Origin of the sequence: Bacillus sp. UMB0893, assembly GCF_002858905.1 — a bacterium.
Taxonomy (GTDB): domain Bacteria; phylum Bacillota; class Bacilli; order Bacillales; family Bacillaceae; genus Bacillus_P.
Genome location: NZ_PKLB01000001.1, coordinates 688,343 through 746,013 on the forward strand (window position 1 = coordinate 688,343; position 57,671 = coordinate 746,013).

Below are 57,671 nucleotides of genomic sequence, written 5' to 3' on the forward strand. Positions count from 1 at the left end.
CGGGAAATTTCAGAAGAGAGCTAAATACGGTGAGCAGCTTGGCGCAAATGAAAATGAAAAGGTATCAATTTAAGAGAAATCTTTTGAATAACGAAAGATACATTCATTTGGAAGGAGATATGCGAAAGTGGCTAAAAATTATTTGAAGTCTCCTGATTTGCTGCCTATTCCTCATAGTAAGAAAAACATTGGTTCACTGGGATTTGCTTTAATCTGGGTTGGTATGGCTGTTGTATTAGCAGCCTTTGCAATTGGAGGGTCAGGTGTTCGAGAACTCCCACTCGGATGGGTTGTTATAGCAACAATCATTGCTTCGATTGCCCTTGGACTTTTGATGACTTTAACAGGTGATATTGGAGTTGAGCATGGATTATCCTTCCCTGTTTATATGAGGGCTCCCTTTGGAACAGTCGGGACGCATATTCCTTCGGTCGTACGAGGATTTGTTGCTTCATGCTGGTTTGGTGTAAATACTTATTTCGGTGCAGCGGCAATGAATGCAATCCTCGCAACATTATTCGGATTTAATAACATGTTTGTCTGCTTCTTTATTTTTGCAGTCTTGCAGATTGTCAATACAGCCCTTGGCATGAAGGCTATAGAACGATTTGCAGACTTGGCCGCACCGGTTATCATTATTATCTCAGGATGGATGTATTTTACCCTTTCTGATCAAGCCTTGCAGGAAGGCAGAAACGTTTGGTCGTGGGTGGAAAGCCCGGCAACCGGAGGAGCAGCTGTCACAGCTTTCATGGTAGTCATTATGTCGAATATGGGATTTTGGGGAACTCTTGCTGCAGATATGCCTTCATTATCAAGATTTGTTAAAGCCCCAAAATTAGAAAGAAACTGGTTTAAACGAAATAAGAGCCAAATTGCCGGTAATGTCATTGCTTATCCAATCGTGCAAACCTTTATGGTCGTGATTGGTGCTGTATCATATATTGCCGTAACCAACTTTGATCCTGTCGTTGCCCTGCAGGAGTCTGCAACTGGAATTGTTCTAGGAATCCTATTGATTATGATCGTCTTTGCACAGTGGTCAACCAATACTTCTGCAAATCTTATTCCTGCAGCCACTATTTTCTCAAACGTAGGAGGGCCAAAGGTTCCATTTTGGGCAGGTGTAGCGGTGGCTGGTTTCATCGGTATCGTGGTTCAGCCGTGGAGTTTATTTGGAGTAATCATTGGAATTTTATTAATAGTAGGAGGCATCTTGGCTGCTATTTGCGGTATTTTAATAGCCGACTACTATTTGATTCGGAAACGCAGGGTTAATGTACGGGACCTTTACGAAAGTGAAGGCCAGTTTAAGTATTTTAAAGGTGTAAATCTTGCAGGATTTATTGCTTGGATTATTGGCGGGGCTGCTGCAGTAGCTTTAAAAGATTATTCTTTTATTGTAGGTTTTGCGGCAGGAGGCATCACTTACTACGTCTTAGCCAAATATTGGTGGTTTAAAATATATGTTCAGGCAGAAATTGCAGATCCAGATGATGCAAAGTATCTTGGAATTTCAGTCGGAAATGACTGGACAATCGACCTTGAAGAAGAATCTGTGCCGAACGTTGCTATTGTCCCTGGACAAACGGAGCATATATAAAGAAGGAGGCTGGATATGTCTGATTACCAGGAGTATCTGTCCGAAAGGGATAAAATTGACTATTATCTTGATCAGGGCTACAAGATTGCCAGTGTAGCTGAAAATTTAAGCGGAGCTTTTCTTACTTTTAAAAGTCAGACAGATCAAGATGATTTGATTGAAATGCATATAAAGACGGCAGAAGCCAGAAAGTACTTTTCATCAAAGCTTATGGCTCAATACCAAAAATGACACTTTCGACAAAGATAGGGCAGAATTTGTCCTATCTTTTTTGTGAGAAAAACTGGCTATTGTGTAGAGTAAAAACTGGCCATTCTTTATAATAGAAAACAGCGACATCAATAAAGGAGTGTACCGATGAAATCATACATTACGATTGATGAGATACTGAATCGAAAGCATTTTGTGCAAACCGAAGTGATTGCTGGTGCAAAAGGATTATATCGTCAATTGAAATGGGTACATATCGTAGAGTCCATCCAAATCAGTAATCTATTGAATGGCCATGAGCTGATCCTTACTACGGGAATGGGTTTTAGAGATGACCCTCATCACTTTGTTTTTTTTCTTGAACAATTGATTGAGCGTCAAACCGCTGGATTGTGCATTGAAATGGGAACTCACATTCACAGTATTCCAGAGGAAGTCATCAAACTCGCGAATCATCACCATTTCCCGATCATTTTGTTTCATCAAGAGGTTCCCTTTGTTGAAATTACTCAGGACGTGCATTCCCTCATTATTAATAAACAATATCAGCTCCTCACTGATTTAGAAAACTATTCTCAGCAGCTAAATAAGATGCTCCTTGAAATTGAAGACGATCACCAAATATTAAAATTCTTGCAGTCGTATCTAGAGGTTCAAGTTATTGCACTGTTAAGCGGAAACAAAGCAGATTTTTACCCGGAACTTAAGGGGAACGAAAAAGAAGAACTTTTGATGAAGATTAAGAATGCTGATATTGGCATAAAGACAAACATCGCCAGTCAGCCCGTTCAAATTCTTGGTGAAACATACGCTGAGCTGCTGATCATTTCAAAATACCGGGATCTGAATGAATTTGATCTGCTTATTTTGGATAGGACTGTAAACGCCTTTGCCCAGCATTTGCTGCGGGATTTATATGTGAAAGAAAAAAAGATGGCTGAGGAAAGCGAGTGGCTGACAAACTGGCTTGAAGGGGAATATACAGACGAGGTTATTAGAGAACAGTTATCCTTCATCGATCCGAACCTCCGTTTGAACGGAGGGGCAGTCTGTATTTGCAAGCTGATGCCAGATTCTTCAGCACATTCCCCAAATGTGGATGGAACGTATTTTAAACTGCTGTTCAGAACGGTTTTTGAGCAATTCGGATTTCATTTATTTACGGTTGAAGTTCGTCATCATCTTATTTTTATCGTAGGCAACAAACGAAATAAAAAGGATTGGAAAGAAAGAATGAATCAGGCATTTCTAAGAATTCATTCAGGCAATGGTTCTGAGAGATTGAAAAATTCCTCCATCTCCATTGGTGTCGGGAAATTTGCTGACAAACTAGGCAGCATTCATCAAAGCTACCAAACGGCTAAAGAAACGCTTGCCCTGCAGGACTCTCTTTGTAATGAAGGAAAAAGCTATTTTTATCAAGACTTGCATATGTACAGAATGATGTCATTGTTAAAAAAACACGGTAATCTGGAAGAAACGATTCACGAATATTTGGCGCCTGTTATTGAATATGACCTGAAATATAACGGTGACATGATGCATACTTTAAAAACGTATTTAGCCTGCAATGGATCTAAGCAGGAAACCTCTAAAAAACTGTTTATCGTCAGACAAACGCTTTATCATCGCATTGAAAAGCTTGAGCTGCTCCTTGGGGAAAACTTCATGAGTTCTGACAGAAGGTTAGCCCTTGAGTTTATGCTGATGGCCCATGATTTTATTATCAAAACAGAAGGTACCATTCCGCTGCAGCAAAAGATTGAATAGCCCAGGTACCATAGGAAAAGTATAGGAAACAAGTATAAAAGCAGTGGGTTTCACACGTGAAATCTCACTGCTTTAAGCATTTATTTAATAGATATTATTAATGTCTCCTGTTACTAGCGTAGCAGTTTATTTTAATAAACTATAAGGACTGTTTACCTCTTTCTAAACTTTATGGAATCATAATTTTGCGGAATAGTTGATTCCCTTTTCCCTTATTTCAACTAATAATTTGTTAGTTGTATAGGTTGTTCGCTTCAGTTTTGTTATCAAAGCAGTTTTATATTGCAGCTTAGATCATAAGTTTAAGAAGATTAGATCAAAGAAACTAAGGAGGATAGTTATGAAAGCAATAGTATGTACAAGATACGGTTCACCCGAAGTTCTGGAACTCAAAGAGGTTGAAAAACCTGCTCCTAAAGACAATGAAATTCTGGTTAAAGTCCATGCAACAACAGTAGCATCAGGTGACATAAGAGTTCGGAGTTTCAAAAGTCCGATCTTGTTATGGCTGCCTATGCGAATTTTCTTAGGTTTGAGTAAACCGAGAAAATCAATACTTGGCGTGGAGTTAGCCGGGGAGATAGAGAAAATAGGCAGGAATGTAACAAAATTTAAAAAAGGCGACCAAGTTATAGCCTTAACTGGGATGAGTTTTGGGGCTTATGCCGAGTACACTTGTTTGCCTGAATACGGGGCAGTAGCAATAAAACCTGCTAATGTGACCTATGAGGAAGCCGCTGCCGTTTCTTTTGGGGGGACTTCAGCGCTGCATTTCCTTAGAAAAGCAAAGATCGGCGACGGACAAAAAGTTCTTATCTACGGGGCTTCCGGTTCGGTAGGGACTTCTGCGGTACAGCTTGCCAAATACTTCGGGACAGAAGTTACAGGTGTTTGCAGTGCGGCAAATTTTGAATTAGTGAAATCACTGGGAGCCGATAAGGTAATTGATTATATGAAAGAGGATTTTACGAAAAGAGAAGAGCGTTATGATATCATCTTTGATGCAGTTGGGAAAAGCTCGAAATCAAATTGCAGGAAAGCACTAAATCCGAACGGGATATTTGTGTCAGTTGAAGGGCAGGGGATTGCTAAGGTGCGTACCGAAGATCTAATTTTCCTCAAAGAGCTTATTGAGACGGGAAAGTTAAAATCGGTCATTGATAAACGCTATCCGCTGGAACAAATTCCCGAGGCTCATAGATATGTAGAAAAAGGACACAAAAAGGGAAATGTAGTAGTAACTTTGGCTCATAATGAGAATAGATGACAAAGCTATGCACGATGATAAATGGAAGACTGAGTGAATTTATAACTTAAAGTTTGGATCTTATATTTAATGAATATAGGTGCTTTAGTTCAATAAAACAGCGGCAATCAAATTGATTGACGCTGTTTTCATTGCATATAAATTGTGTCTTTTTTATTGTGCCGTAAAAGTTTTTCAAAATGTAGCGTTATTTGCATAGTATCTTTTACATAGTGTCTAATGATTGACATTACACAGTGAGAGATAATGAACTTAATTAGTAGAATTTTCAGAATATCAGGAGGGATGGCAATGACAGTTGCAAATGAAGCAGCAACAATCAAAAATTTCATCAATGGAAAATGGGTAAATGCTACAGGAAATGAAGTTTTGGATGTAATAAATCCGGCCACAGGGAAGAAGATCGCAGCAGTTCCGATCTCAACTGCTGAAGATGTAAATCACGCTGCCACTGCTGCAGCACAAGCTTTTCAGACATGGAAACGGATGCCGGTACCTAAAAGAGCAAGAGTGCTATTTAAATATCAGCATATTTTAACAGAGAACCATAATGAGTTGGCAAAATTAATTGTTTCTGAGAATGGAAAGGCATTTAAAGAGGCTTATGGCGAGGTACAAAGAGGGATCGAGTGTGTTGAATTTGCTGCAGGGGCACCATCCTTAATGATGGGTGAATCCTTATCTGGAATTGCTGAAGATATGGATTCTGAGATGTTCCGCTATCCGCTTGGCGTTGTCGGAGGAATTACGCCATTTAACTTCCCGATGATGGTCCCGCTGTGGATGTTTCCTCTTGCGGTTGCATGCGGAAATACGTTTGTGCTGAAGCCGTCAGAGCGAACACCGCTCCTTGCCAACAAACTCGCTGAAATGTTTACGGAAGCAGGTGCGCCAGACGGTGTCCTTAACATCGTACACGGCAGTCATGATGTAGTGAATGGATTATTGGAGCACCCGGATATTAAAGCGATTTCATTTGTTGGCTCTCAGCCTGTCGCAAAGTACGTCTATGAAAAGGCTGCAGCTAAAGGAAAACGCGTTCAAGCCCTTTCTGGAGCAAAAAATCATCACGTCGTTATGCCGGATGCTGATTATGATAAAGCGGCACAGCATATTATCAGTTCCGCATTTGGCAGTGCAGGTCAGCGCTGTATGGCATGCAGTGCAGTTGTTGTTGTTGGAGAAGGCGATGCATTCATGCAGACTTTACAGCAAAAAGCAGATGAATTGGTGATGGGAAATGGCTTAGAAGAAGAAGTGCTGCTGACTCCTGTCATCCGTGATACTCATCTCAATAAAGTGCTGGGATATATCGAAAAGGGAATTGAAGAAGGTGCGGCACTTGTTCTTGATGGACGAAGAGATATAGAGGATCAAAAAGAAGGATACTTTTTAGGGGCCACCATTTTTGATAAAGTAACACCTGACATGACCATTGCAAAAGATGAAATATTTGCACCAGTCCTTAGTGTGCTTCGTGCAGAAAACTTAGGTGAAGGTCTTGAATATATTAGAAAATCCCGCTACGGAAATGGAGCCACCATTTATACAAAGGATGCTCATGCGATTCGGACTTTCAGAGAAGAAGCTGATGCCGGGATGCTTGGAATTAATGTCGGAGTGCCGGCTACAATGGCTTTCTTCCCGTTCTCAGGTTGGAAGGATTCTTTTTACGGAGATTTACATGTCAACGGCAAAGACGGCGTAAACTTCTATACACGCAAAAAAATGATTACATCCCGTTTTGATTTTTAATAGACAAGGAGGATGACTATGCAAAAGAGTTCTGATATAAAAGAAACTTTACAAAGAGACGATGCGCATCTTTGGCATTCGATGAAACCGTATAATCCAGAAGCGACCATCATTGCAGAGGAAGCCAAAGGTGCATGGGTCAGTGATGCGAACGGAAAAAAATATTTAGACGGCATGGCCGGTTTGTGGTGTGTAAATGCTGGATACGGCAGAACAGAGCTTGCAGAAGCTGCTTATGAGCAGCTGAAAAAGCTTGCCTATTTTCCATTAACACAAAGTCATTTGCCTGCGATCGCGCTTTCCGAAAAGCTGAATGAGATGCTTGGCGGAGATTATGTCATCTTCTTCTCCAACAGCGGATCAGAAGCAAATGAAACCGCTTTTAAAATAGCCCGCCAATATCATCAGCAAACAGGCCAGCATGAACGCTATAAAATCATTTCAAGGTACAGAGCTTATCATGGCAATACAATGGGGTCACTAGCTGCAACCGGGCAGGCACAGAGAAAGTTTAAATACGAGCCGCTGGCACCTGGATTTATCCATGTACCTCCGCCGGATTCGTACCGGTTCCCTGAAGATGAAAATTCAGCAGCTTCAGATCTATTGTCTGTCCAGTCCATTGATCAGACCATGACCTGGGAACTCAGCGAAACGATTGCCGCCATGATTATGGAACCAATCATCACAGGCGGAGGCATACTGATGCCACCTGAAAATTATATGAAAGGTGTAAAAGAAGTTTGCGAAAAGCATGGTGCTTTGCTGATTGTTGACGAGGTGATCTGCGGATTTGGACGTACTGGAAAAGCGTTCGGGTTTATGAATTACGGCGTTAAGCCTGATATTATCACAATGGCAAAAGGAATCACTAGTGCATATTTGCCGTTATCTGCAACCGCTGTTAAAAAAGAAATCTATGAAGCATTTAAAGGATCAGAGGAATATGATTACTTCCGTCATGTCAACACGTTTGGAGGTAACCCGGCAGCCTGTGCGCTTGCGCTGAAAAATATAGAAATTTTTGAAAACGAAAAGCTATTTGAACGATCAAGCGAGCTTGGAGAACGCATGAAATCTGAATTGAAATCCCGATTGCATCAGAATCCCTATGCAGGAGATGTTCGGGGAAAAGGACTCCTGATCGGCATTGAACTTGTTGAAAACAAAGATACTAAAAAACCAATGGATGCAGGTCTTGTAAATAAAGTGATCGCTTCCTGCAAAGAAAAAGGGCTGATTATCGGTAAAAATGGGGCAACTGTTGCAGGGTACAACAATGTTCTGACGATTTCTCCGCCACTTAATATTGAAGAGGAAGATGCAGTGTTTATCGTTGATACTCTTATCGGTGAACTAAATGGAATAGCGGATTGATAATATAATAGGATAAAATGCAGCAGCGCAGGGCATCTACTTGCGCTGTTTTATTATTGCTTAAAAACACTTAACAAATCACTTAAAATCATTTAAGGTGATGATGGAGGTGAAGATAGTGTATCAAGAGGAACGATTAGTGAAAATCCTTCATGCTCTTAAAGAAAAAGAGAAGCTTTCCAATGAAGAAGTTTTTCAGATGCTTGGTATTTCAAGGGATACCGCGAGAAGAGACATCGTGAAGATTACAGAACAAGGGGCAGCAATCAGAACTCACGGAGGCATCGCACTTCCGCTTATAAAAGAAGAGATACAGGCTTACAAAAACAGATTAACCTCGTTTTCACATGAAAAACATTTGATCGGGAAATTCAGTTCAAATTTGATAGAAAAATATGATCTCTGTTTCTTTGATGTTTCGACAACCATCAAATTTTTGTGTGATCATCTTAAAACGCCTGCAGCAATCTATACTCATTCGCTTGATAATATTGAATCCCTGTCAGACAACGAAAAGGCAGATGTTCACTTAATCGGAGGGAAATTAGACCGAAAACACCGTTTTTTCTATGATCCTACTTTCAAACGGTCATTGAAAGCATTTCTTTTGATAAAGCCTTTATAGGAGCATGCGGCATCAGCGAAGATGGCATCTATTACGAAACAAAAGAAGACAGAATAATAAAAAAAACGGCAGCAGAACGATCGAAACAAGTCTATTTACTTGCGGATTTCAGCAAATTTGATCAAGACAGCAAGTTTAGAGCCTTTGATTTCTCGATGATTGATGTTCTCGTCACTGACAGAAAACCTCCTGCAAAGTTTCAGGAAATACTTAAGGAACATAAAGTGAAAATACTTATCAGCAAATTAAGGAGCGATTAGTGATGAAAACAGAAAAACAAAAGATGTTAGATGGAGAACTATATCTGGCTGCAGATGAAGAGCTTGTGCGTGATCGCACCCGTGCAAGAAAAATGACCAGATTATTTAATCAATCAATTGAGACGGATGATGATACACGAACCAGTCTGCTTAAGCAATTATTTGGCACGACCGGAGAAAATATCTACATTGAACCCATGTTCCGCTGTGATTACGGATACAACATCCATGTCGGCGAGAACTTTTATGCCAATTTTGATTGTGTTATATTGGATATTTGCAAAGTAACAATAGGAGACAATTGTATGCTAGCACCTGGTGTACATATTTACTCGGCCACTCATCCATTAAATGCTGAAGAAAGAAACAGCGGAGCAGAATTCGGAAAACCTGTTACCATTGGCCACAATGTGTGGATCGGCGGAAGAGCAGTCATTAATCCAGGCGTGACAATCGGAAACAATGTTGTCATTGCATCTGGAGCTATTGTAACGAAGGATGTGCCTGATGATGTGGCTGTTGGTGGAAATCCCGCAAGGATTTTGAAGCATATTGAGAAGTAATCTTTTACGTAGTAATAATAAAAAAGAAGCCACCTTAGGCTTCTTTTTTTAAATAAACTTTGATTTAAAGTATCCAGTGTCATTGTTATTATAAAAGGTAATGTTAATGGAAGACGATTCATTTCTCAATTATTCATAATTGATTTGCCAATTGATTCCGAACTTATCTGTTACCTGACCGTAAAGTTTGCTCCAAAACGTTTCTTGAAGGTCCATGCCTACAGTGCCTCCATCTTTTAGTTTGTTAAAAATAGATGTCAGCTCCTCTATGTTCTTGTTAACTAATGCAAGAGTAATATTGTTTCCTTCAACAAAAGGCATTCCGGGAAAAACATCTGAAAACATCACATTGCTTCCATCAATAGTAAGCCTTGTATGCATGACCAAATCTTTTGCTTCGTCAGGAAGTGGATATTCCGGGCTTTGCGGTGTTTCGCCAAAAGTCATAATTTGCGGTTTTTCTGTTCCAAAAACTTGAGCGTAAAACTCTACAGCTTCACGGCAATTACCATTAAAATTAATATAAACATCAACAGACATTTTGTTCACTCCTATGTATTAAATTGTATTTCTTTCCTATAATATCATCTTACTGTATTTAAACAAATTACATCCATAAATTGAAATGACTTGAATGGTGCCAATTAAAGTGAAATTCAGATATAAAAGGAAGATTTCATTTTGGGACGGTTTTCTTAGCTGTGAAAAAGTTCTGACTTCAAGAATCTATCCAGAACATGATACTATAGATGTGAAATATTTCGTGATCATCTGCGCAGTCATCCTGAAGATCGCAACACGTACGAAAAAGTTAAGCGGCGTCTTGCAAAAAATGATTGGTACACATGGAATGAGTACGCAAATGCAAAGACTGAGTGTCTCATGAACATTTTGAAAAAAGCAAGAAACCTATAGAGGAAGTGTCCCATGAAAATTTTAGCTATCTATGGAAGCAGCCGTGAGAACGGCAACTCAGAAAAATTAGCAAGCTATGTTTTAAAAGATATCAATCATTCTGCTTTTCATCTTAGGGAAATGAAAATTAAGCCAATTACCGATCAGCGCCATGATGAACATGGTTTTCAGCCTGTTGAGGATGATTTTGATTCGATTATTGAAGCTTTTCTAAAAGCAGATGCGGTTGTTTTCGTGACACCGCTCTACTGGTACGGCATGTCGGGTTCAATGAAGGATTTCTTCGATCGCTGGTCACAGGCTCTCCGTGATGAGCGCTATTCATTTAAAGAAAACGCAAAGGGCAAGAAAGCATATGTCGTCGTAGCTGGAGGAGACTCACCGAAGCTAAAGGCATTGCCTCTTATTCAGCAGTTCCACTACATCTTCGTCTTTGTCGGCATGGAGTTTGAAGGGTATGTCATTGGGGAAGCGAATGCACCAGATGACATTGTAAAAGATACGAAAGCGATTCGTGAAGCAGAAGTCATGAATGACATGATCAAACATAAGAATAGATAGTGAGTTTAGATGCATGGATGTTCGATTCCATGCATTTTATTCTTTCTAAGACCAATGACGGAGAAGCATCGTATTAATGAAGGAGACTCAATTAATCTATTTGCATTAATTTTTAAAAAATTGCGTAAAATGACTAGAATTATATTTCGAAACCCGATATATTAAGTAATACGTTGTAAATATTTTGCAGGTTAAATGAAAATGTTAAAGGCCAAAGGAGGGAATTTCAGGTGGAAACATTTAAAAAACTAAGGGCCTTTTATATGCCTTACAAAAACGATTTTTTATGGTCGATGGGATTTTTGCTGATTATGACGGCAATCACAGTTGTATACCCGATGGTTTTGCAGTTTACTATTGACGATGTCGTGTTAAAAGAGCAGTTTTCTCTCGTACCATGGATTGCACTCGGGTTTGTCGGCATTATGGTTGTAAAGGGAATTGCGACTTATTTTCACCAGTATTTAGGGGATATGTTCGGGATTAAATCTGTTTACAGAATGAGAAATGAGCTTTATGAAAAACTGCAGCGTCTTCCGTTTCGCTATTATGACAATGCGAAAACAGGAGATCTAATGTCTAGACTGACAGCAGATGTGGAGGGCTTCCGCTTTTTCCTCTCATTTGGGATTGCAGAATTAATCAGATTCATCATTTTAATTGTTATCAGTTTGTGTGTCATGTTTTATTACTCTGTTCCGCTAACGTTTGTAACGATTGCAGCTCTGCCATTTTTAGCTGTCGTCGTATACAAGTTCGATAAGCGGGTACACCCTGCATTCAGAGGAATCCGTAAATCATTCGGGAAGCTGAATACCAATGTCCAGGAAAATATCAGCGGCATTCATACAGTAAAATCTTTATCAAGAGAAGAGTTCGAAATCTCAAAATTCAATTCATCGAATAACGATTACAGGCAGAAATATTTAGACACTTCAGATGTATGGGCTAAATATTTTCCGCTGATGGAATTCATCGGAAATATATGTGTGGTTGCTTTGCTTGCTTTTGGAGGATACATGGTTATTGATGGAAGCCTGAAGCCGGGTGAGCTTGTTGCTTTTTACAGTCTTGTCTGGTATATCATGTGGCCGATTATGAACTTAGGATTTGTCATCAATTTATTTTCTCAAGCAAAAGCATCTGGTGAGCGCCTGCTTGAAATTTTAGAAGCAGACGAAGAGATCAGTGATGCCGATCATGAATTATCATCAAACAAATTATCAGGTCATGTAGCCTTCAAAAATGTTTCACTCCAATATAATGAAGAAGACGTACCTGCTTTGACTAATGTGTCATTTGAGGCACCGCCAGGAAAAACAGTTGGACTGATTGGCGCAACCGGGTCAGGTAAGACAACGGTCACACAATTATTGACACGTTTCTATGAACCGACATCTGGTGAGATTCTGCTGGACGGAAAGAACATCAAAGACCATTCCTTAAAAGCTTTAAGGGGCAGCATCGGAGTTGTGCTTCAAGAATCGTTCCTATTCTCGACAACGATCAAATCAAATATTTCATATGGAAAACCAAATGCGACAATGGATGAGATTATAGATGCGGCAAAACGCGCTCAGGCGCACGAATTTATCATGGAGCTTCCAGATGGGTATGATACGATGCTTGGTGAACGGGGCATGGGCTTATCAGGCGGTCAAAAGCAGAGAATATCCATTGCGCGTGCCATTTGTGTTGATCCGAGCATTCTGATTTTGGATGATTCAACAAGTGCAGTTGATATGGACACTGAGTTCCGCATTCAAAAGGATTTAAAGACAGTCATGAAGGATCGCACAACGATTATTATTGCTCATCGGATTTCTTCCTTAAAGCATGCAGATGAAATTATTGTGCTTGAAAATGGCGAAGTAGCCGAAAGAGGCACACATGAAGAACTTCTGCAAACAGGCGGACCTTACAAGCGAATTTATGACATTCAATATAAGGATCAAAAAGCTGTTGTACAGTCAAATGCAGGGTAGGTGAAAAATGTGCAAAAGAAAGAAAAGCAAGATTTAATTAAGCAGAGATTCTATTACTCAACAGATCAGATCATTGAAAAATCATTTAACTGGAAGCAAATGGGGAGGCTGATGGCGTACATTAAGCCTTATGCGAAAAACCTCCTGCCCCTCTCTTTTCTTACTGTTATACTGACCACCATTGTCCGTTTGATAGTTCCTATATTAATAGGGGTATACACACTTGATAAAGCGATCGTTCAAAAGGATTTAGATTTGCTTTGGGTGCTGGTAGGGTCCATATTTGGGCTTTACCTTGTATCTTATGTGGCAAATACGCTGCGGATCAGGTGGATGAACATGCTCGGGCAAAATGTCATTTATGATTTGAGGAAGCATTTGTTTACCCACGTTCAATCTCTTTCACACCGTTTTTTTGACTCAAGATCTGCGGGTTCTATTCTTGTCCGGATCATGAATGATATTAACTCGTTGCAGGAGCTTTTTACAAGCGGGGTTATTAACCTGTTAATGGATTTCCTGCTGTTGATTGGAGTTATTGTGATTCTGTTTACAATCAGCCCGCCGCTTGCCCTCTCGATCATGATTATTTTGCCGGTGATGTTTTTTATTTCAACAAGCCTGCGCAAAAAAATCCGGAGATCGTGGCAAACGGTTCGTTTGAAGCAATCGATGCTGAATTCTCATCTGAATGAAAGCATTCAAGGCATTCGTGTCACCCAAGCTTATACTCAGGAAAATGAAAACATTGAATTCTTTGATGGCATCAACACTGAAAATTTTGACAGCTGGCAGGATGCCACTCAGAAAAATGCGGTATTCCGTCCTTTTGTTGAGATGACAAATGCGATTGGAACAGCGATTCTCATTTGGTTCGGTGCATCGTTGATTGCAAATGACTCGATTACAATTGGTGAATTCGTATCTTTCGCCTTTTACTTAGGAATGTTCTGGGAGCCGATTTCAAGACTTGGCCAGGTGTATAATCAATTGCTGATGGGAATGGCTTCATCTGAACGGATCTTTGAATTTTTAGATGAAAAACCAATTGTTTCAGAATCAGCAGATCCTGTCGTCCTTGAAGATATAAAAGGAAAAATTGAGTTTGATAAAGTTGAATTTTCATATGATGGAACCCGAAAAGCCTTAAAAGGGGTTTCTCTTCAAATGGATGCAGGCCAGACTGTCGCACTTGTCGGGCACACAGGTTCAGGCAAAACGACGATCGCCAATTTGATCAGCCGCTTTTATGATGCAACTGGCGGTGAGGTGAAAATTGATGGCTATAATATTAAAGATCTATCAATTGGAAGCTTAAGGTCACAAATAAGTGTTGTCCTTCAAGATACCTTTATTTTCTCAGGTACAATTATGGAAAACATACGGTTTGGAAGACCGGATGCAACAGATGAACAAGTGATCGCTGCAGCAGAGGCAGTTGGAGCAGATGACTTTATTAAAGATTTAGCAAACGGTTATCATACAGAGGTAGAAGAACGAGGAAACGTCTTATCTGTTGGAGAAAGACAGCTTCTCTCATTTGCGAGGGCAATCCTTGCCGATCCGAAAATATTAATTTTGGATGAAGCGACAGCAAGTATCGATACAGAATCAGAAGTGAAAATTCAGCTGGCATTAAAAACGCTTCTAAAAGGCAGAACCGCAATCATGATAGCGCATCGCTTATCGACCATTCGCGAGGCGGATAACATCATCGTACTCGATCATGGAAATATTATGGAACAAGGAAATCACGAAGAACTTATGAAGCAGCAGGGAATCTATTTCGAGCTTGTTAAGGCCCAGTTTAGAATGCTTGATGCAGGTTAATAGACAGAGAGCCAATCCGAATGGGTGGCTCTTTTTTTAAAGAGATATGAATAAGTTTTTGCGCATTGATGGCGAGCGGAATCGCCCAGCTCCTCGGCCAGAACAAATCCATCAAAAAGTCAAAACCGGACTTTTCTGCCGGATTCTTATCTGTTTGTCTGAGCTAAACGGGCGCTTGCGCTTTCTGATAAAAAATATTTTCAAAGAAAAATAGAAAATGTTGAAACCAATTGTTAAAATGAATCGTATTAATGACAGATCATATAAAAAATGGAGGTTATTGGATTATGGAACAGCAAACAAACCCGGTGATGGAAGGAAATACACCTCCATCACCTAAGCCATCTTTATTCGGAATGATTATGAACCCTGGAGAGCAATTTGACCGCATTCGCCAAAACCCGAAGGTTCTTGTGGGAATCCTGTTGGTTACACTAATGTTGATAGTTGGTTCAGTCTTATCATTTATCCATGGCGCCGGACTTACTGGAGACTTGTCATCAGACCTTGGAGTTTCAAAGGCTGAGGCTGCCATGTTCAGTACAATTATGGGAGTTGCCGGTGTTGTAGTTGGCGGTATTGGAAGTGTTATCGTACTTTTGATTATGGCTGCAATTACGCTTGCCATTACGAAAATGGTTGGATCCGCCGTTAAATTTAAGCAAATTTTTTCTATGACGATTTATATTTCATTTGTGACGTCAATTGGAACACTGTTAAATGGACTTATTGCCTTTTTAGTAAAGGAAGAGAATTATGTCAACCCGTATACTAGCTTAAATAGCATTGCAGGTGCTGAAGGCGGATTAGGCGGATTATTGATGACGATTGAAGTGTTTACAATTTGGGGACTGATCCTGACTGCTATGGGTCTTCAGCGGGTAGCAGGTCTATCTAAAGCTGCTTCTTGGACAATTTCCATTATTTTCTTTGCAGTAGGTGTTATTTTAGCAGTAGCAGGAGGGGTACTGGGAGAGGCGTTCCCGGCAGTATGAAGAAAAAAATTTGGATATCAATAGGTGTCGTTACAATTTTAGCTTTGCTTATCGGCGTTAATGTATATCGGGCAATGAATAAAGAGAATGTCACAGTAAATACAGTTCAGCTGACCGAACGTGAGATTGCATCAAATGTAATGGTGCCGGGTACGCTTAAGTTTCAAACTGAACAATATATATACCAAGAACCTGAGAAGGGCGAAATAGGTGAAATCCTTGTGAAAGAAGGAGACGCAGTAAAGGAGGGGACTCCCCTCCTTCGCTATGAAAATGAACAGCTGAATCTTGAAAAGGAGCAAAATGCATTATCCATTGAATCAAGCAACCTCAAAATCAACCAGCTTAAAGACCAAATAAAAGATTTGAGCGATAAACAAGAAGATCTAGAAAAGCAAGTCGGTGAAGAAGAAGCAGAAAAAACAATTGAAACAGAACGAGATCAGCTGAAAATGGAGCAGAAGATGGCAGATATCGAGCTTCGTCAGCTACAGCTCCAAAAAGAAACCATTGAAAAACAGCTGAAAAATCTTGAAGTGAAAAGTGATATCGCAGGAAATGTGATTACAATCGAAAAAAATCCTGAACAAGTTTCTGACCAGGGAACAGTGGCAGCTGTCATACATATCGCAAAAACAGATCAATTTATCGTCAGCGGCGTTTTGTCAGAATACGATTCGTTAAAGGTTGTTGACGGTCAGCCTGTTACACTCAGTTCAGATGTTGTAGCTGACACTGAATGGAAGGGAAAAGTCACTAAGATCGGACTGCTTCCCGAAGTGTCAGCAAGTGCAATGGGATCAGAAAATGCTGCTGTTCAATATCCAATTGAAGTGACAATAGAGGGCAGTGATATAAAGGCCAAGCCTGGCTTCAAATTGATCATGGAGATTGAAACCGAAAAACGAACCGTTCAATCAGTGCCAATTGATGCAGTTAAACAAGACGGAGAAGACTATTTTGTTTATACAGTAGAGGATGGTAAAACGAAGAAGAAATCCATCGAAATTGGCTCAACTTCTTCTGAATACATGGAAGTGGAAGAAGGCTTAACAAATAAAGATGAGATAATATCAAAGCCGAAAGACGACCTTCTGAGCGGGACGGAAGTGACGGTAAAATGATTAAGCTTTCCGGCATTACGAAAAGCTACAAGGTCGGAAAAGAGTCTTTCGACGTTTTGAAAGAAATCGATTTAACCATTGAAGAGGGAGAATTCATATCCATTATGGGTCCCTCTGGATCAGGCAAATCAACATTAATGAACATTATCGGCTGTTTGGATAAACCGACAAAAGGCCACTATTTTCTGGATGAAGAAGATGTTGCAGGCTATCAGGACACAGAACTTGCCAAAGTCAGAAATCTTTCGATCGGTTTTGTTTTTCAGCAATTTCAGCTGCTGCCGCGGCTAACGGCTTTAAAAAATGTTGAGCTGCCTATGGTTTATGCTGGCTTGAAGAAAAAAGAGCGGGAGGAAAGAGCGATTCATGCTTTAGAAAAAGTAGGACTTGCTGATCGCATGCATCATCTGCCTAATGAGTTATCGGGCGGACAAAAGCAGCGTGTTGCAATTGCACGTTCAATCGTGAATCAGCCGAGATTGATTCTCGCTGACGAACCTACAGGTGCACTAGATACAAAAACAAGCGAGTCCATTATGCAGCAATTCTCAAGCCTGAATCTTGAAGGAACGACTGTCATTATCGTCACACATGAACAGGAAGTTGCTGATTATACGAAGCGGATCATCATGGTACGTGATGGTGAAATTCAGTCTCATGGGGCGGAAAGGAGAAACGCATGAGCATAATCGAAAACATACGAATGGCGTTTTCTTCTGTTCTTGCCCATAAACTAAGATCGATCCTGACAATGCTTGGCATTATCATTGGAGTTGCTTCTGTTATTCTAGTTGTCGCCATTGGACAGGGCGGCGAACAAATGCTGAAATCACAATTCACAGGCTCAAGCAATACAATCGAAGTGTTTTACCAGCCAAGCGATGAAGAAATGCAGTCAAATCCTAATGCCTATATGGAATCAACATTTACTCAGTCTGATATTGAGGATCTGGGCGAGATTCAAGAAGTCTCTAAAGTCGTTGCTTCAAGCTCGGAATTCATGCAGGCCCGTTTTAGAGAAGATACAGCAGATGTTTCGATCTACGGGATCAATCAGGCATATATTGAAGTAAACGAGCTGAAGATTGATTCAGGGAGAAATCTCGTAGAGGGTGACTTTATTGGAGGGCGCCGCGTTGGGATTATCAGCCAGGCGACACAAGAGGAACTATTTAAAGAAACAGATCCTCTTGGGGAAGTAGTATGGGTGAACGGTCAGCCCTTTGAAATCATCGGAGTGCTTGAGAAGCCAACCGGCCTATTTTCCTTTGGATCGATGGAAATCTACCTGCCTTCCAATACATATCGTGCATCTTTTGGAAAGACTGATTTCAATCAAGTAACACTGCAGGCAAAAAGTGCAGAAGATCTTCAGGAAGCAGGCAAGAAAGCAACGACAATGCTTAATCAAAAACATGATAAAGACGAAGCCTATCAAGTATTCAACATGGAAGAAATCTCTGAGGGCATAGGACAGGTTACGAGGATCATGACGTTAATCATCGGATCAATTGCCGGGATTTCCCTTTTTGTCGGAGGCATCGGAGTCATGAATATTATGCTCGTATCTGTTACGGAAAGAACGTGTGAAATTGGAATCAGAAAAGCGCTTGGTGCGACGAAAAGACAAATTCTCACCCAGTTTTTAATTGAATCCATTACACTCACGCTTATCGGCGGAATCATCGGCATCTTACTCGGAGCTGGAGGAGCATCACTTGTATCCCTCTTTGCAGGCTGGCCTTCGCTCATTTCATGGCAGGTTGTCCTTGGCGGACTCGCATTCTCAATGATCATCGGTGTCATTTTCGGTATGCTGCCGGCAAATAAAGCAGCACGACTTGATCCGATTGAATCTCTTAGATATGAATAATGATAAGCTCATCTCTTTTGATGAGCTTATTTTAATTCGTCCATTGATTAATATAGCTTAGTTCATTAATAGTTTTGTTTTCGCAGGAAAACTCTTCTGCATCTGTTAGCAAGGTTTCGCACTCTTTTCTAATAAAATATCTTTAAATAGTCCCTAGCAACGATTTAATGCTCTAAATTCGATTGTTAAGCACCAATCGTTTTGAAAAGAGCCTTGTATATCTAACAATTAACAAAAAAAATCTCTTGCCCGATGCAAATGATGATGGTAAAAAGGGTATAGGTATTTCATGTGCAAATGAGATTGGGATGATATAAATGAAAATAAGAAAATTTACGTTATTACTATTTAAGATGCTTCTGATTGCGGTTCTCGGCCTTTTTGTTTATGCTTCAGCAAGCATCTGGCTTTTTGGCAACCATCATGAAACTGTAAAGACGGATGCTGCGATTGTACTTGGGGCTGCAGCATGGGGCGAGGAACCGTCTCCTGTCTTTAAAGAGCGCATTAATCATGCGATACGGCTTTATAAGAATGGAGACGTTTCAAAGATCATCTTTACAGGAGGCAAAGCCATTCAAACGGATTTGCCAGAAGCGGCTGTCGGGAAAAACTATGCGCTTAAGCAGCAAGTAAAAGAATCGGATATCTTAATTGAAACAAACTCCAGACTGACAGTAGATAATTTGAAATATGCATTTGAAGAAGGGAAAAAAGCTGGTTTGCACACGTATACAATCGTGAGCGACCCTTATCATATGAAACGTTCGCTATTGCTTGCAGAAAAGCTCGGAATGGATGCCTATTCTTCACCGACTACGACTTCGGCCTACCGGACTTGGGAAACAAAATTGCCTGTCTATTCTAAAGAAGTGCTTTTTTACGCAGGATATTTGGTAACATCCCCATTTGAATAGAAATTAAGAAAAGAGGATCTTCCAATTGGATGAATCCTCTTCCTTTGGTTATTATGAGAGTTTTATGAAGGCTCTTTTCGGTAAGTTTGATTACTGAGTAACAGTTTTTCACATCACATAATGAATCACTTGCAAAAATAATTTCATACTGAAAAAAAGTAAAAAGATACCTGCGAAAAATGTTACGGCTTTCAGCATTTTATCATGTATAAACTCCCTGATAAAATGAACTGTAAGAGCTACATTTAAATTCCAAAGTGTTACGCCTCCAATAATCAGCAAACTGTATATCAATAAATAGATAAATGTATGGTGTGGTCCAAGACTTGTCAGGGAAGAGCCATATACACCGAGCCAAAAGACAAAGATAAACGGATCCCCAAGAGCGATGAAAAGCCCAGTCCAATAAGAGCCTCCAGCATTTATTTTTTCTTTGCTTTCGTCAATCATTTTATCAGAAGAGAATGAGCGAATGATGCTTCTCACGCCCAGCCTTCCTAAAAGAAAACAACCGACTGAGCTTAATAACGCAGAGAATATGTCACTTTCAAGAAACGTAATCAGACCAAGAAAGATTCCGAACATCAGGATAAGATCCACAGTAATGGCACCGATCCCAACAAGCATTGCAGGCCAAAATCCCCCCGTTATCCCTCTTTTAATCATTTCCAGCTTGATCGGCCCAACAGGTGCTGCAAGACTGATGCCGAGTACGATGGGTTTTAAGATCAAAAGTAAGCTCTCCATTTTCATCATCTGCCTTTCCAATCCTTGTCCATTAAGTGTATTCAGGCACAATGAGTTTATTGTTCATAAATTCTTTAATGTGGAAATAAATCACAAGGTCAAACTATGCTAAAAGGCAGTGAACTGAATATGAATTCTCTTATTACGGCAAGTAAGAGCCTGTATACCTGCAGAATCAGGGCTCATTAAAGGGAAAGGAGGGATGGATTTATTCCTTTTTTACTAGATAAAAACAGGATATTAATGAATAAAAAGCAAACTTATATAGGATGCATCTTTTTATTTAAGGGGAGGGATATATATGTCAGGTGAAAAGAAATCAAACCCGTTTTTTGAATGGGGCAAGGCCATCATGATTGCAGCAGGGCTTGCACTCATCATCAGGCTTTTCCTCTTTGAGCCATATTTGGTTGAGGGTTCCTCTATGGACCCCACGCTCCATGACGGAGAGCACCTGTTTGTAAATAAGGCAAGCTTTATGATTGGAGAGGTAAAACGTGGAGATATCGTGATTATTGATGGAGAGGAAAAGGATATTCACTATGTAAAGAGAGTGAAAGGACTCCCGGGTGATCGAATTGAAGTGGAAAATCATCAGCTTCTAATAAATGGTCAGATTATCGAGGAACCATACTTACAGTTTAATGAGGAAAAAGCTGCTAAACAAGGATCCTTCCTTATGGAAAACTTCAATGCGATAACTGTACCCGATATGAAGATCTTTGTGATGGGAGATAATCGGGCAAACAGCATGGACTCAAGAAATGGCTTAGGAAGTATTTCAAAAGAGAAAATTGCCGGTAAAGCGGAATTTGTATTCTTTCCGTTTGAAAAGATGAGAAAAACAAAATAACTCTTCTTTTTTGTAACGATTTGGAAATCACTCTCGTCTAATCGGTTATATAAAAGGGAGTGTGAATACATGAAAAAGAATTGGTTTTTTATTTTTTTCTTATTTTTTTCCTTAGGATTGACAGCGTGCAGCAGCGGCTCTGAAGAAAAATCGGATCAAAGCTCTGACAAATCGGCAAGCATTGATAGCGGAAATACAGCAGACAATGATATGGCAATGGAATCGAAAACTGAAATGGCCGATGAATCAGGAGCGAAATCTGCAAATCAGGAAAATTCCGCATCTGGAGTTCCGGATAATCGTAAAGTCATCTATACAGCAGAGCTTTATATTCAAGTGAAAAACTTCAGTCAATCTTCAGCTTCTTTTCAAGATGAAATTGCTTCACTAGGAGGATATGTTCTAGAATCAAATACATACACAAGTGAAGAAGAAGCTCCTCAAGAAGGCACGATGACTTTTAAAGTACCACAAGAAAAATTTCGTGACTTTATAAATATCGTTGAAGAAGGAAGCGTAAAGGTCAATCAGCAGACGGTTTCCGGCCAGGATGTTACAGAGGAGTATGTTGATTTAGAATCCAGACTGAAATCAAAAAAAGTGGTGGAAGAACGGTTATTAAGTTTTATGAAAGAAGCACAAAAAACGGAGGATCTTTTAAAAATTTCTTCGGATTTAAGTACGGTACAGCAAGAAATGGAACAATTAACAGGAAGAATAAACTATTTGAACAAGCAAACAGCTTTTGCCACGATTACCTTGCATATTTCCGAGAATAAAGTGAATGTGCCGGGGTTAGAAAACGAAGATTTGAATACGTGGGAAAAAACGAAAAAACAATTTATGGAGAGTTTAAATTCTTTGCTTGCTGCAGGATCTGCCATTATCGTCTTTATAATAGGCAACCTTCCGATGCTTTTCGTCTTATTCATCATCGGTTTAGGCATTTGGTTTGGGATTCGTAAATTCATGAAAAAAGACAATCCATCGCCTCCAGCTGATATGGGTGAATAATCGAACGTTTCCCTTTTTGTTCCCACTGGGAAAAAGAAGGGAAAGGCGGAATAAAAATGACAACTGCAAAAAAAATTAAAGCTTGTCCAAAAACGAAAAAGAACTGTTTGTCGACTGTAAATTCTTCTGGCTGCCACGCTATGGGTCCAATACCATTTGAAGGTGACGCAGACGAAGCAATGAGTCATCTTATAAATATTCTTCATACGATGGAATACGCAGAAATTGCTGAGCAAAGGAAAAATTATCTTCATGCGGTTTTTCTCTTCGAAAATGCTGAAATTCAAAGATGATGCTGAACTTTTTATTGCATCCGGAGACCAAAAGATTCAGTTTCGCTCATCCTCTTGAACGGGATAGTATGATTTTGGCGTTTATCGAAAACGCATGAACGAAATACATGAGTGATTCAAAAAAGAAATTCCGATTAAAAAAACAGACATCCCTTATCGGAATGTCTGTTTTTAGGTGTAAATCAGTGTAAGTATAAGCATTGTTACAAAAACAGCACCAATAATCCCCATTATTGATTTAAAAAAGGATACCTTATCATCGATTTTTCCATACTTAGTTAATATTTTTTTGCTGAAAAAGTGAACAAGCAGGTAAATGACCACAAGACCGATAAAAAAAGTAATGTTGCTCGTTTTAAAGCCTGTAAATGCAAGGAACAGGCCAGTAAACAAGATATAGAGCGAGTATTCAAGCAGTGTTAATAATTTCACTATGCGTAACCTCCACGGTGTAATACACATAATCCTATCATAAAACAGTGTGATGCCAAACCAATGGAATGTGAACATTTGGTGGAATTAGCATGAAAAGAAATATATATTTGCACAACATACATACTACTATTATTTTTTTTCGCGAGTTCGTGTTATAATTTTGTAGATTATGTATAGATGGAGGACTAACTTTAATGATTACAGTAAGCAATGTTGGATTGCGCTATGGTGACCGCAAACTTTTTGAAGATGTTAATATAAAATTCAGCCCTGGCAACTGTTACGGATTAATCGGTGCAAATGGCGCAGGGAAATCAACTTTTATCAAAATTCTATCAGGTGAGATTGAAGCACAATCTGGTCATGTCAGCTTAGGGCCTGGCGAGCGTTTGGCCGTACTGAAACAAAATCATTTTGAATATGAAGAGCATGAAGTCATGAAAGTTGTTATTATGGGCCATGCCCGTCTTTATGAAGTGATGCAGGAGAAGGATGCCATTTACATGAAGGCTGATTTCTCTGATGAAGATGGCATGCGTGCTGCCGAGCTTGAGGGTGAGTTTGCAGAACTAAACGGGTGGGAAGCTGAAAGTGAAGCTGCCATTCTTTTAAAAGGATTAGGTATCGCAGAAGACCTTCACACGAAAAAAATGGCTGATTTAACAGGCGGAGACAAAGTGAAAGTATTGCTTGCACAGGCTCTTTTCGGCAAGCCGGACGTTCTTCTTCTGGATGAGCCTACCAACCATTTGGACATTAAGGCAATTGGATGGCTTGAAGAATTCTTGATCAACTTTGAAAATACAGTCATCGTTGTATCCCATGACCGCCACTTCTTAAACAAAGTTTGTACGCATATTGCAGACCTTGATTATGGGAAAATTCAAGTCTATGCCGGAAACTATGATTTCTGGTATGAATCCAGTCAGCTTGCAGCCCGCATGGCGTCGGATGCCAACAAGAAAAAAGAAGAGAAAATCAAAGAGCTTCAAGCGTTTATCGCTCGCTTTAGTGCAAATGCATCGAAATCGAAGCAGGCAACTTCGCGTAAGAAGTCACTTGATAAAATTTCTCTTGATGATATCAAACCTTCATCACGCCGCTACCCTTGGGTTGGTTTTACTCCAGAGCGTGAAATCGGCAATGATGTCCTGCGCGTTGATGGCATTTCGAAGACAATCGATGGTGTGAAAGTACTTGATAATATTAGTTTTATAATGAACAAAGAAGATAAAATTGCACTTGTCGGCCGCGATGAGATTGCCATTACCACTTTGTTTAAGATTCTTATGGGTGAAATAGAAGCGGACAGCGGAACATTCAAATGGGGTGTGACGACTTCTCAGGCATATTTCCCTAAAGACAATAGTGAATTTTTCGAAGGCGTTGAATCGAATTTGGTTGATTGGCTTCGTCAATACTCGCCTAATGACCAAAGTGAAAGCTTCCTTCGCGGATTCCTTGGAAGAATGCTATTTTCTGGTGAAGAAGTTCTTAAAAAGGCAAGTGTCTTGTCTGGAGGAGAAAAAGTCCGCTGCATGCTGTCTAAAATGATGCTCAGCAGCTCAAATATTCTTCTATTAGATGAGCCTACGAACCATTTAGACTTAGAATCAATCACGGCTTTGAACAATGGATTAATTGCATTTAAGGGCGCTATGATATTTACGTCTCATGACCATCAGTTCGTTCAGACGATTGCAAACCGCATCATTGAAGTAACACCGAACGGAGTCATTGATAAACAAATGACGTATGATGAATATTTGGAAAACGCAGATGTTCAAAAACAGATTCAATCAATGTACGCATAAGAAACGGCATCTAAAAAATCCTGCTCGTAACGAGCAGGATTTTTTGTCTTTTTATTAAATATTCTATAAACTGAGAATATAGGGGAAGGGGACATGAAAATGAAAACACTGGTTGTGGGTGCAGGAGCAGTTGGAGGCTATTTTGGAGCGCGTTTAGCAGAAAAAGGGGAAGATGTTGCTTTTCTAGTTAGGGAAAAAAGAGCAGCACAGTTAGCTGACAACAGGTTGAAAGTAAAAAGCGTACATGGTGATGTGGATATCGATCCCAAAACAAGACTGGCAACACAGAAGGATGAGACTTATGATTTGATTCTTTTATCGGTTAAATCCTATCATCTAAAAAATGTCATCAAAGAGATTAACCCTTTTGTTGGAGATCATACGCTAATTTTACCGCTTCTAAATGGATATTCACACTTGGATGCCCTGCAAGAGACATTTTCAAAAGAAAGAGTCATTGGAGGTTTATGTTTTATTGAAACTACTTTAGATCAAGAAGGTTCAATTGTGCAGACAAGTCCCATTCATGAACTTGTTTACGGAGCCATCACAGAGTCACAAGCAGATAGCGTGAAAAAACTGGAAGCTTTATTTTCTGGTACAAAGGCGACGATTCATAAAAGCGATACAATTATTACTGATATGTGGCATAAGTATATGTTCATAGCTGGTTTATCTGGTGTTACAACGCTTTTTCGCTCTCCGATCGGGCCTATTCGGGAGAATGAGTATGGGCTTGCGGCAATTGAAAACCTATTTTTTGAAATTGGGAGGATTATGCGGGCTGCAGGTGCTCCGATTGCAGATAACGTTGAAGAAATACAAATTAATAAAATACATAACATGACAGCTGGAATGAAGTCATCCATGCAGAGGGATATGGAGAAAGAATTTGAAGTTGAAGCAGATCATTTGCAAGGCTATCTTCTTGAAATGGCCAAACTGCATTCCATTGATGCACCTATTTTATCTATGGTGTATGCAAATTTGAAAATGTATGAAGTGAATCGATAAGAAAAGCCGTCCTTTTAATGAGGACGGCTTTTTAACTGCTTATTTTTGCAAAGAATTAAGCTCATAATGAAGCTGTGAATGGTCTAAATTCTCCCCAATAAAAACAACTGTATTTTTCATTTTTACAGGCTCTTTTAAGTAAAGGGGCATGCCATATGAATATTGGAATAAGTACGTATCGGCTGAATGTGTGAATGACAGGTACCCTTTTATGCGGTAAATAGTGTCTGGCATATTTCTTAGAAAGTCTTCAAAGGCATCAAAATCAATTTGTTTTTCAAAAGTGTGAACATATGTCTTTAAATGCAAATCAAGCTGAACGTGTGATTTCTGGTGCTCTTTCTGTTTCATTCTCTTGATTTGCTGAAAATCGCTTAAGCGAATATTTGCAAACTGTGTCAGCATAACCTTGGAATCCGACGCAATATTCTGAATGTCATAGACAAGTGCGGCTTGCTCCGATTCAGACAGGTGATCAATTTTATTAATGATGACTAAATCTGCATGATGAATTTGCTCCTGCAAGAGCTTTTGCACTTGAATGCTTAAAGCATGTCTATCTTGATAGCGGCCCCCATCAACAAGAGTTAAAATCGATCTTATCGATAACTTATCTGCAAATACAGGAGATAAACATGAATCTAAAACCTCGATTGGATGTGCAGCACCTGTAGTTTCAATATATATGGCATCAAGATCATATTGCAACAGCATTCCTTGGAGCTGTGCTTCTAATTGACCCTGCATCGTACAGCAAACACATCCATTTAATAGCTCTTTTAAAGGAATATCATCTGCTATGGCGTCTGAATCGATCGATACTTTGCCAAGTTCATTCATAATGACGGCAATTTTTCGTTTTGCTGCTTGTTCTTGTTTTAATATATTTTTCAGCAATGTGGTTTTTCCGGCACCTAAAAAACCGGATAATATGTAAACTTCTACTGATTTCATCTTCACTTCGCTCCATTACAATTCATATACTCCATCGTACATGAATCCGTCTTTTACCGTCAATCATCTTATCAAAATAAGGACAATCAATGAACATATAATTCTTTCTATATTTCTGCACATGTTGGAGAAGGAACGATTGATCTAATGTGGTTTAAAAAGCGTAAATAGCTGGAGATAAACCAATTCGGCATGCGAATTGGTTTATTATTTGAAATGAAAACAAAAAAACCGTTTGGAGCAGCCTCCAAAAGGTTTTTGATTATTATATAGATTGGTAAACGCATTTAGGTTCTTAAATCGCCCAAGTTCCTTTTCTGAATAATGGTTCGCTCGTGCCATCTTCCAAAATGCCATCGATATCCATTTCGGCAGAACCAATCATGAAGTCAACATGGGTAATGCTTGAGTTAACGCCATTTTCCAGCAGTTCCTCTCGCGACATTTTTTTACCGCCTTCAATACAGAAAGCATATGCATTGCCAATTGCTAAATGATTGGATGCATTTTCATCAAACAATGTGTTATAGAACAAAACATTCGACATAGAAATAGGAGAATCGTGAGGAACCAGCGCTACTTCACCTAAGTAGTGAGAGCCCTCATCTGTTGCTACTAACTCTTTTAAGATTTCTTCTCCTTCTTCTGCTTTCACTTCAGTAATTCGGCCTTTTTCAAATGTAATTGAGAAATTGTCAATTAGATTTCCGCCGTAGCTCAGCGGTTTTGTACTAGCAACAACGCCATTTACGCCTTCTTTTGCAGGAACAGTAAACACTTCTTCTGTCGGCATATTGGCCATAAAATCATCGCCTTTTTCATTAACGCTGCCAGCACCGATCCATAAATGTTTTTCAGGGAGATCAATCGTTAAATCTGTACCCTTAGCGCGATAATGAAGCTTTTTGTACTTCTTTCCGTTTAAAAATTCTACTTTGCTGTGCAGGGATTGATCGTGTTCTTTCCAAGCAACAACTGGATCTTCAAGATCAGTGCGCGTTGCTTTAAAAATCGCATCCCATAGCATTTCAACCGCTTGATCTCCTGCATCTGGAAATACTTTAGCAGCCCATTTTTCTGAAGGAACAGCGATGACAGTCCAGCTCACCTTATCCGCTTGCATATAATTGCGGTATGCAGATAATGCGGTGCCAGCGGCTTTTGAAGATGCAGAAATCTTTTTTGAATCAATTCCTTTTAATAAATCAGGTGAAGAAGAAACGATCGACATGAAGGCTGCTCCATTTTCAGCAAGCGTTTCAAGCCCTTTTGCGCGCCACTCAGGAAATTCTTCAAAGGCTTCCTGCGGAGCAAGTTCAAACCTAGTACGGGTCACAATATCGTCATTCCAATCAACCTGTACATGCTTTGCACCTGTTTCATATGCTTTTTTAACAACGAGACGGACAAATTCCGCTGCATCAAGCGAAGCGTTCACAACGAGCGTTTGCCCTTGTTGAATATTAACACCAACTTTGACGGCAAGCTCAGCGTACTTTTCGAGATTTTGTTGAAAAGAAGTCATTTTTTAATCCCCTTTAACCAGAATTAGTTCTATTTTATCAGAATTGCTAACTTTAGGAAATAAAAAAGACTGAGTATTCTATTTAAGCAAATAAGCAGTCAGATCGGAATTCTTTATTAATCATGTTTTAAAAGATAAAATAGAGAATGAAAGAAGGTGGGATCGTGCTGGATCAACAATTTATTAAAACAGAGCAACAAAGAATATTTTTAGAAAAGGCTGCTGAGCTTGCGCTTTTGTTTTCAGAGCGGGCAGATTACAACGATCAGCAGGCTCTTTTTCCATTTGAAAATTTTAATGATTTAAAAAAAGCTGGATTCTTAAAATTATCGATCCCAAAAGAATATGGAGGGGATGAAATTTCACTATATGACTTTGTATTAATACAGGAAAAGCTCGCACAGGGAGACGGGGCGACCGCGTTATCACTGGGATGGCATCTTGGGATCTTAATGAATATTAGAGAAACAGAAAAGTGGGATGAGAAAACGTACGCCCGGATTTCCCGAGAAATCATACAGTTCGACAAATTACTTAACAGTGCTGCTTCTGAACCAAAAGGAGGCAGCCCTGCACGCGGCGGCAAACCAGAAACAACGGCTAGACGTGATGGTGGAAAGTGGATAATCAACGGTAAGAAAATATTCACGTCGCTCGCACCAGCGCTTGATTATTTCCTCATTACTGCAACGATTGAGGAAACTGGAGAGGTAGGGGAATTTATCATTCCAAAAGATACAGCTGGATTATCTATTGAAGAAACCTGGAATACGCTTGGAATGAGAGCTACAAGAAGTGATGATTTAATCCTTGCAAATGTGGCTGTACCAGTAGAATCTCTTACTGGCATGAAAAATCAGCCTTCTAAAAGACCGGCTCCACAAGGGTGGCTCCTCCATATTCCAGCATGTTATTTAGGTATTGCAATAGCTGCAAGAAATTTTGCTGTCCAATTTGCGAAAAAGCATCAGCCTAATAGCTTAAATCATCCAATAAAAGAGCTGCCGGAAGTAAGAAGGAAGACTGCAGAAATGGACCTTTTGCTGCTGACTGCCAGACACCTTTTATACGGTACAGCCGAGAAGTGGGATGCTTTTCCTGAAGATCGTCATCAACTCGCAGCTGAGCTTGCAGCTGCTAAGACGGTTGCAACGAATACGGCTGTAGAAGTGGTGGATCTTGCAATGAGAATTGTCGGAGGACAAAGTTTGTTTAATTCTCTTCCCCTTCAAAGGTACTACAGAGATGTAAGAGCTGGACTGCACAATCCTCCAGCAGATGAAATTACGTTTTCCATCCTTGCAAACCAGGCATTTGATGATGGAGATAAGCAGAAATAATGCTAAGCAGCCAATTTAAGCAGACCATCGTTGGAGTCCATGGAGAAAAAGGAAGAGCCTGGCTAAATGAACTGCCTGCCATCATCACACAATGTGAGCAAAACATGAATCTGAAAATTGGGGACCCATATCCATTAACCTATCATTATGTCGCACCTGCTATTAAACAGAATGGAGAAGAGGTTGTTGTAAAAATTGGCTTGCCTCAGCACAAAGATTTGAAAGCAGAAAGTGCTGCTTTAAAAAGGTTTGGCCGTAGTGGCGGGATGGTTAAGCTATTAAGCGAACATACAGATCAAGGCATATTAATCTTAGAAAAATTGAATCCCGGCACAATGTTATCAGAGATTAAGTGCGATGAAACAGCAGTATCTATTGCAGCATCTATTATGAAGAAAATATGGGTACCTTTTTCAGATCAGTACTCTTTTCCTCATTTATCAGATTGGATGAATGGATTAAAGAATAGTGAGCAAAATGTTATTTCAGATTATATCATGCAAAAGGCAAAGCTTCTTTTCGAGGAATTGGTGAATACAATCTCTCACCCCATCCTTTTGCATGGTGATCTGCATCAAGACAATATCTTGAGAAGCGGGAATGGGTGGCTGGCCATTGATCCAAAGGGCGTCATAGGTGAAGCAGAATATGAAGTAACAAGCTTCTGCAAAAATTATTTATTTGATAAAAATAATCCTTTAGATGTGCTTGAAAAAAGAATTGATTTCTTTGAAAAAGAGTTAGGTTTAAATCGTGCAAGGATTACTAACTGGGGATTTTGTCAGTCTGTTTTGAGTGCATGCTGGTGCTTGGAAGATGGTGACGCTGGCAGGGAAACAAACCTTCAGCTTGCAGAAATGTATGAAAACATGTTGTAAGTCTTTTCATAAATGGTTGACATTTTTTGTTTTCTCGACATATACTAGAATCAATTGAAATATCGGAAAGGAAAAGGTACAGGAGACATGTGGAACTAATCTTATTTTCTAAACGTTTTTTGAATAAGCAAAAAAACGAGACCTAGAGAATAGGATGAGTGCGCTCATTTTTCATACCATTTCCGGCTGAATGCACAGATTAATGCATATAATTGCATTTTATTTGATGTACCTTCATGCTTCTTTCACATGGTTGAAATCCTCTCTAGGTTAACTTGGGAGGTTTTTTTATGGCTAAAAATTTAAAACAGCGACAGGCGAAATCGATACTCAAAGTAAAAGATTTAAAAAAACATTATGGAGATCAGGTCATCCTGGAAAATGTCCAGTTTGAACTGAAGGAAGGAGACTGCGTTGGATTAGTCGGCTATAATGGTGCCGGCAAAACAACTCTTGCCAATCTTTTGTATGGCAAACTTAGCCCTGATGGGGGAAGCATTACAAGAAAAAAAGAACTGAAAATTGGCTATTTACTGCAATCTGTTGATTATTCCGTTCATGATTTCAAAGGGGTTTTAGCTGATCAGAGCGGCGATCGTTTGTTTGAAACAACAAAAAAATTAGGGTTAGAAAAAGTGCAAAAGTGGGAGGAAGATCGGCTGCACCATTTAAGCGGCGGTGAGAAATTAAAGCTTGCGCTTGCCCATGTATGGTCATCTAAACCTGATTTGCTGATTTTGGATGAACCGACAAATCATTTGGATTTTCAAGGAATTGATTGGCTTGTAAATCAGCTGAAAACGTTTAAAGGTGCAGTTCTTATCATTTCTCATGATCGTTATTTTCTCGATATGACTGTATCTCATATATTCGAACTCGAAAATAGAACTTTAAAAGAGTTCAAAGGGAATTACTCCTATTATAGAGATGAAAAGAAAAGGCTTTTTGAAGAACAGCGCCATCAATACGAAGTGCAGCAGCGCTATAAAGAAAAGATTGAAGGGCAAATGGAAAATCTGAAAAATTGGTCTGATAAAGCACATCGCGAATCAACCAAACAAGGGAGTCCCTCTGAACGAAAACAAATAGGCTTTAAGGAATACAACAGGGTAAAAGCAAAAAAGATGGACATCCAGGTTCGATCAAAAATGAACCGATTAACAGCTGAGCTTGACAAAAATAAAATTGAAAAGCCAAATGAAGAAGTAAAGGTTATGTTTCAATTTGATGCGAGCGGAAAGAGAGGCAAACGAATTCTTGAAGCGAAGGGACTTGAAAAAAACTTCGAAGATCTGCAGTTAATTAAAAAAAGCCATTTTTATATAAAACATGGAGAAAGAATTGGAATTATCGGGAAAAATGGAGCTGGAAAAACGACACTCATTCGAATGTTTCAAGATATTGAGGGTGTAACATCCGGGGAACTATGGAAAAGTGAATCAATGAAACTGGCCTATTTAAGCCAGGATGTAAACGACTTACAAGAAAATGTACCTGTTCTTGACGCACTAGATCTCCATGAGAGAGAACAGATTTTAAGAGCGCGCACTATATTCGCAAACATTGGTCTAAGTGAAGATAAACTTCAGCAAACAATCGGATCTTTAAGCTTAGGAGAGCGAACCCGAGTAAAGCTAGTATCAATGATCTTGAAAGATTATGATGTGCTAATCCTGGATGAGCCGACAAATCATCTTGATCTCCCAAGCCGGGAGCAGCTTGAGGAAACGCTTAATGAGTTTGAAGGTACCATCATGATTGTATCTCATGATCAGTATTTCATAAACAAACTATGTGACAAACTGCTTGTATTTGAAGACGGCATGGTTCGCAGAGTTGAGATGAGCCTTGATGAATACAATGCAAAGGCAAAAAAAGAATTCAATGAATCTGATATAGAAAAAGAATTGCTGAAAATAGATAACCAATTAACAGCTGTTTTAGGCAAACTCAGTGTCATCAGCAGAGAAGACCCGACTTTTAATGAACTTGATGCAGAGTATGGCAGATTATTAAAAGAAAAGAAAAAGCTAACATGATAGAAAAAAGGCTAAGACGTATTGTCTTAGCCTTTTATCACCCAAAAATCAGCTTTTAGTAGCAGATAATATTTGAACTTCCAGATTTCCATTTTTTTGATCTGTAATGGTTTTTATAATGACTGGATAGTCCTTATTGTTCATGAATTTAAAATCTTTTCCTCCCCATGATACAGTTGCATCCTGATTTAACGGAACATAACCAACCTCTTTTGAGTGGTGATGAAGCTCAATAATCTCAAGACCCGCCTTGGCAACAGCGTTATACAGAGTGCTTGAGGTTTGGCAAATTCCTCCGCCGATTCCTTCAACAAACTCTTTATTTACGATTTCAAGTGCTTTTTGATAACCGCGTGCCGGTGTTCGCTCACCAACAACTAAATTGAAATAAAATCGGTCCCCTGGTCCTAAAACAATCTGATCAATTGTATTTGAAGAAAGTTCTATGTTTGTGCTTCTTCCTGCAACTGAAGGATTAAAAACCGTTTTATAGCTCCCGATAATTGATTGTTTTGCTCCGTTTAAGGCTTCTTGTGTGATGTTTGGAGCTGTTTCAGTAATTGGCAAGGATATTTCATGATTAAACGCTGAGAGATTCATCAGGTTATTCATGAGAGCTTCTTCATCTAAAACGACACGGTTTTGGCCAGGCACAAGCTTGCCGTCAGCTGTGACTTTTGAAGGTGTCATCGGCTGATCATATTTTTCAGCCATTTGCGTAACCAGAGTTTGCATTGCTGCTTCGTGTTTGTCTTTTTCCTTATAATTACTTGGAATAAAAGTTGTAACTTTACTGCCATCTCTGCTGTCAATTAAAGCGAATTCTTGATTGAAAGCTATTTCTTTTGCAGAAACAGCTTTTGCGCTCACGGCATTATTTGCTATGATAAACCGTTCTTTCTCCCCTAAACCGCACCCGCTTACGACAAAAATAATTGACACGAACAATAACAAGCGTTTAATGTTGTTCTCCCCCAGTAATAAGTAAATTAATATATTTTATGAGAATCATACATCAGGTAAGACGGAAAAGGAAAGGGGAAAGTTTCAATATTTTGGAGGAAAATAGAATTATTTTCAAATACTTGATTTATTTGGCCTGAAGGAGTAGAATAATAAAATAATAGAACAAATGTTCTTGTTTTATCGAAAAAAAGAACCACACCAGAATGTGGCTCTTTCTATCTTATTTTGAAACCTTTTGCAATTTATGAATGACTTGAAGGGATCTTCCAGTCCCTATTGCAACAGATTCCAGCGGGCTTGGTGCAAGATGAACAGGGACAACAATTTCTTCGCTCAGCCATTCCTGCATGCCATTCATTAAGGCGCCTCCGCCTGTTAAAATGACGCCGCGATCGACAATATCGCCGCTAAGCTCAGGAGGGCAGTCTTCAAGTGTAGCGCGAATGGCTTCTAAAATATGAAGCAATGATTCTCTCATAGAATTCTGCATTTCAGTAGATGACAGCGTTATGGTTTTTGGAAGACCTGTAACGAGATCACGTCCTCTTACTTCCATTAATAATTCATCATGTTTCACAAGTGCATAGCCAATTTCCATTTTTATATTTTCAGCCGTACGTTCTCCTATTAGCAGGTTGTAATTTTTTCGAACGTAGCCAATAATATCTTCATCAAGCTGATCTCCGCCAATTCGGATAGAATGACATGAAACAACACCGCCAAATGAAATGATGGCAACCTCTGTAGTTCCGCCCCCGATATCAACAATAACATTTGCAATAGGTTCATCCACAGGCAAATCTGCTCCAATCGCAGCAGCTACAGGCTCCTCAATTAAGTGGACAATTTTAGCACCAGAATTTTTGACGGCATCATGAATCGCACGTCGTTCTACACTAGTTGCACCTGATGGGGTACATACGACGACAGTAGGTTTTCGAATCGAAAATCCTAATATTTTTGAAGCTTTTTTCATAATTTGCTTAAGCATTTCAGTTGTGACATCATAATCAGCTATTACCCCATCTTTTAGCGGACGAACTGCCACAATTTTGCCTGGAGTTTTACCAATCATGTTCTTAGCTTCCGTTCCTACGGCCAATACATTCTTTGTTACTGTATCAATCGCCACAACGGACGGTTCATTTAATACGATACCTTTATCCTTGCTGTAGACAAGAATATTAGCTGTACCTAAGTCGATACCAATTTCAGAAGTAGAAAACATTTAACTTCACCCAATCCTCATAGATTTCGAGTCTTTAATATTGATTCTGCGAATGGTGTCGATTTATGGGGGTAGGAGCATCTTATTTTTATTAATTATGTATTTTTTCTGGTTTACAGGGAAAAAGAAAAAGAGTCATTTAAAAGGAAGTGCATATAAATGGATTTAAAATTCTGCAAGCATTCATTTGTTGTAAAAACCAGCATCGTATTGCCTTCGGACACGAATAATTACGGCACATTATTCGGCGGAAAGCTGATGGCTTATATTGATGATGTAGCAGCAATCTCTGCTACAAGACATGCCAGAGCACATGTAGTGACCGCTTCGACGGATTCTGTGGACTTTCTGCATCCCATTTATGAGGGGAATTCTGTCTGCTTAGAGGCTTTTGTTACATATACCGGAAGAACTTCAATGGAAGTCTTCGTTAAGGTTATTGCAGAAGATTTAATAAGCGGGAACCGAAATGTATGTGCATTGTCGTTTTTAACAATGGTTGCTGTTGATGAACACACAAGACCGACCCCGGTTCCGGAAGTAGTTCCAGAATCAGATGTTGAAAAGATGCTGCATGATTCTGCATTAAAACGCGCTTCTATTCGGAAAAAACGCAAAGAGGATACTGAGAATATGGCAGCTGTTTTTGGAACGGATTATCCTTGGTGATGATTAAGATGTGCAAAAAAGACAAAGTGTAAAAGGAACAGGGACACCGTTCCCTGTTTCTTTAAAAATCTGCCGCCTTGCTGCTTTTTCCAAACCACCATTTTAAAAGACTTGGCACAAAAAGAAGAATGAACAGCAATCGGATAAATTGAAGCGAGCTTACAACTGCCGCATCGGCTCCAATTAATTCAGCTGTGAGAACCATCTCAACTAAGCCGCCTGGAGCTAGACTCAGAACAGCTGTTTGAATAGACAGACTTGTTAAAGACGATAGAAGATAGCCAAACACAAAGGACAATCCAATAAGGAGCAATGTTAATACGAAATAGACACCACAGTATTTCCCCCCTATCTTCAAATCCTTCAGAGTCATTTTTAAGCCGATGCTTGTTCCAACTGTCAATTGTGCAAATACAATCAAAAAGTGGGATAATCCAGGCAGAGGGACTCCGGTTATTTGCAATATGGCTGTCATTGCCATAGGTCCAATAACAAAAGCAGCGGGTACATAATGCCGTAAAAAATACCCAGCTAGTATACTTAAGAAATACCATAAATAGTAGAAGTATGACAGCTCATTCTTGTTCAATTGAGAATTCAAAGCAATAGCAGCTTCAGCAGGCTGAAAAAGATGCACAACAATAAATGGAACGAGAAAAACGACTGTCATTAAACGCACAGTCTGAAAAACGACCACTAATGAAGAATTAGCTTTAACGGATTCTCCTGCTGCCACCATTTCAGATAGCCCGCCTGGTATAGTACCAAAAACACTTGTAATTTTATCAACCGCAATAAAACGGGTGACAAGCAAACTGTTAATTATGCTAAAAGTAATCAGTAAGAGAGTAATGAACAAAAAAGGCAATAAATATGGAATCACGGTTGTAAACGTCGTAGCCGTAAAAGAAAGACCAAAATAAATGCCCAGAATAACAAATCCTGAATTGCTTAAAAGAACGGGAGACTCAAGCTGCCGATTTGTTAAAGATCGCCAAAGGATCAATGCTGTCATAGAGCCTAATATCCAAGGAAGCGGCGCTTGGAAAGTATAAAAAAGGAAGCCCCCTAAAAATGCGACAATATACGTTTCCAACAATTTAGTGAAAGAATACTTCATAGAGGCTGTCCTCCTAATCTGAATACTATTTTAGTTTATCATGAAATGGAAGGAAGTTTCCTTTTTAACCCCTCATTAACAGGCAGCTTCACTTTATATGTAAAGGTTCTTTTCGTAAAGCTTGTTGCTTTTAGAAAAAATGGTAAAAACTTTAGTGGATTGTAGGGGAAGGCACTTGACTCCTGCTGGATATAGAGGGGAAAGCAAGTGCCTGCAGCGGAAATCCACGGGTTATATTTATATCCAATAACAACAATCAATGCGAGAACAGCCTATGTAAAAGAAAGGGAGAAAGGATTATGAAAAGATTATGTGTAATACCTTGCGGAAATAAAAAAATTTGGGATAAGGAACCGCATCTTGGTAAAGCCGAAGCGCAGTTCGCTTATATTGGCACCTTTCATTTGCTGTGTCAGCAATATGCAAGAGTATTTTTTGATGATTGGGTGATACTTTCTGCTAAACATGGTTTTTTGAGGCCAAGTGATTATGTTCCAGGTAATTATGATGTTTCATTTAATATGAAATCAGATGAAGTAATCAATCTTGAACAATTAAAGATGCAATCAGCTGATAAATCCTTGTCACAATATAAAAGTTTTGTAGTTTTAGGGGGTAAGAAATTTAGACCTATCATTGAAACCATTTTTGAAGGAGAATATATTTATCCTCTTGAGTCATGCACTGGAATTGGATATATGCAGCAAAAGCTTAAAAAGGCACTGTTAGCAAACCATGAAATTTAATAAAGTTCAGTTATTATTCTAATTCTTTATTGTCGAAATATACAGATAACTTCATAAAGTGTTATAATAATAGATAGAATAATAATGAAAAGGTGCTGCGATGAACAAATATACCGGTCGAATTATGATTGTTTCATTAGCTGTATTTATTCTATTCATTTGGAATATCTATGATTATTATTTTGTGAGCCATTCGATACATTGGATGCTCCGCAGTATTCTATACATCATAATCTTGGCTGTAGTTTGGAAATTCGGGGCTTATTTTGATCGTTCAAAACTGTTAATTAAACAGTTAAGCGAGAGTCAGCGCCGGTACAAAAATCTTCTGGATGAGACAAAAATGGTCCTTGATAATATTCAGGAAGTTGTGTTTCAGACAGATGGTGAAGGGAATTTTATTTATTTAAATCCTGCATGGACGGCTGTGACTGGATACAAACGGGCTGAGAGCCTGTATTCAAGTTTTTACCACTATCTTCCTTTTGAAGAGAAGTCAAAAGTGAAAACGACGCTTATGGATTATACCTATTCTAAAAGCCAAGAGGGCAGACTGGAAACAACGTATCGCAAAAAAAGCGGCGGTGAATTTTTTGCAGATGTGCACTTTAAAATGTACTACGATCAGGATGGATATTTAATTGGGACTGTCGGAACCATACACGATATTACAGAGCGTAAACTCGCTGAGCAAGAGTGGAGGGAGTTGAATGAGCATTTGGCATTAAAGTCTCAGAAACTCTCGATCGCAGGACAGCTTGCTGCAGGGATTGCTCATGAGGTCAGAAATCCGCTTACATCTATCAACGGGTTTCTGCAGCTGATCAAAAATGAATTTCCTGAAAAAGATACATATTTCAATATCATCTTTGAGGAAATTAAAAGAATTGAGCTTGTTTTAAGTGAAATGCTAGTTCTTTCCAAACCGCAGGCTATACATTTTAAGGAAAAGAATGTAATCACTATTCTTGACCAAGTAGCGGCCTTGATTGAATCGAACGCAACATTAAATAATATTCAATTAGTAAAAGAATTGCCGGAAGATGAAATTTTAGTAGATTGCGATGAAAATCAATTAAAGCAAGTTTTTATCAATTTAATAAAAAATGCGATTGAGGCCATGCCTAATGGGGGAAATATCACATTAAGCTGTTGCGTAAAAGGCAGTTCAGTAATCGTATCTATCACGGATGAAGGTATTGGAATACCAAAAGAAAAAATATCAAAGCTTGGAGAACCGTTTTTTTCTACAAAAGATAAAGGAACTGGTTTAGGGCTGACTGTTTGTTTAAGAATCATTAAAGATCACTATGGCCACATCAATGTTACAAGCCATACTGATGAAGGCACAACGTTTGAGGTTGTGCTGCCTGTAATGAATCATAGGTCATTACTAGAACCTGTTTAAGGAGAATGGGAAGATGAAATGCCATTTATTTGTCTATGGTACACTTCGTTATTTGGAAAAAAATCATAGGTTCATTAAAAATGAGTTTTGCATCGCCCAGCAGGCTTGGGTAAATGGAAGACTTTATCAGACAAGCCATGACTATCCTGCAATGATTCTTGGAGATGAGAGGGTTTATGGTGAATTGTACGAGATTGATGAGGCACTGCTCTTTAAAATACATGAACTAGAAGGCTGCAGCGGACCAGAATCCAGTGACAACCTCTTTGATTTTGTTCCTGTTCGTGTTTATACAGATGTAAAAGAATATGATGCATTTAGTTATGTCATGACTCCAGAGAAAGTAGAAAACAAGCAGGAAATTATTAGCGGTGACTGGAAAGAGCATCATTTTGGATTGAAGAAATCCACTGGAACTCTTTATTTTGCATATGGATCCTGCATGGATGCAGAGCGATTTCGAAAAGCTGCGGTTGATCATCACTTCATTGATGTTGTAGGCTGCGGAAAACTAGAGAATTATTCTGTTAAGTTCACCGTTACAATGGAAGACGGGGGGCGTGCCGATTTAGTGGAAGATGGCGGAAGTGCTGAAGGGATATTGTATCGCGTACCAAGAGAAGCAGTTGAATACCTTTACCTGCGAGAAGGAGTTGACAGTAAACTATATCGTCCAGCCTTTGTAAGTATAGAAGTGAATGGAATGATATATGAACAATGCCTTACGTTTACCGTGATACATAAAAAGGATGAATATCGTCCGCCAGACCATTATTCAGCTGAGATACTGCGGGGTGCAGAAGGAAGACTTGGTGCAGAGTATATTCAGAAAATACGTGATTATATGGAAGGACTCCCCTATTATAAACCGTGATAACAGAGAATAGCTTTCTCTTTGTTTGAACATTTGTTCAATATTTCACAATTTGTTATGAAGCTTTTTCATATAGTTATGTGTGCTAGGTTCATTAGATAATGATACAAAAAGGAGATGCGATTTCATTGGCAGAACTTGATAGTGTCATACTCAGCCGGATGCTTACGACATTAACCCTTGCGTTTCACATTATTTTTGCAACGATAGGAGTAGGAGTACCAGTCTTAATTTCGATCGCAGAATTTATCGGTATCAAGAAAAGAGATCCTCACTATATTCTCCTTGCAAGAAGATGGACTCGGGGATTTGTAGTAACTGTGGCAGTAGGTGTTGTAACAGGAACTTGTATAGGACTGCAGTTATCCTTATTATGGCCAAGTTTCATGGAAATTGCTGGTCAGGTTATATCCTTGCCGCTTTTTATGGAAACGTTCGCTTTTTTCTTTGAAGCAATCTTTCTGGGTATCTATTTATATACGTGGGACCGGTTTGAAAAACCGATTTACCACTGGCTTATTTCAATACCAATCGTCATAGGATCATCAATGTCAGCGGTATTCATTACAACTGTAAATGCGTTTATGAACACTCCGCAAGGTTTTACGCTAAAAGGCAGAACCATTACGGGTATTGACCCGATTGCTGCGATGTTGAATCCTGCAGCACCTTCAAAAGTCTTTCATGTCCTTATGTCCTCTTATATGACATCTGCATTTGTGCTTGCAGCAATAACGGCACTTATGATTATTAAAGGGAGGAAAACAGATTACCATAAAAAAGCCCTTCAAGTTACGATGGTGTCTGCACTTGTATTTTCATTTGGTACTGCCCTTGCAGGGGATCTTTCGGCAAAATTTCTTGCAGAACATCAGCCTGAGAAACTTGCTGCTGGTGAATGGCATTTTGAAACAGAAGCCGGTGCGGATTTGATTTTATATGGCACATTAAATGACGAAGGGGAAATTGAAAATGAGATTCGTATTCCAAAGATGCTCAGTTTTCTCTCCTTCAATGATTTAGATGCAGAAGTAACGGGTCTAAATGAGATTGAAGAAGATTTGAGACCGCCATTATGGATTCATTATTTGTTTGATACGATGATTACGATTGGGATGTATGGGCTCGGAATATCATTACTATTTGTATTGTTTGGAAAAATAAGAAGTTTGAATGGTTTTCAATCATGGCTGCTATGGCCGATTGTGGCTGCTGGTCCGCTTTCAATGATTGCTATAGAGGCGGGGTGGATATTTGCTGAAGTCGGCCGGCAGCCATGGATTCTTAGAGGTTATATGAAGGTAGCTGAAGGAGCTACAACTTCAGATCATGTAGGATTGATGTTTCTGCTGTTTTTCGGCTTGTACACACTTCTTGGGACGCTATGTATCATTGTACTATTGAGGATGTTTAAAGAAAATCCGGCTGAAGCCGAGCTTGAGTACCGATTTAAATAGGAAGGGGAAAATGATATGGACATTCCAATTATCGGCATGACAGTTCTGTGGATTTTTCTATATGGATACCTAATTGTTGCCTCTATTGACTTTGGAGCTGGTTTTTTTGCTTTTTATGCCCAAATGACAAAGCGGGATGATATCGTAAATAACCTGATAAGCCGTTATTTATCACCTGTTTGGGAAGTGACCAATGTATTTTTCGTCTTCTTTTTTGTCGGGATTGTAGGCTTTTTTCCCCAAACGGCTTATTATTATGGAACAGCTTTGCTCGTTCCCGGCAGCATTGCGCTAGTATTAATCGCAATCCGGGGTTCTTTTTACGCTTTTGGGAATTATGGGGCAAAGGACAGTCTTTTCTATACATTTTTATATGGAGCAACGGGGCTTCTTATTCCTGCTTCGTTATCAACAGCCCTGTCAATATCTGAAGGAGGCTTTTTAGAAGAACGAAATGGCACTGTCGTTTTTTTGACAAAAGAATTATTTACTAGCTTTTATTCCTGGAGTGTAGTCTTTCTTGCAATCGTGTCTGTACTCTTCATAAGTGCATCTTTTTTAACCTACTATGCGGATCGTGCCTCAGACAGCAAAGCACTGGAGCTGCTTAGAAGGTTTGCACTCTTTTGGGCACCGCCAACTATATTGGCTAGTTTCCTTGTTTTTCTCTCATTGAAGCAGCACAATCCGGGGCATTTCAAGCAAGCGCTTGAAATGTGGTGGATGTTTGGACTATCCCTTTTATTTTTTATGATTTCCGTCTGGCTTATCTATACTGGTAAAAAATATGGAACAGCATTTATAATGGTCATGCTTCAATTCTTCTTTGCATTCTTTGGTTATGGAGCTTCCCATTTGCCGTATATTCTTAATCCATTTGTTACCATTTACTCTGGATATACGAATGAAACAATGGGCATCACACTTGTCGTTGTCTTTATTGCCGGGCTGCTGCTCCTGATCCCGTCGCTAGTATTGCTTTTGCGGTTATTTTTATTTGATGCTGATTACGTTAAAGGGAAAAGGTAAACTTGAAATCATTTTTACTATTGTCGCTGGTATGTTAAAATCTGCTTATAGAATGATCGCTGGAGGGCTTACATATGAAAAAAGATTTTGCAGTAATTGGTTTAGGACGATTCGGGGGCAGTATTTGCCGAGAGTTAAGTGAAGAAGGCATGGAAGTGATGGCTATTGATCTTGATGAAGATAAAGTAAATGAATTTGCCAATATTGCTTCCCACGCTGTGGTTGGCGATTCAACGGACGAAGCTGTATTAAAAAGCCTGGGAATTCGTAACTTTGATCATGTTATCGTCGCAATCGGTGATAATATTCAATCAAGTATTTTGACAACACTGATGTTAAAAGAACTTGGAGTGAAATTTATTACTGTAAAAGCCCAAAACGATTATCATGAAAAAGTATTATCTAAAATAGGTGCCGATCGGATTGTTCATCCAGAAAGAGACATGGGGAGAAGAATCGCACATAATCTAATTTCAAATAATGTTCTTGATTATCTGGAACTTTCTGATGAACATAGCATCGTTGAAATTGTCGTCAATAACAAACTTTCAGGCCACACGCTGATTGATCTTGACATACGTGCTAAATATGGAATAAACATCGTGGCGATTAAAAGAGGAAAAGAAATTTTTGTTTCCCCGCAAGCAGATGAAGTGATTCATAAGGAAGATATTTTAATCGTAATTGGTGCAGATACTGATATTGATCGCTTTGAAAAAAGAGTATTAGAAGCTTAAATATAAAAAGACACTCATGTGTCTTTTTTATATTGCAAAAATAAAAGGTTAGTGTGCATCTTGGCAAGCGTAAGCACCTAATTTAATGAAAAAAAGAAATGCTTATGAATTCGCACTGCTGATTTTCTTGCCGTTTAGGAAATTATAAAAGGTAACAAGTTGTGGATGATGAAATAAAGTTATCTACGGCAAGGTTCGGCGCCTAGCTCACTGTGAAAAAGACAATTGTTCAGGAGAAGGCAAAAAGCGCCTTCTCCGGTTAAATGACACTTGATTTTCAGGTGCGTCATTTAACCCGGGTCAATTCCTATTTTCTTCGCGAGCTGACCAAGTCTCCTGCGCTTTTGTGATAAAGGAACGTTTGTTCTTAATGGATTGTGGTATAATGGAAGATGTATACATTCGTGAACAAATGGGTGGTCGGCTAGCCCCTGTCTCTTCTCTTTTTGAAAAAAAGAAAGGGGGTGATGCCTTGGTGACAGTATATGAGAGCTTATCATTTGCAATTTCATTTGCAACGCTTATCATTGCCGTTCTGTCGTTTGACCAGAAAAAATAGACCTCCCAACTTTGTCATTTGCGGGTGAGGTCTCTTTTTAATTGTTTCATTAGATTGCCGACCCCAAGCATCTGGGACCGAATGTATGCATGGCCGTAAGTGTTGCTGCACTTGCGGTCATTTTTATGTTATTCTTCTTTATATTTATAATACCATAGTTTTGGAAATTTATAAAAAGTGCAGCCGTTTCGTTAAAAAAGATTGACTGCTGTGTTTATGACGAGTACTATATGTTACTAATCAACTAAAAAAAATAAAATGAACTCGTATAATATTGGAAATATGGTCCAAAAGTTTCTACCGAACTGCCGTAAAAAGTTTGACTACGAGGAATGTTTATAAAAGAGGCAAAAGAACTTTGTCTTTATTTATTGCACTCCTCCTGATGATTGAAAGCGAGGGGTCTTTGCAATGAAACGAAAAGAACTGATAGACGCAATTGATGTAAGTACAAAACGGAAGAAAGCAGATGTTGTTTATAAAAATGCCAGAATTGTCGATGTCTTTAATTTAGAAATCGTAAAAGGGGACGTTGCGGTTACGAATGGAATGATTGTTGGAATTGGAGAATTTCACGGTGAACAGGAGATAGATATAAACGGGATGTTTATTTGTCCTGGCTTAATTGACGGACATGTTCATATTGAATCATCGATGGTTCCTCCGCATGAATTTGCAAAAGTAATTTTACCTCATGGTGTAACAACTGTGATTACAGATCCGCATGAAATTGCCAATGTTTCTGGCGTTAAAGGTATTCAATATATGCTTGACAGTTCTGAAGGCGCATTGCTTGACGTGCTTGTGATGCTGCCTTCAAGCGTTCCAGCCACAAGCTTTGAGCATGCGGGAGCTAAATTAGAAGCAAGTGATTTAGAACCGCTTTTCCACCATAAACGTGTGATTGGTCTTGCAGAAGTAATGGATTATGTTGCGGTTCAAGCAGCATCTGAGAGTATGATAAATAAGCTGGATTTGGCGCAGCAATTTTCAAGCGTCATTGATGGCCATATGGCAGGTTTGTCTGCGGACATGGTTAATGTATACCGGACAGCGGGAATCATGACAGACCATGAAGTAACAAGTGTGGAAGAGGCACAAGAACGGCTCAAACGCGGCATGTTTGTTTTAATTCGTCAAGGGTCGGTTGCGAAGGATCTTCCTAATGTGATCGGTGTCGTAAATGAAAGAAATGCAAGAAGATTATTATTTTGTACAGACGATAAGCATTTGGATGATTTAGTGAAAGAAGGGAGCATTGATCATAATATCAGACTCGCGGTTAAACATAACCTTGATCCGATGATTGCAATTCAGATGGCAACATTAAATGCTGCAGAATGCTACGGATTAAAAAACAAAGGGGCGATTGCACCTGGATATGCAGCTGATTTGCTGATCTTGAGCAGCTTAGAGGAATTCAAGATTGAACAGGTATACAAAGCTGGAAGACTGATTTCTGAAGGCGGAAAAATGATAAACGAAAAGAGAAGCAAAATTGATCCGCCAGAAGCCATATTGAACACAGTCCATCTGGATGAGATTCATCCTTCAGATCTTAGCCTGCCTATAAATAATGATCATGCTGTTCCAATTATAGAAGTCATTCCTAATCAGCTGGTTACAAAAAAAATCTATGAAAAAACAAGAACAGAAAAAGGTGTTTTTATCCCGTCAACTGATTTGGACCATTTGAAATTAATAATGGTTGAAAGACATAAAAGAACAGGCTTAATCGGCAAAGGAATTGTAAAAGGATTTCAGCTGAAAAAAGGTGCTTTAGCTACTACGATATCACATGATTCTCATAACTTGATTGCAGTTGGATCCAATGATGCTGATATCCAGCTTGCCATTTCTGCTCTAAACTCAATTTCAGGCGGCTTAGCTATAGCAGCAGAAGGTGAAATTCTTGCCGTACTGCCTCTCTCCATATCAGGATTAATGTCTGTACAGCCGTATGAGGAAGTGCTTTGCAGTCTTGCGGGCATTCATAATGCCTTAAAGGAGGTTGGGCTCCCTTCTGACTTTAACCCATTTCTAACTTTGTCATTTCTTGGACTTCCGGTCATACCTGAGCTGAAAATAACGTGTTTGGGAATCTTTGATGTTCATGCTTTTAAGCATCTGAAATATGAATAAATAAGAAAACAAACCGGCCTATTTATAGGCCGGTTATTTATGTAGGATCATTAAGAAGATCATCTATTAGTGTTCTAATGGAAAGTGTTTCGTCTGTTTGCCATCTAGCTGCAGGAGCTTAACAACTTTCTTTGTAGCAGGGCTGATTAAATCTGCATTAACACCTTTACCCTTAAGGTGCTGCACGAATTTTTCTAGAGAGGACGGCTTCTTCATCATTAATAGGCACTACCTTTCTATCATCCAAAATTTGACAAAAATATACAATCATATACGTGAACTATGACTGAACGGTCAGTACAAATTTATTATACATGAAATAATATACATCTTCAATATACTTCAACAATCTTTGAAAGGATACAAACTAAATTTATATATAAACCAAATCAACATGAAAAACAAAAAAAGCTGCCAAAAAGGCAGCTTTCTTAATTACACCTCCATTATGATAGGTAATATCATCGGGCGGCGTTTTGTTTTTTCGTAAAGGAAAGGTGCCAGCGTGTCTGTAATTTCATTTTTAATTTCAGACCACTGACTAGTACGGCGTTCCATCACTTTATTTAAGTGTTTTGTAATAAGAACTTGAGCATCGTTGATAAGGTCTCCTGATTCTCTCATGTAGACAAAACCGCGTGAGATGATATCAGGACCAGCTGAGATCTTGAATTCCTTCATGTTTATGCTGACTACAACAATTACCAGGCCTTCTTCTGAAAGAATACGGCGATCGCGCAATACGATGTTTCCGATATCGCCGATCCCGCTTCCGTCAATATAGACAGATCCAGAAGGTATTTTGCCTGCAACAGATACTTCACGGTCGCTCAGTGCAAGAACTTCACCGTTATCCATGATGAAGCAGTTTTCTTCAGCGACGCCACAATCCTTTGCAAGTCTTGAATGCATGATCTGCATGCGGTATTCACCATGTATCGGCATGAAATATTCAGGCTTCATAAGTCGCAGCATTAACTTTTGTTCTTCCTGACCGCCATGACCTGAAGTATGAACATCGCTTAATGCACCGTGAATGACATCAGCACCTGCACGGTAAAGCTGGTTGATTGTGCGGCTGACGCTGATCGTGTTACCCGGAATCGGAGAAGAAGAAAATACAACCGTATCTCCAGGGATGATTTGAATTTGACGGTGAGTTCCGTTTGCAATTCTTGAAAGAGCTGCCATTGGTTCACCCTGGCTGCCTGTACATAAGATGGTAACTTTGTTTGCAGGCAAGCGGTTAATTTCATGCGGTTCAACAAATGTTTCTTTTGGACATTGAATATATCCCAGATCTTGTCCGATTGCAATGGCGGATTCCATACTGCGTCCGAATACGGCAATTTTACGGTTATGCTGTACAGCTGCTTCAACTACTTGCTGAAGTCTATGAATGTTAGAAGCAAAAGTAGCAAAAATAACACGGCCGTCTACTTTACGGAAAATTTCTTGAATGCTTTCACCTACACGGCGTTCTGACATTGTGAAATGAGGAATTTCACTGTTTGTGCTGTCTGAAAGCAAGCATAAAACGCCTTCTTTTCCGATTTCAGCCATCTTTGTTAAGTTAGCTGGCTCGCCTACCGGAGTGAAATCAAACTTGAAATCTCCTGTATGTACGATATTTCCTGGCGGTGTCTTAACAACCACTCCATAAGAGTCTGGAATGCTATGTGTTGTTCTGAAGAAGGTAACAGACGTTTTTCTGAACTTTATAATGTCATCTTCTTTGATTTCATAAAGTTTTGCCTGACGTAATAAACCGTGCTCTTCAAGTTTGTTGCGAATCAAGCCAAGTGCAAGCTTCCCTCCGTAAATCGGTACATTTACTTGCTTTAAAAGATAAGGAATTCCGCCGATGTGGTCTTCATGTCCGTGAGTGATGAACAGACCTTTAATTTTATCCTCATTTTTAACTAAATACGTATAATCAGGTATCACGTAGTCAATTCCAAGCAATTCCTCTTCAGGGAATTTAATGCCGGCATCGATCATAATAATTTCATCTTGAAATTGTACTCCATACGTGTTTTTTCCAATTTCTCCGAGTCCACCAAGTGCGAAGACCGCAACTTGATCATTTTTAACAAATTTCATAAAAATCAAATCTCCAATACTTTAAAGTTTTCGTTTTGTTTTTCGTATTCCAGAAAAGCTCCATCAACAGACTGAATAAATTCGATGTTATAAAAACGGTCCTTCAGCTTATTTCGGGCATCGCCTTCTGTTTTTGCCTCTAAAAAAAGGGTTTGTGTTTTTTCACGAACAGGAACTTCATTTATTTTGTTCTGATAATAAACTTTGAATAACATTGCCAAATCTCTCCTTAACTGCCGTATGTTAGACTAACTTGTTCTATTATATGCGATATTCTTCGCTAAGCCAACCCTCATAAGCATCAGGCGCCTTTTCATGAGAAAAAAACCCTTAATATGAGAAAGGGTTTCCTTTAAGCAATCGATTTTCTGCCAAGCAGCGTTTTCCATTGCGACCTTAATCTTCGTCTCAGTCTTTTCATCATTTGCGGTCTCACTCCTTATCTTGTCCCATATGAATTCATGTGCTGATCCGTCCTTAATCTGCCAAATTTAGTATATGTGAAATACCGTCAACTTAACATGGGTATTTGTGGGAAATGTCTATTTTTTAGTCTTGAAAAAATGAGTAGACTTTATGAAAGGCAGTGTTATCAGCTTAATAATCGATTTTAGCAGCCTGGTATTTTTTTTGTGGGTTTTTACGATTTTTTTTCACTATTTCTTCATTTGAAAAGCGTGAGAAACATTTTTATGAATGGTTTTTACAGTTGAGAAGCTGTAAATTTTCCTTTATGATGGGTCTTGTTAAGGTTAATTATTCCATACAGGATAGGAGCTTTTTTATGAACGGGAAAGTAATATTTTTCGATATAGACGGAACGTTATTGAATCATAATAAGGAAATACCTGACTCCACTCGAAAAGCCATTCAAGATTTAAAAGAGGCGGGACATCATGTTGCGATCGCGACTGGAAGAGCTCCGTTCATGTTTGAGGACTTAAGAGATGAACTTGGAATCGATTCCTTTGTGAGTTTTAATGGTCAATTTGTTGTTTTCGAAGGCAGTGTCATTTATAAAAATCCGCTTAATAAAGAGAGACTTGAGGAATTGCTTGAATTTGCCTATGAATCAGCGCATCCATTAGTTTTTATGAGCGACGATACAATGATGTCGACTGAATCGGATCATCCTTATATCCACGAAAGCATGGGGACGCTGAAATTCATGCATCCTGAGCCGGATCCTGAATTTTATAGAAACCACGAAATTTATCAGTCCCTTCTTTTCTGTAAAGTTGGTGAAGAAGAGAGCTACAAAAAATATAAAGATTTTCATATCATTCGCTGGCATGACCTCGCAACAGATATCCTTCCATTTGGCGGGTCAAAAGCGGAAGGCATTAAAAAACTTATTGAGCGATTGAATATTGATAAGTCTGATGTGTACGCTTTTGGAGATGGATTGAATGATTTAGAAATGATTAAATATGTCGGAACTGGTGTAGCTATGGGGAATGCTGTTCCAGGGCTGAAAGAAATTGCTGATGAAGTGACAACGGATGTTGATCAGGATGGAATACTCAATGGTCTGAAAAAGATTGGACTTCTATAAGAAAAGCGGAAGGGCCTGTTTAGCGCAGGCATGACTTAAATGAATCCAGCAGAAAAGTCCGGATTTGACTTTTTTTGTCGGATTTGTTCTGGCGGGGAGTTTGGCGTTAGCGCTCGCCATCAATGTAAAAAAACCTGTCTGCTATTTTTAGCAGACAGGTTTTTTACCGTTCGATGGCGATTGCATTTTCTGGTTCACGCATAGGATCTTCTTCATCTATATGGTCATAGAACATGACGCCGTTTAAATGATCAATTTCATGCTGAAATACGATTGCAAGCATGCCTCTGAGTCTTAAGTCAACTTCTTCTCCTGCGAGTGTTACAGCTTTCACGCGAATCCTGGCATATCGGGGAACATACCCAGGCACCGGGCGGTCAACCGATAAACAGCCCTCACCGCTTGTTAAGTAGCTTTTTTCAACCGAATGACTGATGATTTTCGGGTTATACAGCGCATAGCTATGCAAAATGTCTTTTTCATCAGTCATTCGAATGGCTATCATGCGCTTAGATACGTTTATTTGTGGTGCTGCAAGGCCTATTCCGGGTCTTAATCCGTATTTTTCAATCATCTCAGGATCTTGACTGTTTTTTACATAATCAAGTAAATCCTGCAGCGTTTTTTTATCTTCATCTGAAGGCGGCATTTGAACTTCTTCTGCCGATTTTCGAAGTGCCGGATGGCCTTCTCTAATAATATCATCCATCGTAATCATAAGGGACCACGCTCCATTTCTTGCAAAATCATTTATATAAGTATAAAGGAATTATATAAAAACGAAAAGTCCGGCTTGTCCTATCTTCCAAATTCCAAATGACTGTTTAAGCAAAGAGCGGCATGCCCACAAAGAATGTGGGCGTCTGAGGCCGCAATCTTTAATTAGTAGTTGCCTACAAAGGCTGCGCCAACAATAATTAATAGAATAAACAAGACAACTATCAAAGCGAAAGAGCTTCCTCCGCCTTCTGGGTATCCATAACCATATCCAGGATAACATCCGTACATGTAAAAACCTCCTCTTGATTATGACGGTCAGAAACTGGGTGTTTGCCTGAACGTCTTCTATAAACTATGTCGGCTCGGGCGTATGTGTATAGACTAGTGCCCAGGCCAATCAAAATCCGCATTAATTTTAATCAGACTTCATATGATTTTTATGTGATAGGATAAGAAAATCAATGATTTTAATGAAAGGCTCTTTTCATCAAGTTTGTATTGCTTTTAGAAAAAAGGGCTAAAAACTTTAGTGGATTGTAGCGGAAGGCACTTGACTCCTTCGGGAAATCGAGGCTCCCATCCCTCACAGCGGAAAGCAAGTGCCTGCAGCGGAAATCCACGGGTACAATGAATAACCAAAAACAACATTCAATGCGAAAACAGTCTTATGAAAAGAAAGATATTGTAAAAAAAGGGAGAACGCCTTATAGTTATAATTGTTGAATTGGTTAGGGGGACCCACAGTGACAAAGTTTTCAAAAGCAGTATCCGCTGCGGCGGCAATCTTATTTGGATCAGCAGTAATGACTGGGTGTCTAGGATCTTCCCCAGAGGAAGAAATGTACTCGGCTCTGGAAAAAGTGGTATCACTTGAAGACACATTTGAACAGCAGCAGCAGCCTTTGATTGAACTTGAAAAAGAAGAAAATGAACTTTATGAAGAAATTATTTCCTTAGGAATGAAAGAATACGATAAAATTGTATCACTTTCTAAAGAAGCCATATCTGTAGTGGAAGAACGAGAGAAGCGGGTAGAGGATGAAAAAGAAAGCATTGATGCTTCTGAAAAAGAATTCGATAAAATAGCAGAACTTGCAAAGAATCTTAAAGAAGACGGCACTAAGGAAAAAGCAGTAAAGCTGCAGGAGCTGATGGAAAAACGATATGCATCGTATGACGCTCTTTATGCTTCTTATAAAGACGCCATTTCTTTAGATAAAGAACTATATGAAATGTTTCAAAATAAAGATTTGAAACTAGAAGAGCTGGAAGCGAAAATTTCGGAAATAAACAGCAGTTACGAGAAAGTATTAGCCGAAAACAAAAAATTCAATGAATTTACCGAACAATATAATCAAGAAAAAATGGATTTTTATAAAGAAGCAAACATTGAAGTGGAGCAGCCGAAACAAAACGCTTCGAAATGATATAGAAATGAGCCTGGTGAGTGAACATGACTCTCCAGGCTTTTTTTGATAAATGTCAAAAATGTAAGCGTAAAACAAATTTCTTCAGCTGATAAACCCTAGTAAATGTGTTGGGCAGGCTGAGTTCAAGCCAGCTGAATCATAGAAATAGAGTATTCTGTATCGATTATTATAGTACAGTGTTATAAATAGTTATAGTACAGATTGATAAAAAGGGAATAAAAGTAAAAATAATAAAGCATTGAACTTTTGAGAATGTCGGTATAAATCAATTGACGAACATATTTTTTATGGTGTACACTTAGAACTGTTGAAATGAATTGTATTAATTTCTTTCATCACTTAAATTAGTACAGATATTTGTACTGTCCAATACATAGAGAACGTTTCGGCATTCTCTCAGGTGGTATAAAGATATATAGAGGATAGCCTAAAAAAATGTGTCAGGCGTACTCATTTTGGGTAGGCTAATGCTGTATGTGTCAGTAATTATCTAGAACTATTTTTTTATAAGCGAAAGGATAGGTGACTAAAGATGGCTGCTAAGACTAAAAATGCTGTTGTTGACAGCAAAAAGCAATTCGAAGGAATTGCGAAGCAGTTTGAAACGTTCCAAATTCTGAATGAACAGGGCGAGGTTGTAAACGAAGCTGCAATGCCTGATTTATCAGATGATCAATTAAAAGAATTAATGCGCCGTATGGTTTATACGCGTATTTTGGACCAGCGTTCTATTTCACTTAACCGTCAAGGACGTTTAGGATTTTATGCTCCAACAGCAGGACAGGAAGCATCACAAATCGCTTCTCATTTTGCACTTGAAAAAGAAGATTTCGTTCTTCCAGGATACCGTGATGTTCCGCAAATTATCTGGCACGGCCTTCCATTATACCAAGCATTTTTATTCTCACGCGGACATTTCCATGGAAATCAGTTCCCTGAAGATGTAAATGCAATTTCACCGCAGATCATCATTGGTGCACAAATCATTCAGACTGCCGGTGTTGCTCTTGGCATGAAAAAGAAAGACCTTAAAACTGTTGCAATCACTTATACTGGTGACGGCGGTGCATCTCAAGGCGACTTCTATGAAGGTATTAACTTTGCAGGCGCTTATAAAGCTCCGGCGATTTTTGTTGTGCAAAACAACCGTTTTGCGATTTCAACACCTGTTGAAAAGCAATCTGCTGCTCAAACAATCGCACAAAAAGCTGCAGCTGCAGGTATCGTAGGAATTCAAGTTGACGGCATGGATGCACTTGCTGTATATGCAGCAGTACGTGATGCACGTGAGCGAGCTGTAAATGGCGAAGGACCAACATTAATTGAAACACTTACTTACCGTTATGGCCCACATACTATGGCTGGCGATGATCCAACACGCTACCGTACAAAAGAGCTTGATAACGAATGGGAAGAAAAAGATCCTCTTGTACGTTTCCGTAAATACTTAGAAAACAAAGGCTTATGGAACGAAGAAGAAGAAAATAAAGCAATTGAACAAGCGAAAGAAGATATTAAAGAAGCTATTAAAAAAGCAGATGAATATCCAAAACAAAAAGTTACAGATTTAATGGAAAACATGTACGAAGAAATGCCATACAATCTGAAAGAGCAATATGAAATCTACAAAGCAAAGGAGTCGAAGTAAGCCATGGCTCAAATGACAATGATTCAAGCAATCACCGATGCGCTGCGCTCAGAATTAAAAAATGATTCTAACGTCTTAGTGTTTGGAGAAGATGTTGGTGTAAATGGCGGCGTTTTCCGTGCTACTGAAGGATTACAAAAAGAATTTGGCGAAGACCGTGTATTTGATACACCTCTTGCTGAATCAGGAATCGGCGGTCTTGCGATCGGTCTTGGATTAACAGGATTCCGTCCTGTAGCTGAAATTCAATTCTTCGGTTTCGTTTATGAAGTAATGGACTCTATTTCAGGCCAAATGGCTCGTATGCGCTACCGTTCAGGCGGACGCTGGTCGTCTCCAGTTACAATCCGCTCACCATTCGGCGGAGGCGTTCATACACCTGAACTTCATGCTGACAGTTTAGAAGGTCTTATGGCTCAGCAGCCTGGTGTGAAAGTTGTTATTCCTTCAACTCCATACGATGCAAAAGGACTTTTAATCTCTGCTATTCGTGATAACGACCCTGTTGTATTCCTTGAGCATATGAAGCTTTACCGTTCTTTCCGTCAGGAAGTTCCTGAAGAAGAATATACAATTGAAATCGGCAAAGCTGAAGTAAAAAGAGAAGGTTCAGACCTTTCTATTATTACTTACGGCGCAATGGTGCATGAGTCATTAAAAGCAGCAGAAGAGCTTGAAAAAGAAGGAATTTCTGCTGAAGTGATCGACCTTCGCACAATCAGTCCATTGGATATCGATACAATCATTGCATCTGTTGAAAAAACAGGCCGTGCGATTGTTGTACAAGAAGCTCAAAAGCAAGCAGGCATTGCAGCTAACGTTGTTGCTGAAATCAATGACCGTGCGATCTTAAGCTTAGAAGCTCCTGTACTTCGCGTGACAGCTCCAGACACCGTATTTGCTTTCTCTCAAGCTGAAGGTGTATGGCTGCCAAACTTCAAAGATGTAATTGAAACAGCTAAAAAAGTAATGAATTTCTAATTATACATTTCTGAGAAAAGAAATCAGAGGGTCCAGGAAGAATGGCGTGTTAATGTTCCATGATAAGCGCGGCCGAGCTGCGTGATAGCACTTGAACAAACATCAAATGTTTATTCTTTTGAAACCTGCAAACTGGTTTCTTTTCCATATGAAAAATAGGAGGTAATATACCGTGTCATTCGAATTTAAAATGCCGGATATCGGTGAGGGTATCCACGAAGGTGAAATTGTAAAGTGGTTTATCAAGCCAGGCGATGAAGTAAACGAAGATGATGTACTGGCTGAAATCCAGAACGATAAAGCTGTCGTTGAAATTCCTTCTCCTGTAAAAGGAAAAGTTATTGAGCTTAAAGTTGAAGAGGGAACTGTTGCAACTGTTGGACAAACTCTTATCACATTTGATGCTCCTGGTTACGAAAACCTTAAATTTAAAGGTGATGACCATGGGGATGAGCCTGCTAAAGAAGTGAAAACAGAAGCACAAGTTCAATCTACAGCTGAAGCTGGCCAAGATGTGAAAAAAGAAGAAGCTCCTAAACAAGAAACAGCAGAAGCTACAGGCGCAGGTGCACAGGATCAGGCTGAAGTCGATCCAGACCGCCGTATCATTGCAATGCCTTCTGTACGCAAATATGCACGTGAAAAAGGCGTTGAAATCCGCCAAGTATCTGGATCAGGCAAAAACGGACGCATCGGCAAAGAAGACATTGATGCATTCTTAGAAGGCGGCTCTAAACCTGCTGAAACGCAAACTGAAGCTCCTCAAACAGAAGCTAAAGAAGAAAAAGCAGAGCAAAAAGCACCTGCAAAACAAGCTGTTCCAGAAGGCGACTTCCCGGAAACACGCGAGAAAATGAGCCCAATGCGCAAAGCAATTGCTAAAGCAATGGTAAACTCAAAACATACAGCTCCACATGTAACTTTGATGGATGAAGTGGATGTGACGAAACTAGTTTCTCACAGAAAACAGTTCAAAGGTGTTGCAGCGGAGCAGGGAATTAAGTTAACATATTTACCGTACGTAGTGAAAGCTCTTACATCAGCGCTTAAGAAATATCCGGTTCTTAACACTTCTATCGATGACAAAACAGAAGAAGTGATTCAAAAGCATTACTACAACATCGGTATTGCTGCTGATACGGAAAAAGGACTTATGGTTCCAGTTGTTAAAAACGCAGAACGCAAATCAATCTTTGACATTTCTGATGAAATTAACGGCTTAGCTACTAAAGCACGCGACGGTAAACTTTCTGCTGCGGAAATGAAGGGCGCTTCTTGTACAATTACAAACATCGGATCAGCTGGCGGACAATGGTTCACTCCAGTAATTAATCACCCAGAGGTTGCAATCCTTGGAATCGGCCGCATTGCTGAAAAAGCAATCGTAGTTGACGGTGAAATTGTTGCTGCTCCAGTGCTTGCTTTATCATTAAGCTTTGACCACCGCATGATCGATGGTGCTACAGCACAAAATGCATTAAATCACATTAAGCGTTTATTGAACGACCCACAACTTATTCTAATGGAGGCGTAATCGATGGTAGTAGGAGATTTCCCTATTGAAACAGATACTCTTGTCATTGGTGCGGGACCTGGCGGCTATGTAGCTGCCATCCGCGCTGCACAGCTTGGACAGAAAGTAACAATCGTAGAAAGAGGAAACCTTGGCGGCGTTTGTTTGAACGTTGGATGTATTCCTTCTAAAGCGTTAATCGCTGCGGGTCACCGTTTTGAACATGCAAAACATTCAGAAGACATGGGTATCATTGCTGAAAATGTAACAGTTGATTTTACAAAAGTTCAAGAATTCAAAGCAGGCGTTGTGAAAAAGCTTGTCGGCGGAGTTGAAGGACTACTTAAAGGAAACAAAGTTGAAATCGTTCGCGGCGAAGCTTATTTTGTTGACAGTGAATCTATTAAAGTTATGGATGACAATTCATCTCAAACTTATAAATTCAAAAATGCAATCATCGCTACAGGTTCACGCCCGATTGAAATTCCAGGATTCAAATATTCTAAACGCGTTTTAGATTCAACTGGCGCGCTAAGCTTAAATGAAATCCCTAAGAAAATTGTTGTCATTGGTGCAGGCTACATCGGCACTGAGCTTGGAACAGCATATGCTAACTTCGGTTCTGAAGTAGTTTTCATTGAAGCAATGGATGAGATCTTAATGGGCTTTGAAAAGCAAATGAGCTCACTTGTAAAACGTAACCTTAAGAAAAAGGGAAACGTTGAAATCCATACAAAAGCGAAAGCTAAATCTGTTGAAGAAACAGAAAACGGCGTAAAGGTAACATTTGAAGTAAAAGGCGAAGAGCAGACAGTTGAAGCTGACTACTTGTTAGTAACAGTTGGACGCCGTGCTAACACAGACGAGCTTGGCCTTGAGCAAGTTGGGGTTGAAATGTCAGACCGCGGCGTGATTAAAATTGATAAGCAGTGCCGCACAAGCGTTTCTAACATCTTTGCAATCGGTGATATCGTTGAAGGACCTCCTCTTGCACATAAAGCTTCTTATGAAGGCAAAATTGCTGCAGAGGTAATCGCCGGAGAGAACGCTGAAATTGATTACTTAGGAATTCCTGCTGTTGTATTCTCTGAGCCTGAACTTGCTTCAGTAGGCTACACAGAAGCACAAGCTAAAGAAGAAGGACTTGAGGTTGTTGCTGCTAAGTTCCCATTTGCTGCAAATGGACGTGCACTTTCTCTTAACCAAACAGACGGATTCTTAAAACTGGTTACACGTAAAGAAGACGGTCTTGTTATTGGAGCGCAAATTGCTGGTGCTGCAGCTTCTGATATGATTTCAGAGCTTAGCCTTGCAATTGAAGCCGGCATGACTGCTGAAGATATTGCGATGACAATTCATGCGCATCCAACATTGGGAGAAATCACAATGGAAGCTGCTGAAGTTGCAATCGGAAGCCCGATTCACATCGTGAAATAATAGAGAACCCCTTAATGAACCTTCATTAAGGGGTTTTTTCTTTATGAATTTCTGAGATATGAATAAGGAAATCCCTGAATTCCGTTTAATTTCAGAAAAAATAAAAAGGCGGTTAAAATAATCACCGCCTGCTATCGAATAAATATAGTGATCAATGTCCGCTGCTTTTTGAAAGAGCTTTAATGACAGGACTAATAATTTCTTGTTTATTCCCAACATGACCCTCAATTTGAAAGATGACCTTATTTTTGTCCACAACAACGAGAGAAGGGTACGTATCAACATCGAAAGGATATTCTTCTTCAACACTTGATTCGATAAATTGTATACCTTCAACCTCTTCTGGGAAATCACGCTTTAAATCAATTAAGGCGTCATAATAAACGGATTCCCTATGTACATCTTGATCATCTGAAAAAAATAAGAGTTTTCTTTCTTCCGGCTGATTAATCGTCTCAGAAGTGAAATTCAGACTGCAAGATGATAGAAGAAATACTGGCATGATGAAGGCGACAATAACCGACTTTGCCATATTGCCCACCTCTTTTAGAGTGAAATGGTCGTACATCACACATTCATCGCGGTAATAAGCTATTACTTCTTACCTAATTTTATAAGGCCGATTACTTAAATTAATGCTATTTTATCATGTTTTCCGAAAATTCCCTTGAATGTTACCTATTTGTTACATAAATGAAAAATATACAGTAGGATTGACGCATAACCTATATAAAATAGAAATTTTTTCAGCTGCAATAAAGGAGAGCAAATATGAAGTGGCGGATTATTGTTTCTATGCAATGTGTGATGTGG

55 protein-coding genes, 1 pseudogene and 1 riboswitch (2 of these 57 running past the window's edge) are annotated in these 57,671 nt (G+C 39.3%); of the genes and pseudogenes, 42 read left to right on the top strand and 14 right to left on the bottom strand.

The window, feature by feature from the left end:
• The 9 genes and pseudogenes from hydA to CYJ36_RS03560 all read left to right on the top strand — a co-directional run.
• Nucleotides 1-73, top strand: partial view of a dihydropyrimidinase gene (hydA, locus tag CYJ36_RS03520; protein WP_101564835.1) — the final stretch only. The gene continues 1,346 nt to the left of window position 1, outside the view; the window shows 73 of its 1,419 coding nt (coding positions 1,347-1,419); its start codon lies beyond the left edge, outside the window; its stop codon occupies nt 71-73.
• A gap of 54 nt (nt 74-127) precedes the next feature.
• Nucleotides 128-1,603 carry an NCS1 family transporter gene (locus CYJ36_RS03525; RefSeq protein ID WP_101564837.1) on the top strand — a complete coding sequence of 492 codons (1,476 nt, stop codon included), beginning with the start codon at nt 128-130 and terminating at the stop codon, nt 1,601-1,603.
• A gap of 15 nt (nt 1,604-1,618) precedes the next feature.
• Nucleotides 1,619-1,834, top strand: coding sequence for a hypothetical protein (locus tag CYJ36_RS03530; protein WP_101564839.1), 216 nt, complete (start codon nt 1,619-1,621; stop codon nt 1,832-1,834).
• A 126-nt stretch (nt 1,835-1,960) separates the two neighbouring features.
• Nucleotides 1,961-3,583, top strand: coding sequence for a PucR family transcriptional regulator (locus CYJ36_RS03535; RefSeq protein WP_101564841.1), 1,623 nt, complete (start codon nt 1,961-1,963; stop codon nt 3,581-3,583).
• Between the two features lie 340 nt (nt 3,584-3,923).
• Nucleotides 3,924-4,850, top strand: a complete 927-nt coding sequence (locus tag CYJ36_RS03540) for an NAD(P)-dependent alcohol dehydrogenase (protein WP_101564843.1) — start codon at nt 3,924-3,926, stop codon at nt 4,848-4,850.
• 291 nt (nt 4,851-5,141) lie between these two features.
• On the top strand, nt 5,142-6,605 hold the full coding sequence (locus CYJ36_RS03545; RefSeq protein ID WP_101564845.1) for a CoA-acylating methylmalonate-semialdehyde dehydrogenase: 1,464 nt from the start codon (nt 5,142-5,144) through the stop codon (nt 6,603-6,605).
• Between the two features lie 18 nt (nt 6,606-6,623).
• Complete coding sequence (locus CYJ36_RS03550; RefSeq protein ID WP_101564847.1) at nt 6,624-7,982, top strand: aspartate aminotransferase family protein; 1,359 nt, start codon at nt 6,624-6,626, stop codon at nt 7,980-7,982.
• A 103-nt stretch (nt 7,983-8,085) separates the two neighbouring features.
• A pseudogene (locus CYJ36_RS24755) lies at nt 8,086-8,867 on the top strand (DeoR/GlpR family DNA-binding transcription regulator).
• 2 nt (nt 8,868-8,869) lie between these two features.
• A complete protein-coding gene (locus CYJ36_RS03560; RefSeq protein ID WP_101564849.1) occupies nt 8,870-9,430 on the top strand; it encodes a maltose acetyltransferase domain-containing protein in 561 nt (186 codons plus the stop codon).
• Between the two features lie 129 nt (nt 9,431-9,559).
• On the opposite strand, the gene CYJ36_RS03565 is transcribed toward CYJ36_RS03560, so the two are convergent.
• A complete protein-coding gene (locus tag CYJ36_RS03565; RefSeq protein WP_101564852.1) occupies nt 9,560-9,970 on the bottom strand; it encodes a VOC family protein in 411 nt (136 codons plus the stop codon).
• A 231-nt stretch (nt 9,971-10,201) separates the two neighbouring features.
• On the opposite strand from CYJ36_RS03565, the gene CYJ36_RS24760 reads away from it, so the two are divergent.
• From CYJ36_RS24760 to CYJ36_RS03610, 9 genes are all read left to right on the top strand, one after another.
• Nucleotides 10,202-10,345: a GrpB family protein gene (locus tag CYJ36_RS24760; RefSeq protein WP_374702778.1), complete on the top strand. Its 144-nt coding sequence runs from the start codon at nt 10,202-10,204 to the stop codon at nt 10,343-10,345.
• An 18-nt stretch (nt 10,346-10,363) separates the two neighbouring features.
• Nucleotides 10,364-10,906, top strand: coding sequence for a flavodoxin family protein (locus CYJ36_RS03575; protein ID WP_142382680.1), 543 nt, complete (start codon nt 10,364-10,366; stop codon nt 10,904-10,906).
• A 230-nt stretch (nt 10,907-11,136) separates the two neighbouring features.
• Nucleotides 11,137-12,891, top strand: coding sequence for an ABC transporter ATP-binding protein (locus CYJ36_RS03580; RefSeq protein ID WP_101564857.1), 1,755 nt, complete (start codon nt 11,137-11,139; stop codon nt 12,889-12,891).
• Nucleotides 12,892-12,927: 36 nt separating this feature from the next.
• Nucleotides 12,928-14,721, top strand: a complete 1,794-nt coding sequence (locus CYJ36_RS03585) for an ABC transporter ATP-binding protein (protein WP_374702779.1) — start codon at nt 12,928-12,930, stop codon at nt 14,719-14,721.
• A 251-nt stretch (nt 14,722-14,972) separates the two neighbouring features.
• On the top strand, nt 14,973-15,716 hold the full coding sequence (locus CYJ36_RS03590; protein WP_101564859.1) for a Yip1 family protein: 744 nt from the start codon (nt 14,973-14,975) through the stop codon (nt 15,714-15,716).
• Nucleotides 15,713-16,840, top strand: coding sequence for an efflux RND transporter periplasmic adaptor subunit (locus CYJ36_RS03595; protein WP_101564861.1), 1,128 nt, complete (start codon nt 15,713-15,715; stop codon nt 16,838-16,840). The genes CYJ36_RS03590 and CYJ36_RS03595 overlap by 4 nt, the downstream gene beginning before the upstream one ends.
• A complete protein-coding gene (locus CYJ36_RS03600) occupies nt 16,837-17,523 on the top strand; it encodes an ABC transporter ATP-binding protein (protein ID WP_101564863.1) in 687 nt (228 codons plus the stop codon). Before CYJ36_RS03595 ends, CYJ36_RS03600 begins: the two co-directional genes overlap by 4 nt.
• On the top strand, nt 17,520-18,713 hold the full coding sequence (locus CYJ36_RS03605; protein ID WP_101564865.1) for an ABC transporter permease: 1,194 nt from the start codon (nt 17,520-17,522) through the stop codon (nt 18,711-18,713). The genes CYJ36_RS03600 and CYJ36_RS03605 overlap by 4 nt, the downstream gene beginning before the upstream one ends.
• 317 nt (nt 18,714-19,030) lie before the next feature.
• Entirely contained in the window at nt 19,031-19,630 is a 600-nt protein-coding gene (locus CYJ36_RS03610; protein ID WP_101564867.1) for a YdcF family protein, read from the top strand.
• Nucleotides 19,631-19,738: 108 nt separating this feature from the next.
• On the opposite strand, the gene CYJ36_RS03615 is transcribed toward CYJ36_RS03610, so the two are convergent.
• Nucleotides 19,739-20,377 carry a LysE family translocator gene (locus CYJ36_RS03615; protein ID WP_219621064.1) on the bottom strand — a complete coding sequence of 213 codons (639 nt, stop codon included), beginning with the start codon at nt 20,375-20,377 and terminating at the stop codon, nt 19,739-19,741.
• 301 nt (nt 20,378-20,678) lie between these two features.
• On the opposite strand from CYJ36_RS03615, the gene lepB reads away from it, so the two are divergent.
• From lepB to CYJ36_RS03630, 3 genes are all read left to right on the top strand, one after another.
• The gene (lepB, locus tag CYJ36_RS03620) at nt 20,679-21,230 is read left to right on the top strand and encodes a signal peptidase I (protein WP_101564872.1); all 552 of its coding nucleotides are present in this window, start codon (nt 20,679-20,681) and stop codon (nt 21,228-21,230) included.
• A gap of 69 nt (nt 21,231-21,299) precedes the next feature.
• Nucleotides 21,300-22,244 (top strand): DUF4349 domain-containing protein, encoded by a 945-nt coding sequence (locus CYJ36_RS03625; RefSeq protein ID WP_101564874.1) that lies wholly within the window; start codon nt 21,300-21,302, stop codon nt 22,242-22,244.
• A 56-nt stretch (nt 22,245-22,300) separates the two neighbouring features.
• Complete coding sequence (locus tag CYJ36_RS03630; RefSeq protein ID WP_101564876.1) at nt 22,301-22,537, top strand: DUF1499 domain-containing protein; 237 nt, start codon at nt 22,301-22,303, stop codon at nt 22,535-22,537.
• Nucleotides 22,538-22,708: 171 nt separating this feature from the next.
• On the opposite strand, the gene CYJ36_RS03635 is transcribed toward CYJ36_RS03630, so the two are convergent.
• On the bottom strand, nt 22,709-22,969 hold the full coding sequence (locus tag CYJ36_RS03635; protein WP_101564879.1) for a hypothetical protein: 261 nt from the start codon (nt 22,967-22,969) through the stop codon (nt 22,709-22,711).
• Between the two features lie 197 nt (nt 22,970-23,166).
• Between CYJ36_RS03635 and CYJ36_RS03640 the strand changes: the two genes are divergently transcribed.
• Together CYJ36_RS03640 and CYJ36_RS03645 are read left to right on the top strand one after the other, a co-directional pair.
• Nucleotides 23,167-24,786 (top strand): ABC-F family ATP-binding cassette domain-containing protein, encoded by a 1,620-nt coding sequence (locus CYJ36_RS03640; protein WP_101564881.1) that lies wholly within the window; start codon nt 23,167-23,169, stop codon nt 24,784-24,786.
• A 93-nt stretch (nt 24,787-24,879) separates the two neighbouring features.
• Entirely contained in the window at nt 24,880-25,800 is a 921-nt protein-coding gene (locus CYJ36_RS03645; protein WP_308315261.1) for a ketopantoate reductase family protein, read from the top strand.
• Between the two features lie 39 nt (nt 25,801-25,839).
• Here CYJ36_RS03645 and CYJ36_RS03650 read toward each other — a convergent pair whose 3' ends face one another.
• Entirely contained in the window at nt 25,840-26,754 is a 915-nt protein-coding gene (locus CYJ36_RS03650; RefSeq protein ID WP_101564883.1) for a CobW family GTP-binding protein, read from the bottom strand.
• 295 nt (nt 26,755-27,049) lie between these two features.
• Nucleotides 27,050-28,279 carry an aminopeptidase gene (locus CYJ36_RS03655; RefSeq protein WP_101564884.1) on the bottom strand — a complete coding sequence of 410 codons (1,230 nt, stop codon included), beginning with the start codon at nt 28,277-28,279 and terminating at the stop codon, nt 27,050-27,052.
• Between the two features lie 146 nt (nt 28,280-28,425).
• On the opposite strand from CYJ36_RS03655, the gene CYJ36_RS03660 reads away from it, so the two are divergent.
• The 3 genes from CYJ36_RS03660 (at nt 28,426) to abc-f (ending at nt 32,536) form a co-directional block, all read left to right on the top strand.
• Nucleotides 28,426-29,619 (top strand): acyl-CoA dehydrogenase family protein, encoded by a 1,194-nt coding sequence (locus CYJ36_RS03660; RefSeq protein WP_101564886.1) that lies wholly within the window; start codon nt 28,426-28,428, stop codon nt 29,617-29,619.
• A complete protein-coding gene (locus tag CYJ36_RS03665) occupies nt 29,619-30,497 on the top strand; it encodes an aminoglycoside phosphotransferase family protein (RefSeq protein ID WP_101564888.1) in 879 nt (292 codons plus the stop codon). Before CYJ36_RS03660 ends, CYJ36_RS03665 begins: the two co-directional genes overlap by 1 nt.
• Before the next feature lie 290 nt (nt 30,498-30,787).
• Nucleotides 30,788-32,536 (top strand): ribosomal protection-like ABC-F family protein, encoded by a 1,749-nt coding sequence (gene abc-f, locus CYJ36_RS03670; protein ID WP_101564890.1) that lies wholly within the window; start codon nt 30,788-30,790, stop codon nt 32,534-32,536.
• Nucleotides 32,537-32,584: 48 nt separating this feature from the next.
• Here the strand turns inward: abc-f and CYJ36_RS03675 are convergent, their stop codons facing one another.
• Both CYJ36_RS03675 and mreBH read right to left on the bottom strand, forming a co-directional pair.
• Nucleotides 32,585-33,478 carry a VanW family protein gene (locus tag CYJ36_RS03675; protein ID WP_101564892.1) on the bottom strand — a complete coding sequence of 298 codons (894 nt, stop codon included), beginning with the start codon at nt 33,476-33,478 and terminating at the stop codon, nt 32,585-32,587.
• Nucleotides 33,479-33,722: 244 nt separating this feature from the next.
• Nucleotides 33,723-34,730, bottom strand: a complete 1,008-nt coding sequence (gene mreBH / locus CYJ36_RS03680) for a rod-share determining protein MreBH (RefSeq protein WP_101564894.1) — start codon at nt 34,728-34,730, stop codon at nt 33,723-33,725.
• A gap of 159 nt (nt 34,731-34,889) precedes the next feature.
• Between mreBH and CYJ36_RS03685 the strand changes: the two genes are divergently transcribed.
• Nucleotides 34,890-35,399, top strand: a complete 510-nt coding sequence (locus tag CYJ36_RS03685; RefSeq protein WP_101564896.1) for an acyl-CoA thioesterase — start codon at nt 34,890-34,892, stop codon at nt 35,397-35,399.
• A 61-nt stretch (nt 35,400-35,460) separates the two neighbouring features.
• Here the strand turns inward: CYJ36_RS03685 and CYJ36_RS03690 are convergent, their stop codons facing one another.
• Nucleotides 35,461-36,519, bottom strand: coding sequence for an AbrB family transcriptional regulator (locus tag CYJ36_RS03690; protein WP_101564898.1), 1,059 nt, complete (start codon nt 36,517-36,519; stop codon nt 35,461-35,463).
• A gap of 299 nt (nt 36,520-36,818) precedes the next feature.
• Between CYJ36_RS03690 and CYJ36_RS03695 the strand changes: the two genes are divergently transcribed.
• The 8 genes from CYJ36_RS03695 to ade all read left to right on the top strand — a co-directional run bounded on the left by CYJ36_RS03695 (nt 36,819) and on the right by ade (nt 45,471).
• On the top strand, nt 36,819-37,265 hold the full coding sequence (locus CYJ36_RS03695; protein ID WP_101564900.1) for a DUF6884 domain-containing protein: 447 nt from the start codon (nt 36,819-36,821) through the stop codon (nt 37,263-37,265).
• Nucleotides 37,266-37,365: 100 nt separating this feature from the next.
• Nucleotides 37,366-38,673, top strand: coding sequence for an ATP-binding protein (locus tag CYJ36_RS03700; RefSeq protein WP_101564902.1), 1,308 nt, complete (start codon nt 37,366-37,368; stop codon nt 38,671-38,673).
• Between the two features lie 13 nt (nt 38,674-38,686).
• The gene (locus CYJ36_RS03705) at nt 38,687-39,547 is read left to right on the top strand and encodes a gamma-glutamylcyclotransferase (protein ID WP_101564903.1); all 861 of its coding nucleotides are present in this window, start codon (nt 38,687-38,689) and stop codon (nt 39,545-39,547) included.
• 101 nt (nt 39,548-39,648) lie between these two features.
• Nucleotides 39,649-41,004 carry a cytochrome ubiquinol oxidase subunit I gene (locus tag CYJ36_RS03710; RefSeq protein ID WP_101564905.1) on the top strand — a complete coding sequence of 452 codons (1,356 nt, stop codon included), beginning with the start codon at nt 39,649-39,651 and terminating at the stop codon, nt 41,002-41,004.
• A gap of 15 nt (nt 41,005-41,019) precedes the next feature.
• The gene (locus tag CYJ36_RS03715) at nt 41,020-42,033 is read left to right on the top strand and encodes a cytochrome d ubiquinol oxidase subunit II (protein ID WP_101564907.1); all 1,014 of its coding nucleotides are present in this window, start codon (nt 41,020-41,022) and stop codon (nt 42,031-42,033) included.
• Between the two features lie 74 nt (nt 42,034-42,107).
• Nucleotides 42,108-42,770, top strand: coding sequence for a potassium channel family protein (locus CYJ36_RS03720; RefSeq protein ID WP_101564909.1), 663 nt, complete (start codon nt 42,108-42,110; stop codon nt 42,768-42,770).
• A 385-nt stretch (nt 42,771-43,155) separates the two neighbouring features.
• The gene (locus tag CYJ36_RS23540) at nt 43,156-43,329 is read left to right on the top strand and encodes a putative holin-like toxin (RefSeq protein WP_180850062.1); all 174 of its coding nucleotides are present in this window, start codon (nt 43,156-43,158) and stop codon (nt 43,327-43,329) included.
• Between the two features lie 244 nt (nt 43,330-43,573).
• A riboswitch (purine riboswitch) is annotated at nt 43,574-43,675 on the top strand.
• A gap of 65 nt (nt 43,676-43,740) precedes the next feature.
• Complete coding sequence (gene ade / locus CYJ36_RS03725; protein WP_101564911.1) at nt 43,741-45,471, top strand: adenine deaminase; 1,731 nt, start codon at nt 43,741-43,743, stop codon at nt 45,469-45,471.
• Nucleotides 45,472-45,537: 66 nt separating this feature from the next.
• On the opposite strand, the gene CYJ36_RS23545 is transcribed toward ade, so the two are convergent.
• The 3 genes from CYJ36_RS23545 to CYJ36_RS03735 form a co-directional block, all read right to left on the bottom strand.
• Entirely contained in the window at nt 45,538-45,690 is a 153-nt protein-coding gene (locus tag CYJ36_RS23545; protein WP_180850064.1) for a hypothetical protein, read from the bottom strand.
• A 216-nt stretch (nt 45,691-45,906) separates the two neighbouring features.
• Nucleotides 45,907-47,574, bottom strand: coding sequence for a ribonuclease J1 (rnjA, locus tag CYJ36_RS03730; protein ID WP_101564912.1), 1,668 nt, complete (start codon nt 47,572-47,574; stop codon nt 45,907-45,909).
• Nucleotides 47,575-47,579: 5 nt separating this feature from the next.
• The gene (locus tag CYJ36_RS03735; protein WP_101564914.1) at nt 47,580-47,789 is read right to left on the bottom strand and encodes a DNA-dependent RNA polymerase subunit epsilon; all 210 of its coding nucleotides are present in this window, start codon (nt 47,787-47,789) and stop codon (nt 47,580-47,582) included.
• Nucleotides 47,790-48,358: 569 nt separating this feature from the next.
• Here CYJ36_RS03735 and CYJ36_RS03740 point away from each other — a divergent pair.
• Nucleotides 48,359-49,129: a Cof-type HAD-IIB family hydrolase gene (locus tag CYJ36_RS03740; RefSeq protein WP_101564916.1), complete on the top strand. Its 771-nt coding sequence runs from the start codon at nt 48,359-48,361 to the stop codon at nt 49,127-49,129.
• A 163-nt stretch (nt 49,130-49,292) separates the two neighbouring features.
• On the opposite strand, the gene def is transcribed toward CYJ36_RS03740, so the two are convergent.
• A complete protein-coding gene (gene def, locus CYJ36_RS03745) occupies nt 49,293-49,847 on the bottom strand; it encodes a peptide deformylase (protein ID WP_101564918.1) in 555 nt (184 codons plus the stop codon).
• Nucleotides 49,848-50,011: 164 nt separating this feature from the next.
• Nucleotides 50,012-50,137, bottom strand: coding sequence for a YjcZ family sporulation protein (locus tag CYJ36_RS03750; protein WP_101564920.1), 126 nt, complete (start codon nt 50,135-50,137; stop codon nt 50,012-50,014).
• A 455-nt stretch (nt 50,138-50,592) separates the two neighbouring features.
• Here CYJ36_RS03750 and CYJ36_RS03755 point away from each other — a divergent pair, with 455 nt between their 5' ends.
• The 5 genes from CYJ36_RS03755 to lpdA all read left to right on the top strand — a co-directional run bounded on the left by CYJ36_RS03755 (nt 50,593) and on the right by lpdA (nt 56,858).
• A complete protein-coding gene (locus CYJ36_RS03755) occupies nt 50,593-51,276 on the top strand; it encodes a YkyA family protein (protein WP_224773305.1) in 684 nt (227 codons plus the stop codon).
• Nucleotides 51,277-51,811: 535 nt separating this feature from the next.
• Nucleotides 51,812-52,927, top strand: a complete 1,116-nt coding sequence (pdhA, locus tag CYJ36_RS03760) for a pyruvate dehydrogenase (acetyl-transferring) E1 component subunit alpha (RefSeq protein WP_101564922.1) — start codon at nt 51,812-51,814, stop codon at nt 52,925-52,927.
• A 3-nt stretch (nt 52,928-52,930) separates the two neighbouring features.
• Nucleotides 52,931-53,908, top strand: coding sequence for an alpha-ketoacid dehydrogenase subunit beta (locus CYJ36_RS03765; RefSeq protein ID WP_101564924.1), 978 nt, complete (start codon nt 52,931-52,933; stop codon nt 53,906-53,908).
• Between the two features lie 172 nt (nt 53,909-54,080).
• A complete protein-coding gene (locus CYJ36_RS03770) occupies nt 54,081-55,442 on the top strand; it encodes a dihydrolipoamide acetyltransferase family protein (RefSeq protein WP_101564926.1) in 1,362 nt (453 codons plus the stop codon).
• A 3-nt stretch (nt 55,443-55,445) separates the two neighbouring features.
• Nucleotides 55,446-56,858 carry a dihydrolipoyl dehydrogenase gene (gene lpdA, locus CYJ36_RS03775; RefSeq protein WP_101564929.1) on the top strand — a complete coding sequence of 471 codons (1,413 nt, stop codon included), beginning with the start codon at nt 55,446-55,448 and terminating at the stop codon, nt 56,856-56,858.
• Between the two features lie 151 nt (nt 56,859-57,009).
• On the opposite strand, the gene CYJ36_RS03780 is transcribed toward lpdA, so the two are convergent.
• Nucleotides 57,010-57,390 carry a hypothetical protein gene (locus CYJ36_RS03780; protein WP_101564931.1) on the bottom strand — a complete coding sequence of 127 codons (381 nt, stop codon included), beginning with the start codon at nt 57,388-57,390 and terminating at the stop codon, nt 57,010-57,012.
• A gap of 239 nt (nt 57,391-57,629) precedes the next feature.
• Here CYJ36_RS03780 and CYJ36_RS03785 point away from each other — a divergent pair, with 239 nt between their 5' ends.
• Nucleotides 57,630-57,671 carry the 5' end (the start) of a hypothetical protein gene (locus CYJ36_RS03785; protein ID WP_101564933.1) on the top strand. It continues 213 nt past the right edge of the window, so 42 of the gene's 255 nt are visible here — the first part of the coding sequence; its start codon is at nt 57,630-57,632; the stop codon falls past the right edge of the window.

Coding starts and splice junctions, on each gene's coding strand:
- rnjA (WP_101564912.1), bottom strand. CDS start 47,574: ATGAAATTTGTTAAAAATGATCAAGTTGCGGTCTTCGCACTTGGTGGA.
- CYJ36_RS03685 (WP_101564896.1), top strand. CDS start 34,890: ATGGATTTAAAATTCTGCAAGCATTCATTTGTTGTAAAAACCAGCATC.
- CYJ36_RS03650 (WP_101564883.1), bottom strand. CDS start 26,754: ATGAAATCAGTAGAAGTTTACATATTATCCGGTTTTTTAGGTGCCGGA.
- CYJ36_RS03595 (WP_101564861.1), top strand. CDS start 15,713: ATGAAGAAAAAAATTTGGATATCAATAGGTGTCGTTACAATTTTAGCT.
- CYJ36_RS03540 (WP_101564843.1), top strand. CDS start 3,924: ATGAAAGCAATAGTATGTACAAGATACGGTTCACCCGAAGTTCTGGAA.
- CYJ36_RS03750 (WP_101564920.1), bottom strand. CDS start 50,137: ATGTACGGATGTTATCCTGGATATGGTTATGGATACCCAGAAGGCGGA.
- CYJ36_RS03690 (WP_101564898.1), bottom strand. CDS start 36,519: ATGAAGTATTCTTTCACTAAATTGTTGGAAACGTATATTGTCGCATTT.
- CYJ36_RS03530 (WP_101564839.1), top strand. CDS start 1,619: ATGTCTGATTACCAGGAGTATCTGTCCGAAAGGGATAAAATTGACTAT.
- lepB (WP_101564872.1), top strand. CDS start 20,679: ATGTCAGGTGAAAAGAAATCAAACCCGTTTTTTGAATGGGGCAAGGCC.
- CYJ36_RS03720 (WP_101564909.1), top strand. CDS start 42,108: ATGAAAAAAGATTTTGCAGTAATTGGTTTAGGACGATTCGGGGGCAGT.
- CYJ36_RS03700 (WP_101564902.1), top strand. CDS start 37,366: ATGAACAAATATACCGGTCGAATTATGATTGTTTCATTAGCTGTATTT.
- CYJ36_RS03655 (WP_101564884.1), bottom strand. CDS start 28,279: ATGACTTCTTTTCAACAAAATCTCGAAAAGTACGCTGAGCTTGCCGTC.
- CYJ36_RS03735 (WP_101564914.1), bottom strand. CDS start 47,789: ATGTTATTCAAAGTTTATTATCAGAACAAAATAAATGAAGTTCCTGTT.
- CYJ36_RS03565 (WP_101564852.1), bottom strand. CDS start 9,970: ATGTCTGTTGATGTTTATATTAATTTTAATGGTAATTGCCGTGAAGCT.
- CYJ36_RS03740 (WP_101564916.1), top strand. CDS start 48,359: ATGAACGGGAAAGTAATATTTTTCGATATAGACGGAACGTTATTGAAT.
- CYJ36_RS03660 (WP_101564886.1), top strand. CDS start 28,426: ATGAAAGAAGGTGGGATCGTGCTGGATCAACAATTTATTAAAACAGAG.
- CYJ36_RS03590 (WP_101564859.1), top strand. CDS start 14,973: ATGACAGATCATATAAAAAATGGAGGTTATTGGATTATGGAACAGCAA.
- CYJ36_RS03640 (WP_101564881.1), top strand. CDS start 23,167: ATGATTACAGTAAGCAATGTTGGATTGCGCTATGGTGACCGCAAACTT.
- CYJ36_RS03645 (WP_308315261.1), top strand. CDS start 24,880: ATGAAAATGAAAACACTGGTTGTGGGTGCAGGAGCAGTTGGAGGCTAT.
- lpdA (WP_101564929.1), top strand. CDS start 55,446: ATGGTAGTAGGAGATTTCCCTATTGAAACAGATACTCTTGTCATTGGT.
- CYJ36_RS03615 (WP_219621064.1), bottom strand. CDS start 20,377: ATGGAGAGCTTACTTTTGATCTTAAAACCCATCGTACTCGGCATCAGT.
- pdhA (WP_101564922.1), top strand. CDS start 51,812: ATGGCTGCTAAGACTAAAAATGCTGTTGTTGACAGCAAAAAGCAATTC.
- CYJ36_RS03610 (WP_101564867.1), top strand. CDS start 19,031: ATGAAAATAAGAAAATTTACGTTATTACTATTTAAGATGCTTCTGATT.
- CYJ36_RS03625 (WP_101564874.1), top strand. CDS start 21,300: ATGAAAAAGAATTGGTTTTTTATTTTTTTCTTATTTTTTTCCTTAGGA.
- CYJ36_RS03695 (WP_101564900.1), top strand. CDS start 36,819: ATGAAAAGATTATGTGTAATACCTTGCGGAAATAAAAAAATTTGGGAT.
- CYJ36_RS03715 (WP_101564907.1), top strand. CDS start 41,020: ATGGACATTCCAATTATCGGCATGACAGTTCTGTGGATTTTTCTATAT.
- CYJ36_RS03550 (WP_101564847.1), top strand. CDS start 6,624: ATGCAAAAGAGTTCTGATATAAAAGAAACTTTACAAAGAGACGATGCG.
- CYJ36_RS03630 (WP_101564876.1), top strand. CDS start 22,301: ATGACAACTGCAAAAAAAATTAAAGCTTGTCCAAAAACGAAAAAGAAC.
- CYJ36_RS03705 (WP_101564903.1), top strand. CDS start 38,687: ATGAAATGCCATTTATTTGTCTATGGTACACTTCGTTATTTGGAAAAA.
- CYJ36_RS03710 (WP_101564905.1), top strand. CDS start 39,649: ATGATACAAAAAGGAGATGCGATTTCATTGGCAGAACTTGATAGTGTC.
- mreBH (WP_101564894.1), bottom strand. CDS start 34,730: ATGTTTTCTACTTCTGAAATTGGTATCGACTTAGGTACAGCTAATATT.
- CYJ36_RS03605 (WP_101564865.1), top strand. CDS start 17,520: ATGAGCATAATCGAAAACATACGAATGGCGTTTTCTTCTGTTCTTGCC.
- CYJ36_RS03560 (WP_101564849.1), top strand. CDS start 8,870: ATGAAAACAGAAAAACAAAAGATGTTAGATGGAGAACTATATCTGGCT.
- CYJ36_RS03765 (WP_101564924.1), top strand. CDS start 52,931: ATGGCTCAAATGACAATGATTCAAGCAATCACCGATGCGCTGCGCTCA.
- ade (WP_101564911.1), top strand. CDS start 43,741: ATGAAACGAAAAGAACTGATAGACGCAATTGATGTAAGTACAAAACGG.
- CYJ36_RS03780 (WP_101564931.1), bottom strand. CDS start 57,390: ATGGCAAAGTCGGTTATTGTCGCCTTCATCATGCCAGTATTTCTTCTA.
- CYJ36_RS03545 (WP_101564845.1), top strand. CDS start 5,142: ATGACAGTTGCAAATGAAGCAGCAACAATCAAAAATTTCATCAATGGA.
- CYJ36_RS03535 (WP_101564841.1), top strand. CDS start 1,961: ATGAAATCATACATTACGATTGATGAGATACTGAATCGAAAGCATTTT.
- CYJ36_RS03600 (WP_101564863.1), top strand. CDS start 16,837: ATGATTAAGCTTTCCGGCATTACGAAAAGCTACAAGGTCGGAAAAGAG.
- CYJ36_RS23545 (WP_180850064.1), bottom strand. CDS start 45,690: ATGATGAAGAAGCCGTCCTCTCTAGAAAAATTCGTGCAGCACCTTAAG.
- def (WP_101564918.1), bottom strand. CDS start 49,847: ATGATTACGATGGATGATATTATTAGAGAAGGCCATCCGGCACTTCGA.
- abc-f (WP_101564890.1), top strand. CDS start 30,788: ATGGCTAAAAATTTAAAACAGCGACAGGCGAAATCGATACTCAAAGTA.
- CYJ36_RS03665 (WP_101564888.1), top strand. CDS start 29,619: ATGCTAAGCAGCCAATTTAAGCAGACCATCGTTGGAGTCCATGGAGAA.
- CYJ36_RS23540 (WP_180850062.1), top strand. CDS start 43,156: ATGGAAGATGTATACATTCGTGAACAAATGGGTGGTCGGCTAGCCCCT.